The organism is uncultured Butyricimonas sp., from assembly GCF_959596855.1.
In the GTDB taxonomy this organism is placed as follows: domain Bacteria; phylum Bacteroidota; class Bacteroidia; order Bacteroidales; family Marinifilaceae; genus Butyricimonas; species Butyricimonas muris.
Genome location: NZ_CAUFYA010000004.1, coordinates 115,343 through 173,013, shown reverse-complemented (window position 1 = coordinate 173,013; position 57,671 = coordinate 115,343). Strand labels below are relative to the sequence as shown.

The window sequence follows — 57,671 nt, the reverse complement described above, 5'->3', positions numbered from 1 at the left end:
TGAACCCCTGTTTCAACGTCACCCCGTAATAATGCTCCTTGGCGGGATGCTTCACCACCTTGATGTCGTCGAAAATGACACGGATCATCTTATTGCTATTGAACACGTTCCGCAAATTCGCCATATACTCCTGTTTCGTCTGGCGTTTATACTCGATGTCGTGATTCAAACGGAACGGGTTATCGCCACCCTTCACCGACTTGACCACTTTTCCCGTGATGATCAAAGCATTGTCGCTAAACACCTGATCAAGAAACACAAGGTCTTTCCGGTTGTACGCCGTCCGGAAATTCTCCACGAAATCGAGGATCACCTGCCTGCGGCGCAGATCGGTCACCGTGATATTACTCCGAATCACCTTGCTATAAAGATGCATCCCGATAGCGAAATAAACCCCGGTAATCTCCCCCGAACGGGAGAAATTCACGACAGCCTCCTGATAGGTGTCGTCCCCGTACGCCTCGGGGTCCAAAGGCTCCATCACCAAGGGGATATTGCGCACCTGATAACCGGAAGGCGTCTGCAAACACTTCTCGATCACCTCCGTTTCCGCACACCGAAACGGGCTCGTCTTCCACAACGCCATCACGTCCGACACCGCACCGCCATCCAACCCGCATCCCACCAACTCCGGCTGCCTCCTCTCGAACTGTGCCATATTCACCTCGGTCAACAATTTCGTGAGCGACTGCTGCACCCGCTCTTTCACTACTTCATCCTGCATATCCGTCAGGAAAAAATCCGTACTGTACTGGGCTGAAACATTTCCCCCGAGCATACAGCACGCGCAGAGAAATAACCACCCGAAAAATAGCTTCTTTTTCATAGCATTTATCTGTTTTTTCACACCTTATCAATACAACTGGAACCACACCTTGCCTTGGTTCGGGTAATTCTCGAGTCGGTCGCCCTCCGTGCCTTTTGTCAGGTTGCGCCGGGTTGCCGTTCCCTTGCCCAAGATAGCTGTCACCTCCCCCGAACGGGAGAAAATCACCATGTAACACTGCTCCGGGGTAACCGCGGAACTCAATTTCCCGAACATCAATTTTCCCTTCTCCTTCTGCTCCACGAAATAACGCTGCAACTCCTCGATTTTCCGGAACGTCAATATCTTGTCGAGCATCGGGTTACCCGTACCCCGGGGTGCCTCCTCCTTCACGACCTCGCGCACCACCACCGTGTCACGACGAGTAACCACTACCGTGTCTTTCCGCACAACCGTGACAGTATCCGTCACCCGTTGCACTTCGACCGTCTTCACCGTATCGGGCACCACCTCTTCTTTAGCAACAGCCGTCACGTCCACCCGCTCCTCACTACCGGTTGTATCCTTATCCACGAGAATATCCTTCACCGGAGTGTCCGCCAGAGTATCTTTTTTCACCGGAAGCACCTCTACCGAATCCTTCTTCTCTATCGTCTCCCCGGTAGTTGCTTTTTGTCCCGCGAACTTTTCATTCACGTCCCCTTTATATATATAGGCAAACACCCGCTGCTTGTTCTCCCGCATCAAAGCGATATGCTGCCACTTCTCCTTGATATGCGGAATAATCTCCTTGCCCACAGACAAATCCGACTGGACACCCAGTATCAGGTTCTGCAAAGCCAACTCCCGCGCGTCATTCAGCTTATCCATCGTGACATCCGCATAATAATAATTACCACTCAACTTGATTTCTTTGATTTTCGCTTTCTCCTCTTGATATTGTTCTTGCGCTCCCGCCACGTGCAAGACAAACAAACAGAGGAAAAACAGATACAACCGTTTCATAATAACATATTTAATAATTCAACTTTTTCGCTTTCGATTTATATTCCTCGAACAAATCCAACACGTTGTGCGTGGGAACATACGTGTACAACCATCCCTTCAAGGAATAATCCCCCTTCAAAAATTTCTGCCGGTCGCACTCGTAATACAACACGTGATTGTAACCCAAATCGGAGTTCACCATAATAACGGTACCCGTGACCTTTCCCCGGGCAATCTCCTCCACACCAAAATAAGGCACACACTTTTCACCCTTACAAAAAGCTACCCAACTATTAACGGGCAATTCCAAATGATCGTAACGCTTACCGTAACGCCTATGTTCAACCTCCATAAATACCTCGTGTCTGATCCGCTCCCCTTCCAAAAAAAGATTCGCGAGAGAGGCTTCCGGGCAATCCTTATCAAACAAAAGAGTAACCACACTATCAAGAGCAACATGATAATAACGGTCGGAACACAACGCCGGAATGATATAATGTTCACCCCTCCGCCTGTAATACCCGCACCCGGGGACAGCCGTCAGCACAGACAAAGGGACTTGCTCCACCGCCGGGGTTTCCGGCATATACAGGAACAACTCTTTCTGGAAATCATCCTCCATCTCGATTTTATCCTTTCCCGCGATTAACCCGTACTGTTTCGGGAAGGTCATCTGCAAAGTGCCCGTTCCGGTGTCCCAGCCCACCTTGTAAGCAGTCGTATCGGCAACGAACACGAAATCCGTCCCCGGCTGGATCGCCGCCACGAACGAAACCAACGCCACGGGACTTTTCTCGAAAGGCACCCCGTTCAACACAAGCCCGACCTTATCATCATTCAAAAGCCGAAGAATCTCGTCCGGTTTATCTATCAAGAGTAAACGCAACAAATAACGCTCCACGAAATCATAGACCGGACGCAAATACTCCGCCACCACACGTGTATCAAAAAGTTCCAGTCCGATACTCGAGATCAATCCCCCGAACCCCGCTTCCACGCGTACTCTTTTTCCCGGACATATAGCGTCGGCATCATATATTCCCGGCTTCATTGCCGATATACCGCAGGTTTCCAACATTTGTCCTATCTCTTCCAATTGCTTTGTCCGGTAAATCGTTTCCTCTTGCGCATACAAACAATTCACCTCCAAACACATGAACAAACAACAAATATACATCCATCGTTGCTCTATCATATTCCAATTCAAAACCACCTTTTTCACCTTCAACAATATTATTTTCAATCGATTAACGCACGATTAAATTCACAATTCCTCTATCAAAAAACGATCGTTTATTGATAATTCAATCTGTAACGAATGACGATTATCGACAAATTCACAAATACTTGATTATGAATTTCGAAAATAAAATAGCTATCGTTTACTAATAATGAAAAAAGTTTTATATTTGTACATGATTAAACGATCGTTTTATCACGTCACAAAATCAGCCTTACATCCAAAAAGATTTCAACCCTATTTTATAATCATCATTATTTCATCATGTTATTATCGATATACAATACATGTAACATTTTTTATTCAATTACAATTATTTTTCTATTATCCAACCATTAAAATAGGAGTTGAATGGGAGTTGAATGGGAGTTGAATGGGAGTTGAATAGGAGATGGTACTAATCAAGTATAAATAATATACAAATATAATAACAATAATTTTACTTATTTCACGATTAATTCTTCCCGCTCCAGTCTAAAACATTCCAGCGTACTCCTTTTTTTAATCTTATATTTTTATCTTTGCCCAAATTAAAAATTAAAAATAATTGTCATGAGGATGATTTATAAGTTTATTGTATGTATGTTTATCGTGGGGTTCGCCCTCCCCGGAAGCGCGCAGAATCAGGGCAAAAAATTCACGTTGAATGATTTCTGCCTGAATTACACCTTCAGGACGCAAGGAATCACGGGACTCCGCTCGTTGAATGACGGGGAACATTACACGGTACTGGAAGACCGGGGGAAAAAGCTTGTCATGTACAGTTATAAAACCGGAAAGGCTGTCGAGACTCTTCTCGATTTGAACGACCCGAAATACGGTGACGTGAAAATGATTCAAGATTACGAGTTCAGCCCGGACGAAAGCCATATATTGATTTACACGAATATCCAACCAATCTACCGTCGTTCATTCACTGCCGACTATTACGTTTTTGATTTCAAGAACAGGGAGTTGAAACCCCTTTCAGAGGGCGGCAGCCAACGTCTGGCGACTTTCTCGCCCGTGGGAACAAAGATAGCGTTCGTGCGCGACAACAATATCTTCATTTCCGACCTGCGTTTCGGTTCAGAGATTCAGATTACTTTTGACGGGAAATTCAACGAGATTATCAATGGAGCTCCCGATTGGGTGTATGAAGAAGAGTTCGCTTTCAACAAAGCTTTCGAGTGGGCTCCCGACGGGTCCGCCTTGGCATTCATCAAATTCGACGAATCGAACGTGAAAATATTTCACATGAACATGTTTCAAGGACAATCCCCCGCGCTAAAAGAGAACGCGACTTATCCTTCCAACTATTCCTATAAATACCCGAAAGCCGGAGAAGCGAACTCCGTCGTGAGTGTTCATGTATATGACATCAAAGACCGGGTTACCACCCCGATGAACATCGGGGAAGAAACAGACATCTACATTCCCAGAATCAAATGGACGAAAGACCCCAAGAGATTGGCAATCATGAAACTGAACCGTTTCCAGAACCGTCTGGAAATCCTCCTTGCCAACGCCCGCGTGGGAAGCACAACCGTTCTTTATCGCGAGGAAAACAAGTACTATATAGCGGAAGAAAATCTGGATAATCTGGTTTTCACCGAAGACGGGAAAAACTTTATCATGAGCAGCGAGAAAAACGGTTATTCACACCTTTATTTATATACCATGGGGGGCAAGGAAGTACAACCTATCACTTCCGGCAACTACGACGTAGCCGATTTCTACGGTTACGATCCGGTGAAGAAATTATATTATTACTCTTCACACGAGGAATCACCCCTTGAAAAATACGTTTATTCCATCGACGCGAAGGGCAAGAAAAAGAAATTAACTCCCACGAAAGGATGGAACGAGGCAGAATTCAGCAAATCGTTTAAATATTTCGTGAACGTGGTTTCCAACGCGGACATGCCTCCCCTGTACACGCTTTACACGGCAAACGGGAAAGCCGTTCGCGTGCTGGAGGATAACGCCGTGTTAAAAGAAAAACTCGGGGAATACAATGTAGCCAAGAGGGAATATATCCAAATCCCGGCTGCCGATGGCAAAACGCTGTTGAACGCGTGGATGATGAAACCGACCGATTTCAACGCGTCCAAGGCTTACCCGGTATTAATTATCCAATATAGCGGTCCAAATTCACAACAGGTAAGAAATTCATGGGGCATGGATTGGGCGCAATACCTTGCACAAGAGGGGTATATCGTGACCTGTATCGACCCTCGCGGAACTGCCGCCCGGGGAGAGGAATTTCGCAAATGTACTTACATGCAACTCGGGAAAATCGAGAGTGATGATATGATTGCCGCGGGGAAATGGCTCGCGGAGCAACCGTACATTGATGCCCGCAAAGTGGGGATCTGGGGATGGAGTTTCGGCGGGTTCATGTCTTCGCTGTGCCTGATGAAAGGGAACAATGTATTCTCGACCGCTATTGCCGTGGCACCGGTGACGCACTGGGGATTCTACGATTCCATTTACACGGAACGTTTCATGCGTCGCCCGCAAGACAACCCGTCCGGGTATAACGACAACTCCCCTATTAACTGGGTGAAGAACTTGAAAGGCAACTTGTTGTTATGCCACGGAACCGCCGACGACAACGTGCACGTGCAGAACGCGTACGAGTTGGCAGAAGCTCTCGTGCAAGCGAACAAACAATTCGACATGCAGATTTACACCAACCGGAATCACAGTATTTACGGTGGCGTGACCCGACTGCACCTCTACACAAAATTCGTTGACTATTTGAATCAACACTTGAAATAAAAAATGTATAAGTTGCGATTTAAATCGCAACTTATTTATTTTTTTTATAACTTGCCAACGATAGAAATAATTCGGATTTCACACTTTCGGTCTTCACGAGAACGGGGTTGGAATCTTAAACCATAAAACTAAAAAATAAAACGTTATGAGTAAATGTATCTGTACGTTAGAACCTCAGGCTATCTGGGAAAACTTTTATAAACTGACTCAAGTTCCGCGTCCTTCCAACCACGAGGAAAAAGCGAGAGAATTCGTGATGAACTGGGCAAAGGAAAACGGAATCCACGCTGAAATGGACGAGGCTTTCAATATATTATTGAGCAAACCGGCTACCCCGGGTATGGAAAACCGTAAAGGAGTGATTCTTCAAGGACACTTGGATATGGTTCCTCAAAAGAATGAAGACAAGCAACATGATTTCACCAAGGACCCGATAGAGGCATACGTTGACGGGGATTGGGTAACGGCTGACGGAACCACGCTCGGCGCGGATAACGGTATCGGTGTTGCCGCCGGAATGGGTATCTTGTTGTCAAAAGACATTCCTCACGGACCGATTGAAGTATTGATTACCGCTACCGAGGAAACCGGTATGGACGGGGCAAACGGTATCCGCCCGAACTGGGTAAAAGGCGATATTTTGTTGAATCTCGATTCTGAAACCGAAGGAGAACTATACGTGGGTTGTGCCGGGGGTATCGACGGGGAAATCGAATTCACTTACACGCCGGAAGCCGTTCCCGCCGGAAGTAAAGCATTCCAATTAACTTTAAAAGGATTGAAGGGCGGACACTCCGGAATGGATATCAATTTAGGCAGAGGAAATGCCAACAAATTGTTCTTCCGTTTCTTGAAAGCTGTCAGCAAAGAGTTAGGACTCCGCCTCGCTTCGGTGTCGGGAGGTAACATGAGAAACGCTATCCCGCGTGAAGCATTCGGTATTGTCACCGTTCCGGCTGCCAATGTGGATAAATTCCTTGCTAAAGTGAAGGAGTACGAGGGTATCTTTAAAGCAGAATTAAGCGCTAAAGAACCGAACCTTATCCTCACGGCAGAAGAAAGCGCTATGCCGCAAAACGTAATGCCGGAACAAACGCAATACAATTTAATCAACGCTATCAAGGCTTGCCCGAACGGCGCGATGCGCATGATTGACTCTATGCCGGACACGGTGGAAACATCCAACAATTTAGCAATCGTGAAGGGCGGTGACGGTAAAATCGAGATTTACATGTTGATGCGTTCATCCGTGGAAACAGCCAAGACATCGCTCGCGCAAGTAGTTGACTCCGTGTTTGAACTCGCCGGAGCTTCCAAGATTAATTTTGTCGGAGAATACCCGGGCTGGAAACCGAATCCGGATTCAGCTATCCGCAAAGAAATGGAAGAGGTTTACAATAAACTCTACGGGAAGACACCCGCTATCATGGCAATCCATGCCGGACTGGAATGCGGTATCCTCGGCTCGACTTATCCCAAGTGGGACATGATTTCTTTCGGACCGACCATCAGTTCCCCGCACTCTCCGGACGAGAAAGTAAACATCGAATCCGTTGGTAAATTCTGGGAATTCTTGAAAGCTACATTAGCTGCTATTCCGACGAAATAAATAATATCATTGAGAGTAACCTTTCCGATGAAGGAAGGGTTACTTTCAATATTTATCCTTCTTTTTAGCTATCAAGAGGAAAGATGTAATTTTATGAAAAGTTAGAACCCGTAAACACCTATATTTTACAATACTTACAAACATTTCCGCTACAACCAATAGTTTACGAAACATGGTTCCTTTAGTTACGACTTCTGCCTCATCTTCAAGTCATTTACTCTATTTTGCAATATTTTAACGACAACGTATTATTTTCTTTATTATCTTTGTAGGGAAAATTCATATTATTAGAACATGACTTTAAAGAAATTGACGTTACCGGAACTCTTGAAAACAAGCTGTTCCAAGTTTTCAAAAAATTTGTCTTTAAATTTTGTCGCAAGCGGAAAAAGAACTTACCAAGATTTATATAACGAAGTTGTATCTATTGCCAATCATTTACTTCATTTGGGCGTAAAGAAAGGTGATAAGGTAGCCATATTAAGCGCGAATATGCCGAACTGGGGAATCACCCAATTTGCCATCGCGAACATCGGGGCTATTGCCGTACCTGTCTTGCCGGGATTCTGCGCCACGGAATTGCAGAATATTCTGGAACACGCGGAAGTAAAGGTAATCTTCGTTTCCCGCCTACTGGCAAAATGTCTTGAAGATGTGAAAACACCTTATCTAGAACATAAAATCCTGATCAATAACTTCGCCACGATGCCGGAAGGATGTTACCAACCGGAAGATTTGGACAAGTTAGTACCGGATATCGATTTGAATAACACGACTCCTCTCCCGGAAATTTCCATCGAGGAGGAAGACATCGCGTCGATCATCTATACTTCAGGAACAACCGGATTCTCGAAAGGTGTAGTACTGACACACAAAAACCTCGTGTGGGACGCACGCCAATGCTGTACTATCCAACACGTGAGTGAAGCCGATCGCTTCTTGAGTATATTGCCGATGGCACATACTTACGAGAACACGCTGGGACTTTTGCTACCGCTTATGTTCGGTGCTCAAGTTTTCTATCTCGACCGTGTACCGACACCGAAATTACTGGTTCCGGCGATGCAGAAAATACGTCCTACCGTTGTTTTGTCCGTGCCGTTGATTATCGAAAAGATATATAAATCGCAAGTTTTACCCAAATTCACGAGTTCAAAACTCATGAGTGCGATTTATAAGTTTGCACCGACTCGTAAACTTTTGAATCGTATGGCGGGCAAGAAACTGATGGAAACATTCGGGGGAGAATTGGTATTTTTCGGAATCGGTGGTTCCAAACTGGACGGTACCGTGGAGCAATTTCTGCGGGAAGCTAAATTCCCCTACGCTATCGGTTACGGTCTGACGGAAACCGCTCCCATGGCTGCCGGTTCGAATCCTTCGCAAACATTCCTGCAAGGAGTAGGTCCTATCATGGAAGGGGTTGACATCCGTATCGACAATCCGGACAAATCCGGACAAGGGGAAATCTGGATTAAAGGTCCCAACGTGATGCAAGGGTACTATAAACGCCCGGAACTCAACGCCGAGGTCTTTACTGAAGACGGTTGGTTTAAAACCGGTGACTTGGGCACATTGGACAAGAAAGGTCGTCTGGCTATTCGGGGAAGAATTAAAACGATGATATTAGGTGCGTCCGGTGAAAATATCTACCCGGAAGAAATAGAATCTATCATCAATAATTTCCGTTTCGTGAACGAGTCTTTGGTTGTCGAGAACAGCGGTAAACTTGTTGCCATGGTTCATTTCAACATGGAAGAACTGGAAAAACAATACCAGAAATTCAAAGATCAAGCCGGAGATTATAAAAAGAAGATCAACGATTATATCGAAGAACAAAAACAAGAACTTCGCGATTACGTGAATGCACGGGTAAATAATTTCTCAAAATTACAACTGGTAATGGTTCAACACGAACCGTTTGAAAAAACCCCGACTCACAAGATCAAGCGTTTTCTTTATAATAAAATGAATTAATCATTCTTTTTTATCTAGAATATTTACAAGAAAAAGAGGTTGCCTAGACAACCTCTTTTTCGATTCTTTCAATTTCTTGTATTCATTTTTTCATTAAATCCGCCGTGAAATTTCCATTTAATTTCGGGTCGAAAAGATTAATCAACATATTGATTATCTCAGCATCTGTCTTTAAAATCATTCCGGTAGACACGCTGATTTTAGCGGGAATAATATCTTCCTCTGTATCCATAGGTCCCAATTCGATGGAAATTTGTTTAATTAATAACTTGAAATCCGTCAAATTATTGTTCTGAATCAACTCTTTAATTCCGTCAATCTCTGAAATAAACGGGAAGTCTGCCAAAGGCAAAGATACATCTTTAAGTATGGTGATCGTGTCTGTTCGGGGAATATCCAAACGGAATTCATCTTCTTCGATCTGAATCGTGAAAGAATCCGGTAATTCCAATTTTGTCAGCAGCGGGGAGATTACCCGAATCAAATTACTTTCCTCTCCTCCCTCTTTTTCTATCGTGAAAGAGAGCAGAGCCAACAATTCATTCAAGGTTCCCTCGGGCAATTCCGGTATAAAATCATCCAACGCGATCTCTTTACCGGAAAAATACAAGGCAAGTCCCCAGTTCTGACTCATCCATTCACCGCACCAACGTTCACGGGGGTCCACGTAAGCCGTGGTTTTGAAAGGTTCTCCTTTAACCCATTGCGTGTATTCCTCCCCTCGGACTCCCCGCACTTCCCAATTATAATCCGTTTCACGTTGCAAAGACTCCGTCCCGAACGAGGTACCTTCCAATTCCATGGCTTCTCCCTCGTTAAATCTTATTTCATATTTATCGGCGTTTCCTTTCCAAAGTAAAATCGCGCTATTATACGTGTAGCTTGCTACCCTCAAATCCGAGGGGGCAACTAATGCCTCCGGGGTTTCAGTACCGGGATCAGGCACTTCCGGCTCGTTCTCGTTATCATCACTACATCCGACAAAAAGAGATGTCAGAAAAAGTATTCCTAATATGTGTATCCATCTAGTCTTCATATCCAATATTTTTAAATTCAAAAGGTGTTCGAGAGGCAAACATCAAGAGTCTTTATACCTCTCGAACAATCTCTATTTCAATCATTCCGTTTTACCGGGAGGAGGAGCCAATATAACCCCATTCTGCTGTTCTCGAATTGACCAATTAGGGTGACTCTCCATTTTAGACCACAAATTCAGCGGAATTGTCCCTGTCAATCTGTTGCCACTTAAATGCAAAACACTCGTCGAGAGAGAAAAACCACCTTCACTAATTTTCTCCGGAATAGCACCTTCAAAATTATTATCACGTAAATCAAGGTTGTTCAACTTGAAATTAGCAAAATCAACAGAAAGTTCTCCACTTAATTGATTATCTTGCAAATAAAGATCCTTCAAAGTGGTTACCTTAAATAAAGTAGATGGTATCTCTCCCACCAGCCTATTCGAATCCAGACACAAGTATGTCAATTTAGGCAACAACGCTAAAGTACTCGGTATTTCACCCTCCAACTGATTATTAGTTAATTCTATCCTTGACAATCCCGTCATGTTCTTATTCCAATCCATCGGTATGGTCCCCGACAATGAGTTTCTGGATAATTTAACAGTAGCTAATGCTGTTAATTTGCCCAATGAAGGTATCGTCCCTTCCAAACGATTATCCGATACATCCAATGTTTTCAAGGCATACATATTACCGATCTCCGGGCATAAGCCTATCAATCGATTGTTACTCAAGTCAAGCTTAGTTACTTTTACCAAGTTGCCGACAGAAGAAGGAATAATTCCCGTTAATCGGTTATTTTTCAATTCAATGGAAGTAACTTCCCTCATTCCGCCGATCGTTGCGGGAATATTCCCTGTCAATTGATTGCTATTCAAATTTAACGTGGTAACATTTACCAAATCCCCGATAGATTCCGGTATCGTCCCGCTAATATTATTACCGCTCATGTTCAGCGTGATCAATGATTTACATCCACCAATATCTTCCGGAATAAAATTGAAGTTATTTCCAGTGATGGTCAATGTTTTAAGATTCACTAGACTTCCCAATGAAGTACACAGGTCGGAGAACGAACTATTGGTTATAGACAACGATTCCAAAGCCGTCAAATATCCCACTCCACCGGGAAGAGCACCTTGCACATTCTTGCAATTGGACAAAGAAAGCGTCTTCAACGACACCATGCGTTCGACAGGTTCTACTGACGTGAATCCAGTCGTAGAAAGACTCAGGTATTCCAATTTTGTCAATTTTGCCCAGTTCTCCGACATCGGACCGGCAAAACCGGTTGTGATGGTCAATCTTTTCAAATTCTCGAGATCACCTATCACATCCAACGCATCATAGAAAGAGAAATTCAAGGTCAAATCTTCAAGACTTTCCAAAGCCCCAAATTCTACCGGAAATTCTGTAAAATCACCTCTCAACGATAACTTTTTCAAATTCGTCAACCTACTGATTTCTGGCGGTATCGGTCCGGAAACCCTACGCCCGGCAACAGTGTAACTACCACCGAAACTCAAAGTTTCCAAGTGAGTAAGTTCTCCGATTTTAGGAGAAATCTGTCCGTTTCCATCCGCCGGGAATGTAAGTTCAATCACTTTACCGTCACGTGTTTTCACCCCATACCACTCTTCTATCGGTTTTTCCATAGACCAAGCTTTTTTAAAAACGTCAGGCCAATTCTCGAAATCCAAAGCTAATGCTATTTCATAGATGATTTTCCGCTCGTCAAGATCCGCTTCTATACCTCCGGCCTGAACGACAGTCAATGTATCAACAGTTTCGTGATTATCTATCCCTCGCACAAAAATTTTAGCCATACGCTGCGTTTTATCAATCGGGTTCTCTGTCAATTTGATCCGCATACTTCCCGATGCTAACCCAAAAGTCACGGGAGCAGGCTGAATCCAATTAGCATGGTTGGGAATAACAAGTTCATAACGCCCGTCAATATTATCCGAGATGTTCAACGTGTAGGTTGCTTCTTCCCGCGGAGCTGTCAATACTCTGTCTACAACAAATTCGGAATCCTCGATCACAATAATCTCCCGATCTATCTGTAAAACTTTTATTTCCGCGTATAACGAGGGATTATTTCTATCCCTGACGGTAACCACGCAATTTCTGGTTTCTCCATCCATAAATTCATCTACTTGCAGCAACAAACGATCCACTCGGGGCGAACGTTGACGCCCGGGATCCAAACGCAGCCAGTCCACGTCTTGCGGAATCTCCACGTCATATGTTACATTCGAACGTAAATCAATTTTCAACGTCTGCCCCTCTAGCGGCACAACATATTCTGACCGGGAAAGCACAATAACATCCCGTTGCACTTGATAAACATAGACGGTATCTCTCAACTTCTCGTCCTCGACACTCATAAAAATAATCTCTCCTACCCGGGCACTTTCATCCCGTGTCGCATCAATTTTAAAAGACATGGATTTATTTTCCAACCCACGAGCCAAACCACTACTCCTGCCTTCCGGCAAAACCGTGATCCAAGAGGCGGATGCTGTCGGAATCTCTACCCGATAGTCGATATTAGTCTGCAAATTGACTGTTATCTCATCCCCTTCCATCCCAATATCGTCGAACTTGTCTTTCGAAAGAATGATAGCATCCTTCTTTTTCTGGTACACGGTCAATGTGTACTTCTTTCCTCCCGCTAAAAGCGTGACATTCACACTACGATCATCATACTCCATGTTGGGTTCTAGGGTAAAATTCACAATTGTCGTTCCCGCCCCTCCACTTTTCGGTTCATAGGAACACCAACCATCGCCTCCCTCTATCGTCCAATCAATATCTGAAGTAATAATTGTCCTCTCGGTAAGTCTTCCTGACGGAATAATCAACTCTAAATCTGATATTTCCACCTTGTCGGAGATAAACTTTTTCAATGATTCTTCCTCATCGCTACAGCTATACCCCATGTAGGTTATCAACAATATTATCAGTAATCTTATCGTTTTCATAATCTTCATTGTTAATTAATTAATCCCTACCTTCTTTCGCGCTACATAGTCCCCAAACGGTACTATCGCCGTTTTTAACGATAAACGTCTGCTTCCCAAAGGCAAGCACGGTCAATCCTTCCGATGTCAGAAACAATGGCTCCAATATTTTCTCGTAAGAAAAACCAAACCAAGAATAATCGGTATTCGTCACAGCCCCGCCAATCTCGTATCTCGGAAATTCAGGTTTCGTGAACACGATACAATCTCCGATTCCGTCATCCACAACCGTATGCGGGTATAAAGTTGCATAAGTGGCAATACCGGTTTCCCTACGCATATAGAGTTCCACCCCGGCGTAACCCGCCAGATTCCAGTAGAAACGAAATTCTTCTACTCCTCTATCTTTAGGAACCAACACGTCAAATCCACTTCCACACTCCACCAGATTAAAACCGTCATACTTTTTGGAAGCAGCGACAGCTCCCGGATAACGTACCAGACAATTCTGTTCTTTGTTTTCCGCTCTAAAAAAATGACCTTTCTCGTCGGCATCCACGATACTCATGACACCATTGGCATCAATCGTCACTTCCGAAAAAGTGATACCCGCAAAAGTGACCGGTTCATCAAAACGAATCCCCCGCGGAGTGGAAGACCACGGCAGACGATACGCCTGTACCGAATTTCCTTCCGGGCATACCATGTAAACCATACGCATTTTCTGGCTATACAGGAAGCAAGCCAGCTGATCGCCGATTTGTAAATAATGGTATAACGGTAGTTGCGGGTCAACAGCAAAACGCTGTACCATTTCCCGGTTATGCTCCATGTTATCCCAATCTTCCGAGGCTGCCCATTCCAATATCACTTTCCTTTTCTTTTTCTTCGAGAGAAATTCGATTTTCCGGTCACTGACATTCTGGATCAGGAACTCGTACTCCCCGCCGAAACCGAGTCCCGGTTTACCTCCGATAACATCGGGTGTGGGATCCGCCAACTTATGCAATAAGGAATAGGTTCCGAAACTTAATATCGGTCCTTGAGAAGTATTAAAAGAATAGTTACTTTCCGTCACATCTTGATCTCCGTCCCATTGCATCGCTACACGATTGCCGTCATGGAACCTCATCAAAAAGGTAAAAGCCCCGTATTGGCTCGTGTCCGGGTAATATACCAATTTCCAGCCGTGGGGAGCTTCCTGCAACACGGCTTCACATTCTTCTATGTATTTCGTGATCCGGTGAGTTGATATATCATCAAAAACGTAGTCGTTATTTACCTCACACCCCACGATGAAGGTCAACATCCCGATCAATACGTATATCATTATCTTACTCATAGCTAGTCGTCATTAGATTGTTCTTCTTCATTATCCTGTTTATTTTCCTTCAGAATCTTGGCAATTTCATCCTGCACCAGTTTACGCAATTGGTGCATATCAATTCCCCAAACATTCTTCATGTACTGTAGCATGATGGTTTCTTTTTCTTTCAATTTTTTCCTTGCTTCCTCAGAATCCGGGTATAAAAACATCCCCTGCCAATTTTCGTCATCCATCATAATAAATTTTGCTACTGTTTCAGCAAAATCCTCGTTAGCATCCGCCGCCGCATAATTGGACACGAAACCTAATTGATACGGGTCGGAGATTGCAGCCCAATTCGTCGTGTAGTCCATCGCGCTGATTTCCTCGAAAGCCGGCGGATATTTTTCCAACTGGTGCAAGATATGCACGTACTCGTGATGGAACGTATTCGTGTTCCGTAATAACATACCTTCCTCGTAAGGATCGGAATTGTTGATCGAATAGACCGTAATCCGGTTACCCTGTTCGGCTTCACCCAAAAGGTAAAGACCGTCCTCCAAGTATCCAGCCGACCCCACGAGCATCAACTGTTTCGGGGCTGTTTTATTGAAAAAAGAAACTCCCCCCAATTTAATATACGGCTCCATCCATACCCGACGAATCACATCGAGAAAGGGAATCACCCGGTCTTCAGAAGGCGGAACCAGATTCAGTTCCTGATTGGTCTCAAAGTCGCGCCATTTATAAATTACATCTATGTTATGAGATTGAGTAAAATTCTCCATGATCCAAACATCCGTTTCCGTCAACGGTTCTGGAGTCGTATCCAGAATTGTATCGGAAAAATCGTCATCATCCGAACAAGCTGCCAACAATCCGGTAAACAAGATTGTAAATATCCAATATTTTAAACGATTCATTTTCATAAGGATAAATTTAAGGTTAACGTTCATTGGGTATTACCCCCACCTTCTGTGCTTCCTGCGGGATTTGTAACGCACGTCGCTTATCGTAGCGATCCAAAGCAATCTCCGTTCCCTCCCAATGCAAGGTATGTACCACGGGCAAGTGGAAACGCTTGATATCAAACCAACGCATACCTTCTTGCATAAATTCCTTGCGTCGCAGGTAGGCAATAGCCATCATCAGGTATAATTTATTTTCATCGGCATCCAATTCTGCCTTATAGTGAGGTTCCGGACGCTGATTATCCCATGAAGGCTCTTGAAAATAGGTTATAATTCTCTTCATATTCACTTGATGCTTTACCGGATCGTAATCCGCTGTTCTCATGCTCAGGAAGCGATTAATCGTTTGCAAGGCACGTGTCGTATCCCCCAGCATCGTATAGGCTTCCGCCCGATTTAACGCAACATCTTCCACCGTGAACATTGGCATATTCACGTAAGTGTTTCCCCAGTTAGATGTTTCCGATATATTCTTAAAGTAAGCATAAAACTTGACCATCGATGACGCCGAAGTTCCCGTACCTTCCTTCCGGTACACCCAACGCCCGCGTTGAAGATTATTGGAGGAATTGGGATGAAATAAAGAATAAGCCATCGCCGGACTCAACACGTAACGCGAGTTCTTCGGGGGACAAGTCTGGTACAAATCATTCCAATAAGTTTCCATGCACACGGTAAGCAGGATATTTGCCAAGGCGGGATTCGTGTATTCTTTCATGTATTCCATGATAGTCATATTATTCAACACGCTATAATCCCGCATTTCCGTGGCAAAATTCTCCGGTGCCGCCTGTAAAGTATGGTAAACCACCTTATCCCAATCCGTACCCTTGTAAGTATAGAATCGTGCAGCGAACGCGTGAGCCGCCCGCTTCGTGAAATGGAATTTAGGCATAGTATAACTTTTATCGTCTATCAAAGCCAGACCTCGGCGAAGATCCGATTCAATCATATCGTACACCTCTTCCATTGTATTGCGCGTATACTCTTTGATCGCCACGGTTTCCGGCTCCGTCACGTAAGGAATCCCCGGAGCCGTCGATGCCGTGGCAGGATCGTAATGTTCCGCCCACAAATTAACGAGCAGGAAATGCCCCAAAGCCCGGCATAACAAGGCTTCACCCCGCATTGCGTTATAGTTCTCCTGATCCGGTTTACTGTCAATCACCCGCAAAGCATAATTCGCCGCGGCGATTCCCTCGTACCATCCTGTCCACACGGCAAAAGGAGAATCCGCATCACTATCCGTCCCGTCCTTCCAATGGTACATCTCATCGTCGGTTACCGCGGTCGCACAACTATTGCTGAACCCTCTATCCGCCACGTTATCACTCATCATCTCGCAAATCACAAAATAACTGGAGCGCGGATAAGCATTCACTAATAATTCTTTTATATCACTTGGACTCTCAACTTTTGCCCGATCGTCCGGTTCCTCATTCAGGAAGTCGTCACACCCGCAGAATAGCAGTAGTCCCATCATGATAAATGTCAAATTACTTTTCTTCATAGCAAAATATTTAGTTAGAATCCAAATTTCAATGTAAACGTGTATTGCCTCGGCACGGGAAGCGCAACCCCACCGGAACGCACGAACTCGGGATCTTGCCCTTTCAGTTTTTTATCCGACAATAACAGGGCTACATTAGAAATCGCCGCTCTTACGGATAAATTATTCAGCTTTATTTTCTTCACGATATTCGACGGCACGTTGTAGGTCACGTAAATATCTTTCAAGCGAATGAAATCCCCTTTAGCCACGCGTACGTTAGAATAATTATAAGCATTGTACGCTCTTTCCAGATAAGGGTAATTCTGATTATCGCGCACGGTAGGGATAGCCGGAATATTGGTTATCTCTTCATCTCCGGGCAACATCCAACGATCAGCAAATTCTCGTCCCATACCCAACAAATCGGAATACCGGGCACTGAATGAAGGGTAAAGACGCAATTTACTTCCGAACTGGTACGTGAAGAATATACCTACCTTGAAATTCTTGAAGTTAAACGTGTTGTCAAACCCACCAATCATTTTCGGGTCAACCGGTCCCTCGTAAATCAAGTAATCCGTTTTATTCACCTCTTCAAAATTAACCTCCCCGACAGTAGCCACCCCGTTCTCGTTCATCAACACGGGCATACCTTCACTATTCAATCCGACAAACGGTATGGAATAGAGTCCCCGCACAGGGTAATTCTCCTTCGGGTATCCCTCTACCGGCAACAAGTCTATCACCCGCGGGTTCGAGTACAAGTTGGTAATTTTATTCTTGTTGTAAGAGAAGGTCATATTTGTTTCCCACTTGAAACCACGGGTATTGATATTTTTCGTGTTCAACGTGAACTCGAACCCGTGAGAAGTCATATCCGCGTAGTTGGCAAACTTGAAACTCTTTCCCCCGATACCAGCAGACCGCATCAAACCGATCAAATCGAAACCGGAACGTTTGTACCAGTCAACGGTCAGACTGAAACGGTTATTGAATATACCCAAGTCCATACCGATGTTCAACTCGTATTGCTTTTCCCAAGTAATATCAGAGTTCTCCAGTTCCTCGATATAAATACCGTTCTCCCGGTAATCCACCGGACGATACTGTATCGCGTTTCTATATACCACTGCCGCATTAGTGGCGGGTCCCATGTTAGCCGTCAACCCGTATGTCGCGCGGAATGTCCATCTTGACAACCACTCGGTATGCCGCAGGAACCATTCACTCTTCAAATGCCATGCACCACTGACGTTCCACGTCGGCAGCCAACGGGAAGTTTTCGATTTACCCAATTTGTTGGAACCGTCATAACGTACCGTACCGTTCAACGTGTACCGCTCGTTGAAGGAATACCCCGCCGTGGCAAACAGAGCCACAAACCGATCGGTCATATTTTTGTAATCGAAATAAGAAAGTCCTTGTTCTATCGCTTTTTTCAATATCCTGTAATCCACGAAAGGAACATTTCCCCGGTCATATTGCATCCCGTAACCATAGTTCTCGGAAGCCGTACGTTTGGTACTTTTCAATTCCATTCCCACCAACACGCTCACGTTGTGGAAATCATTCAATAAATCGTTGTAACCCGCCATCCCGCGGAAATAATAGTTCAGCAGGGAGTTATCCGAACGGGTATAGAAACCACCTTTCGGCAACACGGAAACAGGTACCCCGGTAATATTATCCGGGTCCCGGTACAAATTACCGTTATATTCGCGTACCATCGTGTTATAATCCGCCCGGTAAGACTCCGCCATATTGGAATTTTCGTGAATCTGATGTTCCCGGCTACTCTTCACGTAACGCACGGAACCCATCAATTTCACGTTAAGCGGCCTCCACGGTTTCAACTCCACTTCCGCTTGAAACCGCGTATCCAACAACTCGATATCAATCTGGTTATTATCCAACTCGTTCAAGATGCTGAACGGGGCATAATTCATCACGTAATACTCGGGATTTCCATTGTCATCCCTCGGACGCAGCACCCGGCTTGTGTTTAAGGCATAACTGAACGGGTTGATATCAAACGCCCGCAAAATTGTTCCCGCTTGCGCATCCACTGACCGGGAAAGGGTTCCCGGTGCTTTCTGCAAACGCATGGAGCCGTTTGTCAATATGTTTATACTAATCCACTTGGCAAGATCTATCGTTGTATTGATATTCGCCGTAAAACGCTTCACGTCATCCGTGGGCGACCACCCCGGGTCACCGAAATAACTCAAAGAAGCATAGAATCTAGCCTTCTCCAATCCCGTTGTCATGGACACGGAATGACTTTGCTGTATACTCGGGCGGAAAAGTGCCTTGAACCAATTCGTGTTCAATTTCTCGTATTTTTGCAAGAACTTTGCCCGTCCTTCCCGGGTATTCTCAACTTCAAAACCCGACTCGTCATAATAGTCACTCAAGGCATCGTACATTTTACGATAAACACCACCGTTAGCACCGTTCCGTATCCCCACGTAACTCAGCCAGCCTTTACTTTCCAAATCAAGGTACACACCCATCTGTTGCTGGGAATTCATGATGTTGTACTCCCGATAGGAAGGCACTTGCCGCACGGAAAACTCTCCCGAATAATTCAACTTCATCTGTCCGACTTTACCCTTTTTAGTCGTGATTACAATCACGCCGTTCATGGCTCTCGCCCCGTAAAGAGCTGTTGCCGAAGCATCTTTCAATATCTGAAAAGTTTCGATATCATCCCCGTTCAGACCTGCCACGGCGGAACTGATCAAAGTAGTGGCGTCACCCGATGAAAGTTCGTCGGCACTAACCTCTACCACGTCTTCCAACACCACCCCGTCAATTACCCACAGAGGCCGCATTTCTCCGAAAATAGAAGAAGAACCTCGAATTTTCAATTTAGGAGCCGCACCGAAAGTACCCGACACGTTCTGTATGGCAACGCCGGCAGCTTTTCCTTGCAACATACGGGCGATGTCATTCGCCCCGTCCGATTCCAGCTGATCGGCTCTCACCACGGATGCCGCACCGGTAAAGAGTTTACGGTCAATCGTCTGGTAACCGGTCACAACGACCTCGTCAATAGATTGTACATCTTCCTGCAACACGACCTTTCTCAACGCCCTCGTGTCCGTGCTGCTTATTTCCCGGTTCTTGTAACCGACATAAGTAAATATCAAAGTATATTTCCCTCCCGGAAGTGTCAATTTAAATTTTCCATCGGCATCCGAAACCGTACCCGCTTGTGTACCTTTAATCTTAATCGTCACACCGGGAAGCGAAGTATTAGCTTCATCAAAAACCTGACCTTGTATAATGACACTGGAATCCTTTTTCACGGTATCCCGCGTGAAAACGTTCCTTGCCGTCATCACGTTACTTATCTCCCGCTCCGCGAACAAATGCCCGTTCCACGCTACAAGAAAAAATAACAGCAAGTATATATTTCGTAATTTATTCTGAATCATATTCATAAACATTCTTTTTAAATCACATCGATTATTCTTTTGTCAACACGATCCAACGTTTGGAGTCTGCCAGATTCACAAAATAATACTGATTATTACCGGCCGGAACAATCGTGAATCCTGCCGGGTCGGTGAAGAACCGCCGAAATGTTTCGTAAGTAATCTGAGATTCCATGTTCGACCAAAATTTATCATTATTACTCATCATCCTTCCCGGAATAAGCGAGAAGCGCAACTGGTCATCACGCAAAACCTCCATCTCCATACCCAAATCCAATGAACAATTCGCTTCGGCAAACCCGTTTTCCGCCCCGAAGAAACTCAGCCACGGACCGACCATCGTGCCATTGTAATTCAACTGCCACACGATTCTAATTTGTTTCAAACCGGCAAGCACCGCCAACGGATACCCGTTTTTCAACTCCTCGCACATAAACGACATATTGGAAAGCATTTTCACGATTTCCGACATAATAGCCATACTGGGTTCAAGTTTACCAATTTTCGCCAAACCAACCAGATCACTACCGCTCTGCATATCCCTCACCGAATTGTAGAATTGGAAAGGCGGTTTATGGCTATATTTCAAACTACCGATAACACCCGGAGTATTCGATTCAAACAAATCCTTTGCCTCGTTATATTTCAATGCGCCCAACACGACCCCGTTTACTTTAATTTTCGGCTGGAAGGCAATTCCTTCTTTCGTCCCGAAAACAGCCGTACGAGCCGTCTTGATTTCTTTCGTTTCATCATCGGCATACGTGTAACTTGCGCTACGGGTATCCGGATCATAAATCAGATTAATAGCCGTCTGGTTCATCATCAATCCCCTGAAAAAAGGTGCGTCTTTCGGTGGTGCCATCCGTTCGATATTCTTACGGGAAGCCTCCATTAACTCGGTCCAATCGGTTTCCTCAGCGGGAGTAAATACAAGTTTATTGCTGTATTTCTTTCCCAGAAACACGATAGAATCCGCCGAAATACTCTGTATCACGAACTCAAATTCTCCCTGTAATCCTTTTCCTTGGGGTTTATTTTTCGGATCTGCCAGATAGTGCAGGCAGGAATAAGTGTCAAAACTCAACACCGGACCTTGGGAAGCGTTAAAACTATAAGTAGAAAGCGTAGTTTCCTCCACGAAGTCGGTATACACTCTGACATTTTCCGAGTCCAGAAACTTCATCAACACATTATACCCCCCGTGGGTTTCCGGGTTAGGCACGTAAAGCATCCTCCAGCCGAACTCCGGTTTCACCAATTCTTGGGCACAATTATCAATCACTTTCTGAACCCGTACCACCGCATTCTCGTCAAATACCGTATCATTGTCCACGGTACAGGCAGTGAAGAATAGCCCCAGTATTATCCATGATAAATATATCTTTCTCATAATCTATGCTTTAATAGTTTCCTTGTACAACATCATCTATCGCCGTGTTTACAAGCTCCCGAAGCCTATCGATATCTATTCCCCACGACTCGTCAAGATAAGTTCTCACCATATCCAGCTTTTTCAGGATATTACTTTTCCCCGTTTCGTTCGAGATTTTCCCCAACAAGGCTTCCCACGATTCAGCCGTGTTTGTCACGTACTCCGCTACCACTTCCGCGAAATCCTCCCCCGGTTCTGCCATCGCGTAAGGTGTCACAAATCCCAGAGAACGGGCTTGTTCCACGCTATTCCCCGTCCATGTTGCAGAATAAGAATTCGGTGTAATCTGTTTAAATGCCAGATTATATTCCTTTTTCTGATTCAATATATGCGTAAACTCGTGGTGTAACACCCGGATGTAATGCATGACATTATCCCAATTTTTAGGATCATACTCCTCCAACTCATACAATACCACCTTTTTACCACCCTCGGCGGTACCTTGCGTCTTGGTACCGTCTTCATTCCAACCCGCACTTCCCAATAACAATATCTGCTTCGGAAAAATCGGGTTCATCACTTCCATCCCGCAAAGCTCCAGATAGGTATCAATCCACCCGTGCTTCACCATCCGCAAGAAAGGAACAATCGTGTCTATCTGCGCCGGTATCAAGTTCTTATTGGCTTCTGTTTCGATATCTTTCCAACGATAAAGAACCTCTATATTGTGCGGCTTCACGTAATTTTCAAAAATCCACGTGTCAACTTCGTTCCAGACAGGCTCCTTTATATCGTAGATCGAGTCGTCGAACTTGGCATTTTCACTACATCCCGTCCATAATGCTTGGAAGGAAATCAATATAATAATGCTAAATAAAACTTTTTTCATAATCATCCGATTTATCCATTAACGGGGATTCGGTTCCATCCCATAACTTACCGCTGTTACCGGAACCTGCAACAATCGCCGGGGATCGTCCTTGGTCAGAATATACTTATTCTGTGTTCCGTATTCCTTGTGTGTCACTTCTATATTGAAGCGTTTGACATCAAACCAACGCATACCTTCCGAGCAAAACTCTCTCCGCTTCAGATCAGTGATATATTTCAACACCAGCATCTGGTCTGCATCTATCTGATCTTTATACCATGGTTCCAATTCCACGCCATTCTTCTGTTCCCCGTAAAAACGTTTGATTTTTTCCAACGTCACGGTATGAGAAGTCGGGTTATAACTGGTAATGCGCGTACTCAGAAACAGGTTAATATCCGCCAGAGCTTTGTCATAATCCTTTGTCATCGTGTAGGCTTCCGCCCGGTTCAACGCCACTTCTTCCATCGAGAAAGCCACGCAAAAAACATAGGGACGCCCTGTTGTCGATCCGGGATACGTGTTCTTGAAATACTCGTATGATTTGTACAAAACGTAAGTCGGCGCTGCGCCGAAAATCGGATAGATCAATTTCCCGCCGCATACCGGATCGTTATCCGGGAATATTTCGTTCTTCTTGCTCAACGAAAGCCCGTAACGGGAGAAACTCTCCGCCCGCCACCAGATGGAAACCCCGTTGGTCAACAACAATATGGCAGGTTCCCCGTAATTCGTGTACAATTTCATGTACTCGATCACGTTCGAAGACACGGGCAAATAATTCTGCGTGTAATTTCTCAACAAATCTTTGTACCCGGTTCCTTCTCCCAAAACCTCCGTGCAATACGCCTGTACCTTATCCCACGAATCACCGCGATACAGATAATAACGGGCTGCAAACGCCGCCCCGGCAGCCTTCGTGAAATGGTATTTGGCAACATCGTAAGCGTTGTCTCGCAACAGAGGCAAACCTTCCGTCAAGTCACGCTCGATAAACTCGTACACCTCTTTCACCGTGTTACGGGTATAAATCACGAGAGCCTCCTTTTCCGGTTTTTCCACGTAAGCCACGCCTAAATCACTTGCCATCGTCGCCGGGTTATAATGTTTCCCCCAGAAATTGACCAGCATGAAATGAGCGTATGCCCTCGCGACGAGCGCTTCTCCCCTGTACGGTTGAAGTTCCGGGGTATTTCCAAGGTTATCAATGGCTTCCAGCGCGTGATTCGCCGCAGCAATGGCACGATAACAAGCATCCCAGTATTTCGTGGGTGAATCATAATCGTTGGTCGTGTTTTCCTCCCATTTATAAGCCTCTTCCTGCATCTGCGGATACACGGAAACCTGCCACGTACCCTTATCGTCAGCGTTATCACTCATCCACTCGCCTTGCAGCATATAATGTCCCTCCGGGTATGCCGAAACCAACAAGGCCTTGATCGACTCAACGTCCTTCAACTCGGTACGGTCATCGGGCACCTCACTCAAAAATGACTCACAGCCGAGAAAAAGAGTCGAAAACAATAATATAATAAAAATATACGATCTCATAAATATCTCGTTATTAATTAAAACCCTAGTTTCACAGCCAAAGTAAATTGCCTTGGTACAGGTAAAGCGACACCGCCGGAACGAGCAAACTCGGGATCCTGACCTTTCAATTTTTTATCGGCATATAGAATACACAAATTCGACGCTGAAACCCTGAAGGAAAGATTCTCGATTTTCCATCCTTTTATCCAATCCTTGGGTATATCATAACTAAGCGTGACCTCTTTCAAGCGGATAAAATCGCCTTTTGCCACACGTTCCGTGCTATAATTATAGGCATTATATGCTAACTCCAATTCAGGACTATTCTTGTATTGACGATGAGAAATTATAGCCGGTATCTTTGTATATTTTTCGTCTCCGGCAGCCATCCAACGATCGGCAAACTCGTTCGGGATAGCTTCATTATCATAGTAACGATATTTAAAAACAGGATCCAGCCAAATCTTACTCCCGAACTGGTAAGTAAAAAACACGGCTAAACGGAAATCTCCATACTTGAATGAATTATCGAAACCTCCCGTGAACTTCGGATCCGCTGACCCCATGTATTTCAAGAAATCGGTCTTCTGAACTTCTTGCAGGTTCAAATCCGACACCGTAACTTCATGATCCTGATTCAAATAAGTCGGCAATCCCTGACTATTCAAACCTTTAAACGGGATAGCGTACACACCCCTGACAGGCTTTCCCTCCATGGGCGCCCCACTCGGTGATATCAATTGCATCACTTGTGAATTGGAAGCCAGATTCGTGATTTCATTCCTATTGTAAGCAAATGTCAGATTGGTTGTCCACGAGAATTTCGGTCGGATCATATTTTTAGTATTAATCGTCAACTCCACCCCATTGGACTTCATATCCGCGTAATTGGCATATTTTAACGACTCCCCGCCAATACCCATCGTGCGCAGGATACCGATCAGATCGAACCCGTTACGGAAATAAACGTCCGTACTCACGCTCACCCGGTTATTCCAAAGACCGAGGTCTGCCCCCAGATTCAACTCGTATTGTTTCTCCCAAGTCAATTCCGAATTTTCCAAAGAGTGAATCACGATCTGATTTTCCTTCTCTGCCTGCGTGGGACGGAAAGAAACATCCCCCATGAACACGGCCTTCGCGTTCGTCGCCGGTCCCATACTTGCCGTCAGACCATACGTGGCACGCAACGTCAGCAAAGAGATATTATCTATATCCTGCATAAAAGACTCTTCCTTCACGTTCCAAGCCCCACTGACATTCCACGTGGGCAACCACCGGGAAGAAGTAGCCTGTCCCATTCTATTCGAACCGTCATAACGCCCGGTTAGGTTTAACGTATACTTTCCCGCCCATGAAAAACTTCCGGTTAAAAACATGGCAACAAAACGATCATACGCGTTCTCCAACCCGAAATACTGATCGTTCCGCTCCAGAATTTGTTTGATAATCCGGTAATCTATAAAAGGAACATTTCCCCGGTCATACTGGATACCGAAACCTTTAGAGTACGTTTCCCGACGATTGGTACTCCGCATTTCCATTCCCGCCATCACATTATACATGTGCCTCTCCGCAATCATTCCCGAATAATTGGTCGTCGCCCGAAAATAATAATTTAACAACCGGTTGTCCGTCCGGTTATAAAATCCCCCCTGCGGCAACACGGAGATAGCCGGCAACCCGGGAGTACTCGGATCATTATACAGGAAATTGTTACTACCGCGCACCGTTGCGTCATAATCAGCGCGATAACATTCCGCCAGATTGGAGCCTTCTTTAATTTTATGCTCCCGCGTGGACTTCACGAACCGTACTGCACCCAGTAACTTGATATCCCACCCGTCCAGCGGGCGAATTTCAAATTCGGCTTGAAATTTCGAATCCAGCATATCAATATCCAGATAATTCAACTTCAACTCCTGTATAATATTAAACGGGGCGTAATTCATCACGTAATATTCCGGGTCCCCGTTCTCGTCATAAGGACGCATCGTGCGACTCGTATTCAGCGCGAAACTAAACGGGTTCAAGTCAAAATTACGCGATATCGAACCGTTCACCGGATCGGTTTCACGTCCTATCGTACCCGGAGCCCTTTGTTTACGATAAGAGTGACTTGTCAGGAAATTGAATTTCAAATATTTATTTATATCAAAGGATGAATTCATATTGGCCGTGTAACGGGAAACGTTATCCCCGATCGTCCATCCCGGATCGTTGAAAAAACTCAAAGAAGCGAAAAAACTGCTTCTCTCCGATCCCACGGAAAAACTAACCGAATGACTCTGTTGTATGGAATTTTTGAACAATATCCCGAACCAATCCGTGTTCACCTTTTCATATTTCGACAAATAACGCATTCTATCCTCAGGCGTATTCTGTAACTCAAACCCGACCTGCGGGTCATAATTATCCAAAGCATCGTACATCTTACGATACACACCTCCTTTAGCCGCACGGGAAACGTCCGCGTAATTCAACCAGCCTTTTTCTTCCAAATCCCGGTAAAACATCATCTGCTGCTGGGAATTCATGATATTATATTCTTGGTACATCGGTTTCACCCGCATCGTGAACTCCCCGGAATAACTCACCCGCATCGAACCTTTACTTCCCCGTTTCGTCGTGATCACGACAACCCCGTTCATGGCACGAGCCCCGTAAAGAGCCGTCGCGGAAGCATCTTTCAAAATCTGTATATTCTCGATATCATCCGAGTTCACCCCCGCGACCGACGAACTGATCAACGTGGCAGCATCTCCCGAAGCCAAGTCATCAGCCGAAACGTCCACGACATCTTCCAGCACGATACCGTCCACCACCCACAGCGGCTTCTGGTCGCCGTAAATGGACGACGCCCCGCGTACCCTCATCTTCGGTGCCGCACCAAAAGAACCCGACACGTTCTGAATCTGTACCCCGGAAGATTTTCCCTGTAACATACGTCCCACGTCATTGGAACCCGCCACCGCCAAATCGGCTGCTTTCACGATGTCGGCAGACCCCGTGAACAGCCGACGGTCAATCTTCTGGTACCCGGTAACTACCACCTCGTCCACCTGCAAGGATTTGTCCTTCATGACAATCGATAAACTCTTTTGTCCCGTGTAAGGAATCTCCTGTGTTTCCATTCCCACGAACGAAAATTGTAAAATCATGCCGGACACCCGGTCAGCCTCGAACTTGAAATTACCGTCAATATCCGTGGCGGCACCGGTTCCCGTACCCTTCACGACGACAGCGACACCCGGAAGTACTTCACCATGTTCATCCTTCACCGTCCCCGTGATCGTGACTTTTTTCGGGGGTTCTTGCTTGGCGACCTCTTTTTTCTTGATCACCACGTTATTCCCGTTCACCGTGTAGGTCAGGTTGGTTGCCTTCAAACATGAATCCAACACCTGCAAGGCCGGACGATTCTTCACGTCCACGTTCAAGTTCACGACAGTCTTCACATCCTGTGCCCCGTACATGAACACGTAAACAGTCTGCTTCTGGATTTCCCAGATCACCTGCTCAAGATTCACTTTCGTCATCTTGAGCGTTACATTTTTATTTTGTGCCAGAACAGGATGCGTGACCAGAATCCCCCCCAACAACAAAATAAACAACTTACCTCTCGCTTTCGAACTTTCTTTTAGTAATTTTTTCGTAAACAAAGAGATACCTCCTTCGTTTTTTTTCATACATTTGTAAGATTAAAGTTCAACATACTTTAATTAATTGTAACAAACAAACACGTGGCGAGCTCCAATTCCCCACGTGTTATTTTTTTATAGACACGTAAACCGTATTATTTTCCAACACAACATTTACCAACTCCGTCCGTCTTAACATATCGAGGATGGGAGCGATATTCTCGTACCGGTTGATACATCCGCCCAATTCTACCCGCTTCGATTCTTCATCCAAGAACTCGAACTTCACCCCGTACCAACGGGCTAAATTACGGGCAACCCGTTCCATTGACGTATCTTTGAACTTGATTTCCGCATGATGCCAAGCCGTGTAAAGGCTCACGTCCACCTCACGCGTGTTCAACAAACCGGAAACCCGTTCGTACACGACCTGTTCCCCGGGTACAATCTCGTGCTCGTGTTCACCGCTTTTCACGGCAACCCGCCCTTTCACCAACGTGGTTTCAAAAGAATTTTCGTCATCATACGCCCGCAAATTAAATTCCGTACCTAACACTCTCACGTCCATCCCTTTCGTTTTCACGATAAAAGGATGCAAAGAATCCTTTGCCACGCAGAAATAACCTTCTCCCTCAAATTCAACCACCCGTTCGCCATGGAACCTGACCGGATAACGCAATTTACTCTCCGCGTTCAAGAACACCCGGGTACCGTCCGCCAGAATCATCATATATTCCATCCCGTTCAACGTATGCATTTCATTGTACACGACTATGGTATCCTCCCCTTCATTGCTCCGCGAGTAGTCCAAATGATTGGATTCCTTGTATATGGTTACACCCCCGCTCTCGTCAATAGCTTGATTCCCGTTCTTATCAATCTTCACGATACGCCCGTCCCCCAATACCAAATGTGCCTCTTTGCTCACGTTTATCTCCTGCCGCGCTATCACCTCTTTCTTTTGTACTGAAGGCTGAAGTACATACGCCAGTGTTATAACCAACAATATCCCGGCAGCTACCGCAGCATAACTCATGTATACCCGCGACCGACGACGCCTTTCCTCCATCCTCTTCCTGTCAACCCGTTTCTCCATCAAGTACCACGCAGACTTCACGTCAGCTTCCGCCATACGCTCCAATTTCCGCCCGACAAATCCCTCCTCCGCGAAACGCCGGAAAAGAGCCTCGTTCTCTTCGGATGCAGCTCGCCACTCCTTCAGCAACAAGTCCTCCTCTTCGGTAGGCACATTTGCCAAGTGAGCCGCGATAGCTTTTATAATTTTTCTTTTTTGTTCTTCAGTTTCCATTACTATAAATACAATTCTAGTTTTATATTCTCACTACAACTTCAATTGCATTTAGGGGTAATGAAAATAGCGTTTTTTTTGAAAAAAAATTACACTTATTATCTAAACAACTGATTTAAAAGGAAAAGAAAAAAGAATAAAAGGATGAATATATCTTTTAACGCTTGTCGCAATTTCTGGTAGGCAATCTTTTTCAAGGTATGCAACGTACCATCGGCAATTCCCATTTCCTCGGCAATCTCCGCATTCCGTTTTCCCGCCATCGAACTCGTGATAATGCGGCGCATTTGCGTCGGGAGCGCGTTCACGGCCTTGTACAACAACAACAAAACCTCATTCTCGATCTCGTCCTCCTCGTAGGACTCCGCTCCCGCTTGAAGCATCTCTTGTATATACCGTTCCTCCACCCGTGATTTTTTCAACAAATTAAAACAACGATTTCGTACCGATACATACAGGAATCCCCGCACCTCCGATAAAGTAAAATACTCCTCCTTTGTTTCCCAGTATTTCAACAGCACATCCTGAGCCACGTCCCGACCGGCATCCGTATCCCGGATATATTTCATGGCGAAAGAATAAAGCACCGGATAGTAATCTTCAAAAAATACCCGGAAAGCTTTTTTATCCCCCATTCTTATATCCGATACTATATCACCAGTCATAAATATATTATTATAACAATACAGAATACCACGAAACGAACCTCTTATCCTCGTTCATTTACAACAAAAGTAATTAATATAAAAGAAAAAACAATAACAAAAAGAATTTCTACCTCTCAAAAATACCAAAGTTATTCCGAATACGACCACATGATATCCCCTCGATATTAATTTCCCCGACAAACCAATGGCCTGCCATCCGTGACTATCCCGAATTAAAATCCATCGTTAAAAACATTTACATGATAAAACAATACTGTAAAGATAACACCTACCCACCCTCTTCTCCAACTGTTTTTCACAAATACCCGATGTATTTTCACAAACACCCCAAAAAACGCCATGAACAGCATTCAGGCAATAATCCCCACAATCCACTACAATTATCTATCTAAAAATAGTATAATTTCCTTTCTCTAACCTGTCACTCCCGCTTCAATCACGTCCCCGAACGTCTTTGATACGGGAGTGAAACGAAAGTGATTCGTCTTTGATAAGGGAATACATCGAATTCTCCACGGGTTCTCGTCGGAAATCAATTATATATCCCCAATATTACTTTATATGAAAATCCAACAAACAATCTTCACCCAAAAACATCTGAAGGCGATCGCCGATTTTCAATTCTTTTTGGCGGAAAGAATTTCCACAATAGACTAAATCCCCAATTTTCAACATACAATATTCAGACATACCGGCAATCAATTTTTCCGGCAGCAAAGGAAGGTCGTTCATCTTCCTCCGGAAAACTTCCAACTCGTTTACCCGAAAACTATACTCGACATCCCGCAACCCCGAATCGCACTTTTTTAACACGGATACCGCGGCAGCCCCGTCAAAACCATAAGCCATGACAGCAGGTAACCCCATGCCCGCCAATCTCCGCCCGAAATCATCCGCATAGAATCGGATACCAACGCCGATCTCATCATAATAACGCCCGGCAAAACGCTCCGACACATGCTTACCAATCTTCCCCACCCGTAAAACGATCTGTGGGACACAACTCAATTCCCCAGCAAACGCCGGAATATAGAAATCATCATTATTCCTTAACAAAGCGTTATCCCCGATAACGTCATAAGCCACTTCTCCCGAAGCATTATATTCCGCGCAAAGTAATTTCATAACCGTGAACCCAAAGATTGAACCTCAAAAATATTCAATCTCCCAATCTAAAATCATAAATCTTAAATCACTAAATCATCTATTTCTCTTTTGGGTACATGATGCGTCCCGTTCGCCTCCCGCCAATACTTGAAATCCCCGTCTTTCATCGGTTCGAGCACCACCGTTTCCTTCGGCTTGCCGAGGGCTATCACGTACATAATCTTTAAATGTTCCGGCAATTGTAATATTTCCCGCAAAGCCTCGTTCTTGAATGCCTTGATAATACACCCGCCATACCCTTCTTCCACCGCTCCCAGCAAAATGGTCTGCGCTTGAACCCCGTCGTCACACAGGCAATTCTCCACGATAGAGGTATCCAACAACTGGATCAGATAAGCCGATGGACGCTCGCCTTCCTCCGGACCGTCCCAATCCTTCAAATATCCCGCCCAAGCTAACGTATGAAACACTTTTCCACACATCGCTGCGTCTGAAACCGGCTTATATTTCAACGCTTGCGCATTCCTCCCTGAAGCACAATAACGAGTCAGTTTCACGAATTCGAGCAATTCCTCCCGGGAAATCCAAACATCTTGGTAAAACCGACGATAACTCCTGTTTTTCAATAGCAATTCTTTCAACATAAATCCGAACAGATTTTGATATATAAATTGTAAATTTGTTCCGAAACAAAAATAATAATAAAATATGAATTCGTTTCTCCAATTGCTAGCAAAAGATTTGATTCAAAAATACGGGCATGAATTTGACAACCTGACCATTCTGTTCCCGAACAAACGGGCAGGACTCTTTCTTGCCGAAGAATTGGCGCACCTGATCACTAAACCCGTGTGGATGCCCGAAATCCTCACGCTTGGAGAATTTATCGAACGACAAACCGGACTGAAAAAAGCGGAAGAATTACCCCTTATTATAAAACTCTACAAAACGTACCAAGAATATTCCGGTACCACGGAACGATTCGACGATTTCTATTTCTGGGGAAACATGTTACTAGGGGATTTCGACGATATCGACAAATACCTCGTGGACGCCAAAGACCTCTTCTCCAACATCACGGCATTAAAGGAAATCGAGAACGCATTCCCTTACCTCACTCCCGAACAAATAGAATTTATCCAGAGCTTCTGGCGTAGTTTCAATGGCGAAAAATACAGCCGGGAACAACAGGAATTTCTTAACGTGTGGGATAAATTATATCCTACCTACAAAAATTTCAAGGCAAAACTAACCGGGGAAAACCTTTGTTACGAGGGTATGGGGCAGCGACTGTTCTGCGAACGGTTATCCCACTACCACACGGACAAACAACTCATTTTCGCCGGGTTCAATGCCTTGAACCAGTGTGAAAAAAGAATATTCTCCCACTTTCGGGACAGCGGGCAAGCATCTTTTTACTGGGATTATGACCTCTATTACTCGGCAAACGAAAATCACGAGGCGGGACACTATATCCGGGAAAACATGAAACTGTTTCCCAACGCCTTGGGACTGGAACATTTCAACAACTTTCGCTACAACAATAAAGAGGTAGAATACATCTCCGTTCCCTCCACCATCGGACAAGCCAAACTACTTCCAGTGCTCGTGGAGCAACTCCATCCCCAACTTCGAAAGACATATACCGACACGGCTATCGTCCTTTGCGACGAAACGCTGCTCACCCCCGTGATTCATTCAATCCCTCACTCGATTGACAAAATCAATATTACCATGGGGTATCCGGCACAAAACACCTCCGTGGCAGCACTAATCGGCATGCTGGGCGACCTAAAACGTTACGCCAAGCAAGTGGACGGCGCCACGCACTATTACTACAAACCGGTCATCGCCCTTCTCAACCATAAACTGATTAAAAGCAGTTGCCCGAATGACATCCCGGAAATCACGAACTACATCAACACGAACAACATCGTGTACGTGGCAGAAAAAAGCCTCCAATTCAGCGACATCACCCGCACCATCTTTTCTTCCTCCACGGAAAGCCTGCCGGACTACCTTCTGAATATCTTGAAAAAAATGATTGCCGCCTTCCGACCGGAAGAACAGGAAGGACTGGCTATCGAGAAAGAATTTCTTTTCACGGTCTTCACCGCCATACAGGGGATACAAAACACGTTCCGGGAAGAAAACATCGTCCCGGAAGACAAATTCTATCTACAGGTCATCAACAAAATCCTGCAAGGAATATCCATTCCTTTCTCCGGCGAACCGCTGGAAGGCATGCAAATCATGGGACTCATGGAAACCCGTATGCTGGATTTCAAAAACTTGATTATCCTCTCCGCCAACGAAGGCGTCCTCCCGAAAAGCGGACACGCCTCGTCCTTTATCCCGTATAACTTGCGTCTGGGATTCGGGCTCCCTACACCGGAACACATGGATGCCCTGTTCGCGTATTATTTCTATCGTTTGCTGCAACGGGCAGAACACGTGAAAATCCTTTACACGGATGTTACCAAGGGAATGACTAGCGGGGAAATGAGCCGTTTTCTTTACCAGATGAAATACGAATCGGGCTTACCCATCCGGGAAACCCATTTCCAAAATAATATTTCCGTGCAGGACAATCCTGTTATTTCCATCTCGAAAAACAAGGCCATTCTGGAAAAATTGCATCGCTACACGCTTCCCGACGAACGAGGAATCTCCCCGTCGGCACTAAACACTTACATGGAATGTCATCTGAAATTCTATTTTAAATATATCGCCGGAATTAAAGAGAAAGAAGAGATAGCCGAGGAACTCGACCAACGGCTGCTAGGTACCATATTCCACCAGAGCACCCAATCCCTCTACCAAACCTTCCCGAATGGCGAAATCACGGAAGAGGGGCTCGACTCCTTGATGCAAAATGACACACTGATAGAGGAACATATTCGCCAGTCCTACCTGCAACTATACGACTCCACGGTATCGCGCATGCTCGAAAGCGGTGCGAACGAACTTGTACTTTCCGTCGTGAAAAAGTACGTGAAAAAAGTCCTTGAATACGATAAAACCCTATGCCCCTTCCAGCTGATTTCCATGGAGAGGAAATACCGGATGTCACTCGAGATTAACACGCTCGAGCACCCGCTTGTCATTCACGTGGAAGGAGATATCGACCGGGTAGACCGGACAGACCGGGGAACACGAGTCATCGACTATAAAACCGGGGCAGACAAGACCGAATTCAAAGACCTCCCTTCTATCTTTGACTCCAACAACAGGCAACGCAACAAAGCAGCTTTCCAAACCCTGTTGTATTGCATGATGTACGAGCACGAGAATCCCGGTACAGACCCTATTTTACCCGGTATATACAGCACCAAACTACTGTTTACCCCGAACTATACCTACTCGCTGAAATGCAACAAGGAACCCATTCACCGTTTCAAACCTTACGAACCGGAATTTCAAGCCCTGCTAACCGAGTTGCTCGAGCAATTATTCTCCCCCGACGTCCCGTTCACCCAAACGGAACTCCCGGAAAAATGCCGCCATTGCTCTTATAACGAGATATGTAAACGAGGATAGCATCGCCCTCCCCACCAATGAGACATTCCTACCGAAGTCCCAACACAATCCTACCCAAGAACTACCCAAATCATCCCCTACATAGCTTGCACCCGTGCTTTTTCCACGACCTTTCTACTATGGAAAATATAGAATATCCACAAATTCATCGCGGCATCAACGAAGCTAGGGTATGATTACGGTATTACTTGGGTAGTTCTTCGGTAGGCTCTCAGTAGGTTTACCCGGGAAAAACTTTACAATCTCTCTTTCGCCATCAAATAAAAAGGAAGCCGGGAGTCGAGATGCTTTTTCACGTGACTCTCCAACTCTTCATCGGAAAGCCCCGCCAACAGGGGACGTGTTGCCCGCTGCTCCCGCAAACGCCCGATAATCACAGGCAAAGACGTATCTAAAAATAACGTGTGTCCCGCCGCATTCATGCGCTCCATGTTATCAAAAAAACACACCGTTCCCCCTCCCGTTGCCAGCACGAAATCATCCCCCCGGGCACAAAACTCTCGCAAGACATCCCGTTCCAACTCGCGAAAATACCCCTCTCCCTTACGAGCAAAAATATCCGGTATACAGCATCCGGCTCTTTCCTCCACGAGGGAGTCCAAATCCCGGAAAGGGATTCCCTTTTCTTCGGCCAATTCCCTCCCGAACGTGGTCTTGCCACTCGCCATATACCCGACAATGAAGAATTTCATAACCGTCAATTACTCGAAGTCCAGCTTCATCTGCGACTCGTCACTCAACATATCGGGATTCGTGATTTCGAAATCGACATCCGTGCCACCTTCTTCCGGCTTCTCCTCTTCCCCGCTATCTAAAGGTTCTATTTCCCGGATCTCCTTCACCTCGTAAGTTGTCAAACGCTTACCTCGTGCCTTATATGACTTTTCCGCGATAAACTCATCCGCAACAATCGCTTCCGCCGGACGATTCTCGTAACGACCGCCAAACACAATCTCGAACCGGGGACGTTTCTCCCCGCTCAAGCATACCAGATAGGAACCTTCACTCTCCCCGATAAACGAGGTAATTCTCACCATATCCTCAAACCGAAAACGCTTCAGGTAATAGTATTGCTGCTCGGAATCAAAGAACACTGCCGACCATACTTTCTCGGAATCAAATTTTTCAAATACAAGATATCCCTCCTCGTAGTGGTTGCTCAAATCATAATCGGAGGTATTATATGTACCGTTTTTATTCGCCACCAGTATCCGGTCATCTCCTTGGAATTCGCCGACATAGCGTCCCCGACCGTCCGTGTTCAAACGCAACACGTCCTCGTCCAGCCATATCTTGCGCCCTCCCAAGGTTGAAGCCCCTTTCTGTACCAGCGATATTTTGTGTATATCATTCTTGCTCAACAAATTTCCTTGAGAATCACGTCCCTTGATCGTCAACGTGGCAAAATCATACTCGGAAACCAGTTTCTTCATTCCCGGCTTCGGTTTCAGACATACCTTGATCACTTCCGCCTCCCCGTTCGGGTTAGCGCTGAAATACAGTACGCGGGAACCTGCCGCCCCTTTGGTCAGATTATACTGCTTGTCGCGGGTAATCCCCGTCACGCAAAATCGCTTTACGTACGACGGCCCGTATTTCCCATCCCGGTAAGCCACGTTATATATCGTGCGCTTGTCGTTCTTCTTGAAAACATTCACGTGCAACACGTCCTTACCCACGAACAGCTTATCCGCCACCTTCGTCACGTAATAGGTACCGTCTTTACGGAAAATAATCACATCGTCAATATCCGAACATTCGCAGATAAACTCGTCTTTCTTCAACGCTGTACCGACAAATCCCTCTTCCCGGTTGATATACAACTTCTCGTTTGCCACTACCACTTTCGTTGCCTCTATATTCTCGAAATTACGAATCTCCGTGAGGCGCTCCCGTCCCTTGCCGTATTTCGCCTTGATTCGCTTGTAATACTCGATCGAGTAAGGAATAATATGCTCTATATCGTGTTTCACCCGGGCAATCTCATCTTCCAATCCCTTGATATAATTCTCAGCCTGCTCGGAATTGAATTTCAAGATACGCTTCATCTTGATTTCCAGCAACTGCTTGATATCATCATCCGTCACGGGACGAATCAGATGCGCTATAAACGGCTCCAAACGCTTGCGTACATGCACGACAACTTCCTCTACCGATCCGCTCTCCTCGAATTCCTTGTCTTTATATATTCGCTCCTCGATAAAAATCTTCTCCAAGGAAGAATATTGCCAATCGGTTTCCAACTCTCCCAACTTGATCTTCAACTCCAACAACAACAGGGCAACCGTATCGTCCACCGATTTCCGTAAAATGTCGGACACGGGCATAAAGACAGGCTTATCGTTCTCTATCACGCACGAGTTCGGTGATATGGAAAGCTCGCAATCCGTGCAAGCGTACAAAGCATCTATCGTCTTGTCCGACGACACGCCCGCCGCCAGATGTACCAGAATCTCCACGTTTGCCGCCGTGTTATCGTCAATCTTCTTGATTTTGATTTTTCCCTTCTCGTTCGCCTTCAGTATTGAATCAATCAATGCCGTGGTTGTACGCCCGAAAGGGATCTCTGTAATACGCAATAACTTATTTCCCGCGTCTTTCTCGATACGGGCACGAATCTTCACGCTTCCACCCCGCAGACCGTCATTATATTTCGACACGTCAACCATACCTCCCGTCGGGAAATCCGGGTACAACACGAACTCCTCCCCGCGCAGGTAAGCCACGCAAGCATCTAGCAACTCGTTGAAATTATGCGGTAATATCTTGGATGCCAACCCCACGGCGATACCTTCCACTCCCTGTGCCAACAGCAACGGGAACTTGATGGGCAACGTGACCGGCTCTCTCTTGCGACCGTCATACGACAATTTCCAATTCGTGGTCTTCGGGTTAAAAGCCACTTCCAACGCGAATTTCGACAAACGAGCCTCGATATAACGTCCCGCGGCGGCATCGTCCCCGGTGAGAATATTTCCCCAGTTTCCCTGACAGTCCACCAGCAGATTCTTCTGCCCCAACTGCACCAGAGCATCCTTGATAGAAGCATCCCCGTGCGGGTGATACGACATCGTGCTCCCCACGATATTCGCCACCTTGTTATAACGCCCGTCATCCATCTCCCGCATGGCATGCAGTATACGACGCTGCACGGGCTTCAACCCGTCGTTCACGTAAGGCACGGCACGTTCCAGAATCACGTAGGAAGCGTAATCCAAAAACCACTTCTCGAACATTCCCGACAGATGCTGAATCGACCGCACCCGCCCGTTCTCCTCGTGATGTTCCGGTTCTTGAGGCACCACATCCTCTACTTCCTCGTTATTTATCTCTTCGCTCATACAAATTGAAAATTGAAAATTGAAAATTGAAAATGAATCACCTCATCCCAATTCCTAAATCTAAAATTTAAAATCTAAAATTATTAGATTTCATCCTTCTCCACGTACAAGTTATCAATAATAAAATCTTGTCGCTCGCTCGTGTTTTTACCCATATAATAAGACAAAATCGTCCCTATAGGGTCTTGCTTGGTCATGCGTACCGGTTCCAGACGAATATCTTTCCCGATAAACCCGCCGAACTCGTCCGGTGAAATCTCTCCCAAACCTTTAAAGCGCGTGATTTCCGGTTTCGGACCCAGTTGTTTAATCGCCTTCTCACGCTCCGCGTCGGAGTAACAATACCGTGTTTCTTTCTTGTTGCGCACCCGAAATAACGGGGTCTGCAAAATGTAAAGATGACCGGAACGCACCACATCCGGGAAAAACTGCAAGAAAAAGGTCAACAACAACAAACGGATATGCATCCCGTCCACATCGGCATCCGTCGCTATGATGATATTATTATAGCGCAACTCCTCTATCCCGTTCTCGATATTCAAAGCCGCCTGCAAGAGATTGAACTCCTCGTTCTCGTACACGATTTTTTTAGTCAAACCAAACGAATTCAACGGTTTCCCTCGCAAACTGAACACGGCTTGCGTGTTCACGTCCCGCGACTTCGTGATCGACCCGCTCGCGGAATCTCCCTCGGTGATAAATATCGACGATTCCGTCTTCCGCTCGTGGTTCGAATTAAAATGTACCCGACAATCCCTCAATTTCCGGTTGTGCAGGCTCACCTGTTTTGCCCGCTCCCGCGCAATCTTCTGTATACCGGACATCGCCTTGCGCTCCTTCTCGGTTTCCACGATCTTGCGCAGCAACAACTCCGCCGTATCCGGATTCCGATGCAAGTAGTTATCCAACTCCTTTGTCACGAAATCCATAATAAAATTACGTACAGAGGGTCCTTCCGGGGCAATATCTTTTGACCCCAGTTTAGTTTTCGTCTGTGACTCAAACATCGGTTCCTGTACCTTTATACTGATTGCCGCAATAATCGACGTGCGAATATCGGCTAAATCAAAATCTTTCTTGTAAAAATCACGAATGGTCTTCACCACGGCTTCCCGGAACGCGATCAGATGCGTACCGCCCTGCGTCGTGTGCTGACCGTTCACGAAAGAATAATATTCCTCCCCGTACTGCCGCCCGTGCGTCATTGCCATCTCGATATCCGTCCCTTTCAAGTGAATAATGGGGTAAATCCCCTCACCACTCATGTTCTCGGACAACAAATCATAAAGTCCCCGTTTCGAATGAAACTTCTGACCGTTAAAAACAATCGTGAGCCCGGAATTCAAGAACACGTAATTCTTGAACATCGATTCCAGATAATCCGAAATGAAGTGATAATTCCCGAATAACTCCTTATCGGCAATAAAAGTCACCAACGTACCGTTCGGCTCATTCGTCGGTTCAATCTCCCGTTCCTCCACGATCAGCGCCTTGCTATAACACACTCGCTTCGTTTCCCCGTCCCGGAATGATTGTATAATAAAACTCTCGGAAAGCGCATTCACCGCTTTTATCCCGACACCATTCAACCCCACGGATTTCTTGAAAGCCTCGGAATCATACTTCGCCCCCGTGTTCATCTTCGACGACACGTCAATCAGCTTGCCGAGAGGTATCCCGCGCCCGAAGTCCCGTACCGAAACCGTACGTTCCTCCACCGTGATAATAATCTCGCTTCCCGCACCCATCGCGAACTCGTCGATACTATTATCCACTACCTCTTTAACCAGTATATATATTCCGTCGTCCATCGCTGCACCATCGCCCAACTTCCCTATATACATACCGGGACGCAAACGTATATGTTCCCTCCAGTCCAGCGTACGAATAGAATCTTCCGAATAATTCTCTACCATATGTCCTCCATGTTTTGCACAAAAATAATCAAAACTCCGCAATTTAAAATCTAAAATCTAAAATTTAAAATCATAAATCGTAAATCTAAAACAGATACGTGATTTCCTTAAACCCGTAAACCCGTTCCATCCCCCCCGTATCCTTCAAAACAAGCTGCCCGTATTCGTTTATCCCCGTGACAGACGCCTTGAATCTTCCGTTCTCGTCCTCCCAATCGAACACCCCCGAACGCCGATACATCACTTGCAGGAAATCCCGTTCCAAAGCCGCATAATCATACACCTGTCCGTACCGCTTCCCGATACACTCCAACAGCTCCTCCAACGCCCGTTCCACTGGAATCTCCTTACCAATAAGTTGAAATAAAGACACCGGATTCGGTGCATCCGACAGGAAGCCGGACTGATTAATATTCACCCCGATTCCACACAACGAGCCCCCCACGTACGGTCCCATGATAACGTGTTCTATCAAAATACCCGATATTTTCTTATCCCCCACGTAAATATCATTCGGCCATTTCACGGTACATCCTTCCGTGTACCGGGAAATAAAATCGCAAGCCCCCAAGGCAATCACCATCGAAACGGCAAACTGCTCCACCGCCGACAACTCCTCCGGTCGCAATACCACTGTCATCGAAATATTTTTCCCCGGTTCACTCTCCCAATGGTTCCCGACTTGCCCCCGTCCCCGCATCTGCCTGTGTGTCATCACCACCATTTTATCCTCCAACACATTCCATCCCAACTTCTCCGCCTGATTATTCGTCGAATCCAACTCCTCGTACTCCAATACCCGAAATCCACTTACTTGATATTCACGCATAATTTCACTTTACATTTAAATATAACAATCACCACTTCTGCCTTTCAAGCCAGATTTTAAGAATCGGATCTGCTATAAAATATCCCTCCTGACGAAACTCAACTAATTCTTTTTCTACCATCGACTTACGCAATCTACTTATATTTGAACTCGATCCTAGATTGTATTCCGAAAGAACGGTAGCTATTCCGAACTCCTTATGAATCCCAGCCAAAATAGCCCGAAGGAAATTCATTTGATAAGTCGTCAACAATTCGGTTTGTTGCGTGAAAAGAGGCGTATTCTCGTCCAACAACTCGTTCAAAGCCCGAGCTACCCCTTCCCGTGTTGCCACTTTTTCCGTCTCCAAAAGAGTAAGCCAAGCCAGCTGTTGCACATAGGACGAATGATTTTCTACAATTCGACAAATCTCAGCAGCCAACTCTTCTGATATCACCCTATCAACTTTTTTGAATTGTTTACATATATAAGGAACCCAAACCTCTGTCGGAATCAATTTTAGATTAATTATATCCCCGAACTTATAAAAAGGCAAACTCCTCTTCTGGAACAATTCATCCATCAAATGTTTTCTACTTCCCAAAAGACAATAAGACACCCTCGAATTATGCTGCCACGCCAAACGCATTTTCTTCTGAACAATCACAGAATCGGGAAACTCTCCGATCTGTTGAAACTCATCGATACAAATCACAATCTGTATACCCTTTTTTTGAGCAATGCGCTCCGGCAACTGCAAAACTTCCTCTGCCGAATGTGTTTTTGACGTAATACCTAAAGAAACAGAATAATCCGAATCCGGTCCCACGCTAAACGCGAATTTCGGTGTTAATCTTGAAATAAACTCGTAAGCAATATCTTTCCACTCGTCAAAACGAGATGAAGTCTGTTTCAAAACAGCCTCGGCAAACATATTATAAAAGTCATATTCGCTCCGGCAAGGAAATATATCAACATAAATCACGCGCAATTTATCCGATTCCACTATCGCTTTCACTTTCTTTATCAAAGATGTTTTTCCCCAACGCCTCGGGGAAGAGAGGATCGTGTTTATCCCATTCTTAAAATTAGAGGAAAGACGGTGTATCTCTTTTTCTCGTCCGATGAAATTCTCCCCGCTTACCGCAACTCCAAATATGAATTCTTTTGCCATAATTACTCTATTAATAGCTATATTTACAACAAAGATAGAATTTTTCCTGAACTTACACAAGTTTGTGTAACACAAACTTGTGTAAGTTCATTTTTCGTTTGAAATCACATATACTCCCGGCTAAATTATCCCGAACGAGAAAGCAATATCCTTGGGAAAACCAATGGTATTCCCAAGGATACACTACCCTTCTGCCGTAGCCCTGCCAAAGCTTCTACAGAGCACAAATATGCCGGGATAGGGTTGCTATATTTGAGCAACGAAGAGGCTATGGAGGAGAGATATTATCCCCCTAGCAACAGGATAGAAATACGGATGATTTAAGATATGAATCTACACGGGTAACTCAACAAATTTCTTATTGTTTTTTTTCTGCATTTCATTAAGACGTTTCGCTATTCCAATGTTGAGGACGTAATAAACAACAATGCCCCGGGCTTTCCCGAGGCATAACAAATTCCGTAATAGAAAATCCGTCTCTCTCTATTTATCCAATCTTTAAATGCAAATTAAAATACCTTCTCATAAACCACACATATCCCCCACCAAGTAATACCAAGCTTGCCACCAAACAGACATAATGCAACTCCGGCAGAGCCAAATACATCGCAACAATCCCCCCTTGTACCAACATATACAACGCGGAAACCACCACATGCGGCATTTTCAGTTCGTTTGCCATCAATTGGTATGCATGCTTCCGATGCGGCAATCCTATATTCTCGTGCAACATCAACCGATGCACGATCGTCAACACGCTATCTACCCCGTAGACTACTAAAAATATGATATAACTAAAATCACCCGTCGTCAGTATTAATTTCCCCAGCAAAAACAAAATAATAAAGGCGATACCGACAGAACCGACATCCCCGGCAAAGCATTTTGCCTTCTGCCGGAAATTAAAAAAATCAAACACAACCACGCCTATTATCATCGTGTAAATCATATCACTTTCAACAAACGAAACAACCCGTGTATTCACGTAAACCAACCCACAAAGCACCACCAAACTATATCCTCCCGTGATTCCATTTATGCCGTCCATGAAATTATAAGCATTTATAATCCCCGTGCAAATCACCAAAGCAACAAGCAAATACCACCAAGGCAACTCCAGCATTCCCCACTGGTAAAACATTAACAACATCGCCAAGAAATGTATTCCTAATCTTAACCCGGAAGACACCGAACGCACATCATCCACGAAACTCACCCCAGCAATCAATGTTAACCCCAACATAAACCACGGGTACATGAAACCACTCGCCGCGAAATAAACCAACGCTCCCAAGTAAAATACAATTCCCCCTCCCCGCAACGTGATCCTCGTGTGCGAACTTCTCTCGTTAGGACGATCAATAATATTAAACCTATCCGCCAACCGAAAATAAACTAATTCCAAGGCAAATAACATCACAACCACGAACAAATAATACATCTGAACTCCCAATCTGAAATCGTAAATCTAAAATTTAAGATCAATAAATGATTCTATCGTCTTTCTAAGCCCATCCACGGCTCTCACCGGCATCCGCTCTATCCCCAACGCCCTCTTAATCTTCTCGTTCGAAACCACGTAATTCTCGGTCAACTTTCTCAACCGCTCCAGATTCAACGGCAAATGCAACAAAGTACCCAATCCAGCACAATCTTTCACCAACCCTTTATTCATATGCCATATACGTGTTTTTTTCCGCATCACTTCACACATAACCCGAATTAATTCATTCGTGGATACCGTTTCATCATCCGCCATATGATAAATCCCGGAAGGCACATCCTTTCCAATCAGCCCGTTCACCACGTAACAAAGATTATCCACCGAGGTAAACGACCTCCTGTTCTCGAAATCCCCCAACGGCCACGGAATCCCTTTCTTCACCACGTTAAACAATAAATTTAAATTTCCCTTGTTCCCCGGCCCATGAATCATACAAGGCCGCAAAATATACACCTTCTTCCCTTGCATTCTCAATTCCTCATTTTTAACTTTCAATCGCTCCAAAATATAATTCTCCGCAGCAATCTTACTCTCCCCGTAAGGTCCTTTCGGTGTCGGAATCACCTCCTCAGTCAATTTATCCCCCACCACAAAATCCGCCGCAGCCTTCACGGAACTGAAAAAGATAAACTTCTTGGCCGAAGATTTCATGAAGTAATCAAAAATTTCCCGGGTTAACCCCGTGTTTATCTTGAAATAAGTTTCCGCCACAGCCCCATTTTTCGTATCATGTGCCTTCCCCGCCAAATGGATAATCGTATCAGTCCTTTCCATACTATCCAATTCCTCCCACGAATAAGTCCTCTTCACCCCCTCCTTTTTAGGAAAAACAATATCCAACCCGTAAAGAACATGCCTCTCTTTCAAGGACAACACAAGATTGGAACCCACGAAACCGTGGATACCTGTAATAAGAATATTCATCACTAGTTTAAGACACTAAAATCTCACACAAACGGTCCATGCAATTCTCCAATGAAAAATTTTCCATACAATATATCTTTCCACTCTTTCCTAAAGCCAATCGTTTTTGTACTTCCAAATCTTTCATTTTTTTTATCTCCCTGACCAAACCTTCATAATCTCCGGCTGGAACAGCGTATCCACATCCAGCCTCCTGCACTATTTCAGCCCCCTCCCCGTTTAACATCGCCAATATTGGCTTGCCTGTGGCCATATATGCTTGCAATTTTGCAGGAACAGTCACGTTAAATATCAATTCGTCCTTTAATGTCACAAGCATAACATCCGCCTGTTTGAAAAAAGTGGGCATAGTCTCCAAAGGGAATCTTCCCAAGAGATGTACAGTATCTTGTAGTTCATTCTTTGTCATGAATTCATCCACCCAAACACGTTTACGTCCATCTCCAATAAAAATAAAATGAATATCTCTCTCATCTTTCAACATTAATGCGGCTTGCATGATATGCTCAAAATCCTGTGCCTCTCCGATATTACCGGCAAACATGATTTTAAACCCACATGGTAAATCAGGTATTCGACACTCATTACATTTAGAGAATATATTTTCCGCCCAATTGGGAAAATAAACCAATTTTGCCTCATTCTCCCCTTTCTCTAAAATTGAATTCCGAAATCCTCTAGAACTAATTAATATCCTATCAGAATTTGAATACACTAACTTTGTAATTCGAGTAAAGAAATTCAACACATATTTATTTCGAACACCTCCTGCAGAAACCAAACTTTCCGGCCATAAATCCAAAACCCAAAAATAAAAAGGAATTTTCAATAATTTCTTTATAACGATGGCGGGTATTCCCTGAGTTATTGGAGAAGGTTCGTGTCCAATAATCACATCATAGCTGTGAAATAAGGATAATATAAAACCTTTCCAAGAGGCAAAAAAAGCCCAACTAAAATAATTCAACGCCAATCTTAAACCACCCCCGCTTCCTCTAGGGAATAACCAAGCTCGCTTCACCTTTACCCCGTTAATATTCTCCGTGCATCTTCGAAACAAGCCGTATCCTTCGTAATACTTGCCATGAGGGTAATTCGGAATACCGGTCAAAACTGTAACTTCATGGCCTCTTTTTACTAATTCGAAGGCCATATCATTACTTTTAAAATTCTCAGGATAAAAATATTGCGTGACAATAAGAATTTTCATCATTCACTCCAAACCACCCGTTTCACGTAATCTGTATAAGAAAGAATTATCCGAACAACCTTATCACTCACGTTTGGCATGGAATAATCTTGCACAAGTCGGAAATTACGATTTTCCACGTTTTGATTTCCCAACTCTACCAATCCCTGCATCACCCTTTCCGGGTTCAACCCAACCATCATCACACTCGCCTCCTCCATTGCCTCCGGACGCTCGTGCGCCTCCCGGATATTCAATGCCCTAAAATTCAAAACTGAAGACTCCTCGCTGATCGTACCGCTATCAGACAGCACCGCAAAAGCGTTCAATTGCAGTTGGTTGTAATCACTTAATGCCATAGGTTTCATCAAGCAAACATTCTGATGAAATTCCACTCCTTTCTTCTCTACCATCTTCCGAGTTCTCGGGTGCGTTGACACGATAACGGGATAATTATACTTCTCGGCCACCAAATTCAAGATTTCTACCAAATGATAAAAATTCTTCTCACTGGCGATATTCTCTTCTCTATGAGCGGAAACAACGAAATACTTACCTTTTTCCAACTTCAATTCTTCTAAAATCAAGGAAGCCCTAATCTTAGGTAAATATTGGTGTAACACCTCGTACATCGGGCTTCCGGTCTTGATCACCCTGTCGGCAGGCAATCCCTCTCGTAACAGATATTCCCGAGCGATAGAACTGTATGTCATGTTTATATCCGAAATATGATCCACTATCTTCCGGTTACTCTCCTCCGGGACCCGTTGATCGAAACAACGATTACCCGCCTCCATGTGGAAAATAGGGATATGTCGTTTCTTGGCAGCGATGGCGCATAGACAGGAATTCGTGTCTCCCAGCACAAGAAAGGTATCCGGCTTCACCTCTTCCAACACGGGATCTATGTTTATTAAAATCTGTCCTGCCGTGCTCGTGGCGTTTGTACCCGCAGCATTCAGAAAATAATCCGGTTTCCGTAATCCCAAGTCCTCGAAAAAGACCTCGTTCAACTCGTAATCGTAATTCTGTCCCGTGTGTACTAATACGTGTTCGATAGCCGGACTGACATCCAGTTTTCGCAACACACACGCCAGCCGTATGATCTCCGGTCGTGTTCCCACCACCGTTAAAACTTTCAACCTTTTCATTGTTATATCTTAATATTGTGAATCACAAATCTAAAATCCTACACCTTTTCAAAATACGTATCCCCGTCCTCCGGGTCATACCACTCGTTAATCCAAAATTGCGTGTACAACTCCTCCTCGCCCGTGTTCATAATGTTGTGCGTGTACCACACCGGCATATCCACGTAAGCAGGATCCTTCTCGTCAAGATCAAAATTCAACACCTCGTCGAAACCCACTCTCCTCAATTGTATCCTCGCCTTACCCCGAATCACCGTGAAACGTTCGATCTTTCTCGTGTGATAATGATTACCTCTTGTCACCCCAGAAACCGTCGTCGAGAACGATACCTGCCCACCGACTCCCAAGCGTATAGTCTCCACAAAAATACCCCGCTCATCCTCGTGTTTCTTTAATTTCACAGGAAAATGAGTACCGTGATCTATGTAACTCCGAAACGTATTAAACAAGTTCACCTCATCCCGGTTTCGTAACACGGGAATAATACCTTTGTCAAAATACAATTCCTTATAATTCTCCAATAAGGCTAAAATCTCTGTCACTTTTTTCTCGAAATCCCAAGGTACCTCGTCACATTCTACCATGTTTCTATTGCCCTCTTTAATCTCCTGTATCTTTCCCAATACATGGTTACACAAACTTCCCACGTGTATTAATTTCACATTCCCGTCTTGCAAGACTTTGGGAATCTCCCCGTGCGTCAATTTGTAACAGAAAGTGGCAATAAAACTGTTATAATTCGGTCTTCCAAAAGGACCATAAACGTTCGGGACCACCATCCCCGTAAAACTTGCCCCATTCCGCCGTGCCCACTCTTCAAGTAAAGCACGTCCCTCACGTTTGGATTTCCCGTACTCGTTATCTTTCTCCTCCTGAATCGAAGACGAGAATAACACGTGAGGAGTAACTCCCTCCCGTTCCATAACTTCTATCAACTGCTTCACCAACCGAATATTCGTGTCTCGAATCACCCGCGGGTCAGGATGTCTGTTCATAGCAGCCAAGTGGACAATCACGTCACAACGCTTCACGAATGCCCGCAATTGGTCTTCTCGCTCGAAAAACGAGTCCTCGAAAGGTATACGTTCAAACACATTAGGTTGTAATTCCAAATGATTGGACAAGTGAGTACCGACAAAACCGGCTTGCCCCGTAACGCCTACTTTAATCATGTAAAAAGTAATTAATTGAAAAGAAAAATATCTTGATAAGCGAAAGTTAAAGACCTAAGTCTTCCCGTATAAATTGTAACTTCAATAACAATTGCTTCATTCCCTCCACGTCCAATCTCCTCGTATTATGCGAATGATAATCATCAATTTTCGCAATCTCCTCGTTCCCCTCTACGAAATATTTGTCATAATTCAAATCCCGCGTATCGCAAGGAATCCGGTAATAATCCCCCATATCAATCGCCTTTGCCATTTCTTCCCGAGTCACTAATGTTTCATACAACTTCTCCCCGTGGCGAGTTCCGATCACCTTTACTTCCGCATCGGAACGATACAACTCTTTCAAAGCTCTTACCAACACGTCAAGTGTTGCCGCCGGGGCTTTTTGCACAAACAGATCCCCATTATTTCCATGTTGAAAAGCGTAAATTACCAAATCCACAGCATCATCCAGAGTCATCATGAAACGAGTCATCCCGGGATCGGTTATTGTTACCGATGAACCCGATTTCATCTGCTCCACCCACAAGGGGATCACGCTTCCCCGGCTTGCCATCACGTTACCGTAACGAGTACAACAAATCGTTGTCGTCCCATTCTCTCCCAGTTGCCGTCCCTTGGCTATCGCCACCTTTTCCATCATTGCCTTGCTGATTCCCATGGCATTTATCGGGTAAGCCGCCTTGTCCGTAGACAGAACAACCACATTCTTCACTTCATGTTCGATAGCGGAATCCAGCACATTTTCTGTCCCTAACACGTTAGTTCTAACTGCCTGCGTGGGAAAAAATTCACAGGAAGGAACCTGTTTCAAGGCTGCCGCATGAAAAATGTAATCAACACCTTGCATTACACTGTCCACTGAACGTTTATCTCGGACATCACCGATGTAAAATTTCACCTTGGGATTTTGCAGGTGGTGACGCATATCGTCCTGCTTTTTTTCATCCCGGCTGAAAATACGGATTTCTTTGATATCTGATTTTATAAAACGCTGTAATACAGCATTACCGAAAGAACCGGTTCCTCCGGTAACCAATAAAATTTTGTCTTTAAACATAGCAGTAGCTGTTTATATTTTAATTGAAGTAGTCTTGAAAAAATAGTTTGATAGGGTAGACTATCTTAAAAAACTTTACGGAATCCCCATTTCTTCATTCTGTGGAAGTATTCAGAAAAAGAAGTATGAATTAATTTCCATATTCCGAATGTGTAAAGAAATAAGGCGATTGAACCGATTCCATGCATGTATTTTAAAACAAAGGCCGGGGTCGGTCCGCTTTTGATTTTTTTCATAGAAAGGGTATCGTACAAGGTGAGACCTTCTCCCGGTATACTTTGAATAATGTTCATTTCATACGGCCGGAGTTTCAGTCCGAAAGTTCTGATAACTTTGGCTCGTCCGATTTTTTTTGTAGTCAGCCAATATCTTTTATTTTCCCTGTTATTTTTCATCCCATAAAAGTCGATACACACTTCTTCTTCCTTTACGTCCAAGTAGGGCGCCAGGAATTTTCTTTCGAAAAAACCGTCATAAAACACCTTGCTCTCCGAGAATTCAGGGAGTTGATAATGTTCTTTTTTGCCGTAAAGCAAGGAAACCTGAAACAAGGTCGAGCCTCCGTACGAATGGCTGCCCGGATCATCGGAATTTGTTGTCAGGGATATGTGTGGATAAACAAAATATTTGTTGTTTTCAATACAATATTTGGTATGGTATTTCAGCCATGAACTTTTAGGCCAATGGCAAATAGACAAGGGAAGATGCGGTTGTTCCGTGAATTCTTCGGAATGCTTGCTATACCAAGTGATAAAATCCTGCCAAGGTTTACGTAACCAGACTTGCCCCCAGGATTGGGCACAGTTCATAAAATATACGTCATTTCCGTCCTGTTCCGGTAAAAAGAAACTGCGGGTGTGATAGTTGATGGCAAAACTGTATAAACTGATACCGGCAATGCATTCATTCCTATTGTATTTATTAACGGCTTGACAGGCAAAATAATAAAATCGGGGAGATACAAGCAGATCATCTTCCAGAATGATCACTGCTTCGTATTGTTCGAGAAAATCTCCGCATTTTAATACATGTTTACGTAATCCCAGATTCTGGGAATGCCTGACAATGTGTTTAGTCCCGTAAGGCCATTCAAAGCTTTGTGCATACTCGCTGACTTTATCGGACGGACTCTTGTCAATACTGATAATTAACGGAATTTCCTGTTGGGGGTAATCGGCTTGAAGCAATGAACTTAACAATCTTTGGATAGAATCCGGACGGCTATAACCGATAACCACGATGGCCACATTGGGAAAAACCTGCGGAATGTTATTCATAGGAAATTTGTATTGGAATATGTTTATTAGATCGGTTGTTTTCTGAGCTATTGAATAAATAGTATATGAATAACAGGAGACAGAAACTTAGAGGAAAGAAGAATCCTTTCAGGTTCATCGTGAGTACCCATCCCCAGATAAAAAAAGATAATTTCCGGGCATTTCCGCTTAATTTATGTGGGAAGACCAGTTTGTAGACAATCGTAAAAAGAAGGAGTAGTCCCGGAATTCCTATAAAATACAAAATACGGAGTACACCGATGTCTACATGCATGTAATAACTTCCATCGGGTAAAATAAATTGTCCATCACCAATGATATAAGTTGAAACGTGTTCGGGAACACCTCTCCACATATCGAACATTTCATTGGTAGAAGCACTCTCAGCTGTCCCGCTTGCAAAATAATTGGTTATAAGTTCCAGACCCCATTCCAGCATTTTGGGATTGAGATATTCTAGAAAAAGAATAAAGGCACCGAATAACAAGGGTATGGCAGATAAAAATATAAGGATATGTTTGAATAAAATACGGATTTCTTTTCTTGAAAGATAAATGATGAACAATATACTCAGCAGAAATCCGACCAGAGTTGTACGGGCAATCAGAGTTCCAGTGACCAATATCAATATAAAAATGATAAGATAAATATACTTACTCATTATTTGTTTGCTCTGAAACTGCAAATAAGTTGATAATAACAATCCCAAACATGAATAAGCCCCGCCGTTGAAAAAAGTATTTTCACCTAATCCGAACAAACGCATGAGAGAACCGCTTGAATCCGTGACTAAGTCCAATGTTTCCGAATTCACATTTTGTATACTTAATAGGAAATTGTATACGGTAGGGATTAAACTAGCCGAAAAAGCCAGAAGATTATTGGAAAGGATCGCCAGAACTATCAAAAGTAGGAATTTTTCTGTATGGTAAGGAGTTCCGTAAAGAAAATGTAAAGAATAGAGAACAAAATAAGCTGCAAAAAAATTGGAAATAAAAGAGATGGTTGTGGAAATAAAAAAAACATCTATGTCCCCATTGAAAATTCCTGCAATTAACGAAAAGGCTGTAAGCAAAAAAAACAGAAACAAAAGCTGCGATGTTTTTTTAATTCCCTGTTTATAATACTGCGTATGTTGCCATTTTAAAATAAAAACAAAAATTCCAAAAAGTGTCAGAATCTTTCTGCAAGTGAGGGGAAGAAAAGAAAAGCTGATGTTGTAGATGTACATGTTCAGCAAAATAATTCCCCAGAAATATGCCTTAAAAGGTAGATTTCTCATGCTTTTCTAATTTTCCGAAATAATTGACCCACTTAGCTATATTTACTTTCCAGCTTTTGAGTTGACGGATTTTCTCCTTGTTTGATGAGCTAAGAGCGTGTAAAGAGGCATAATTTTCAATCGAATAGTGTACATTGAACTCTAATTTTTCTAACGAAGTTGGCAAATAGAATATATTTTCTTCTTCCAGTTCATCGTACTTTAACCATTCCCCGTTTATAACAACATTGCCAGCTAAAAGATGCTCGGCCAGAGAACTGGAAAAAGCATCTGAAATTTGTATGTGAATAAAAATATCGGTGGCTGTAATGAGATCAGTCCAATCGGGATCCGGGATAAAATCCGTCAATATTCGGTAATTGCATTGTGTTTCCCGGAGAAGATTTTCTATCTCTCTGACATAATCCCTGTTTCCGTTATAAGTCATAGGAAATATCCATAAAATGTCTTTACCGAATGAAGGAATTAAGCGGATGATCTCTTTGTGATTCTGACCGAGAGAAGCATTATAACCGCACATGATAACATATCTGACAGAAGATGGAACATGGATTCTTTCCCGGACTTTTTTCGGATGTTGTTTTGCTTCATATAAACAGTCAATAATCTGAGACCCGAAATTCAGTTTGTCGATTTTCGCCTTGATAAACGGGTAGTCATTTACCATTTGTTTTTTCATGTGCAGAGAATCGCAAACAATCGAATCTGACAATCGGAAGACAAGAGATAAATAGTATTTTTTTATTTTTCCGCTTCTCATGTAGTCACTACCATATACAAAAGATGAAATTTTATATCCTTTCAACTTGGAAATCAGTTGTAATGGAAGAGTGTAACGGGAAATGAAATGAAATTGAACGATACATTCCTCTTTTTTCAAACGCCTGAAAGCCCCAATGCAACGTAAATAATTAATGAATGCCCGGAACAGAGGAAAACAGAAATTACACCTGTTAAAAGAAAAATGCTGCTCATAGAACCTGTCGAGATCCTGTTGCTGACTTTTTTCAGGGGCTAGGTCAAATCCATATATCCTGTAATCTGAAGCTTGTTTCAGATAGGAAGTAAATACTTTCAAATGCTGGTGGCTTATTTCTCCCACCATTAGAATCTTTTTATTCATGCAGACGTATTGTCTTTAGGTATTCGTCCCATTCACCGATATCTTTCCAAGATTTTTCACTGACAGGGAAACACCCGATTTGTCCCCCGCGTTTTCTGATTTTTTCCATTAAATCGGTCATGTGGAACATACAAGCGGAAGGAATTTCTGCAATTAATTCCGGATTCAGTACATAGACTCCGGTATTCACCATCAAATTCATTTTGGGTTTTTCTGTCAATTGCATCAGAATTCCGTTGTCAGCAGTCTCAATTACACCATAAGGAATCTGATAGCTTTTAATGGCAGCGACAATGGTAATATCGTTGTGGTTATTTACATGATATTCATAAACATCCCGAAAATCCTGATCTACCATAATATCACAATTGGTGACAAAAAAAGGAGTATCTATTTTGCCTTTTAACAGCGATACACTGCCAATGGTTCCTAAAGGCCGGTTTTCTTTAAAAAAAGAAATATCGAAAGAAGGAATATTATGGGATAAATAATATTCGATTAATTCTGCTTTATAATTTACTGACACATAAAATTTAGAACATCCGATAGATTGAAATTGTTCCATGATAACCTCCATGATTGTTTTTTTGCCAATGGGGATTAGAGGTTTGGGCAATATATGTGTCAAGGGGCGGAGGCGGGTTCCTTCTCCTCCTGCCATAATTACGACAGGGAGATTAATTTTATCTCTTACCTGGATCTCTTTGTCAGGAAATACATCTTCCCAGAACAGCACATCTGTCATTTCCCCGTTTGATTTTAAAATGGGCAGGCATTCCAATCGCTCACGGATCATGATGTTTTTTAATATTTCCAGGGATTCATTTTCTTTACCGAAAATCTTGTCTGTATCCAGAATGGTTTCCACTTGTGCCGTAAGTGAAACATTCCGGATAATGGCACGCTGAATATCGCCTATTGTCAGTAAACCGATGAAAGAATCTTTATCATTAAATACAAATAATAATTTCGTTTTCTCGTCATCCATGGTTTTCAGGCACTGAATGAGTGTCGTTTCCGGATGAACAATACGACTGGATATTCTATTAAGATAAGATGTCATTGGGATATAATCAATCGTCAGCAAGACGGCAGCACCGACTTTTATTATGGCTGACAAGGTTTGTAAATACTAAAGCAGGAAAGTTAAAAAATCACCAAAATTGAAACGTATAAAAATTGCAGCTACAAAAGGGCTGTTCTTACACCGCTGGGTATGTTGACCACTCTTTCTTCAAACCATTGGGTATTGACCAAAGCATCTGTTTCTGCGTTTTTGAACATGCCTGATTTATTCATCAGCCCCCAGACCGGACGGGTCATAACCCCATGATCATTGGTGTATTGCAAGAAATCTTCCCGGGCAAACTTGTCTTTTAGTAAAACGGCATTCAGCCAGTAGTTAGAACGACATCCCTCGGGTTCGCTGAAAAAACAGATGTCGGGAATATGCTTAAAAAATTCCCGGTATTGCAGAGCTGTTTCCCGTTTGTTAGCTATATATTTATCCAGATTTTCCAGTTGTGCACATCCTAAAGCCGCATTAATATTGGGCATACGATAGTTGTATCCGATTTCATCATGGACAAATTCCCAGCGGTGGGGTACTTTTGCCTGTGTCATCAGGTGCTTTGCATGTTTTGCAAGTTCTTCGTCCATAAACAAGAGCATGCCTCCACCTCCGGTTGTGATCGTCTTGTTTCCATTAAAACTCAGTACCCCGATTTTACCAAAAGTACCTGTATGCTGACCTTTGTAGAGACTTCCGATACTTTCGGCGGCATCTTCAATCAGTTCGATAGCATATTCTCTGCATACTTCCAGTAATTCATTCAAATGCACAGGATGACCAAAGGTATGCATCGGAACACATGCCTTTATTTTACGTTGGCTTCGTTTGTTATAGCAAATTCCGTTTTTCACTTCCGCATGATGCACGAGCCATTCTTTGAGTGCATGGGGAGAAAGTCCCATAGTGTCTTTGTCTACATCTATGAAAACCGGATGAGCCCCGATATAATGAATGGCATTGCAAGTAGCTATAAAAGTCAATGCTTGCGTGACAACTTCGTCTTCCTTCTCAACCCCTGCTAATAAAAGTGACATGTGAAGAGCATTGGTTCCATTGACACAGACAACAGCCTTAACGGCTTTTGTATAGGCGGCAATCTGTTCTTCAAAACGATCCACATACCGGCCGACACTGGATACATAGGTAGAGTCGATACAATCATTCAGGTATTTTTTTTCATTACCGCTGAAACAAGGTTCATGCAGTGGAACGAACTCCTGATGCGGATAGAGATCTTTTATAAAATTTGTGATTTTCCTGTACATATTTAATTTTTTATTGTTCAAGTGCTCTGTTCGTTCATTCATTTGAACAGACATGCCATAGTTTGTTGTTTTTTATTAAAGAGGCTGTGGCATACGGATGTATTTTTCCGACACTCAACTGAAATTTCAGTAATTCGTAAAAAGCTCGCCACAGATAGTAATGCCGAGTCAGATAGGTTGCGTACAAATGAATCAGATGTCTGGTTATAATACCCGTATTAATTTTATCATTCATCTTCAAGCCGGCAATAAGATGACATAAAAAAAATTTAATATCAACAGGTGAAAACAGTTCCGAGTTTTGTGCTTTACGGGTTAAAAGACGGAACATTTTTTTTTCAGTATCGGTGAGGAAAATTTTGTATTTTTCCAATTGCCTGACCTGAATGCTGAAAGCTATTTTTTGTTGTTCTTCCAGATGATGTGAAGAAATCTGATCATCTGAGTATCTGTAACAAATCAAGAAGCGGGGAATATTGGAAAAACGGCAGGAGTCCGATAGTCTGGTCCAGAGTTCGTAATCTTGTGAATATTTGTAGTTTGAATCATAAACTATCGGTTTGTTGGTGATGCGCTTTCTCATCATTACCGATGGATGAAATAACGGACTTTCAAAAAATAACAAACTGTTTAAAGTTTCAGGATCCCGGGCTCTCGTTAATTTACCGATATTTTTTCCATCACTGTTTATGATATAAGCCCAGCTGCCTACCACGGTTATATCGCGGTTTTCTTGCAGGAATGCGATTTGTTCTGCAAAACGGTCTGGAAGAGAAATATCGTCGGCATCCATTCGGGCTATAAATTCTCCGGAAGCTTTCGACAACCCGAAGTTTAATGAGCGAGTCAGACCGATATTTTCCGGATTTCGGTAATACCGGATCCGGCTGTCGGTTGCGGCTTTTTTATGTATCATTCCATCCAGTTGCTGTTCTTCCGGATTATCGTGGATAATGATAAATTCGAAATGAGTATAAGTTTGAGACAGAATACTGTCTATCGCTTCTTCCAGATACTGCGGAAGTTCATTATATACACACATTAACACACTGAGCAAAGGTCGCTGGTCCATGGAAATAATTAATTAGAGGATAAAGCCTGCCACCATCTCTTTCTGGTAAACCATCCGAAGGTCAGGAGAACCAATAGAATGATTATTTTCTGCAGAAGAAGTAATTCTATATAATGAAATGCTGTCAGTAAGACGCAGCATATGAGGAAAGAAACGATAAAAAGCCGCACATTGTAGTTTACCGGATATAGACGATGAGAAAAATACCAGGCAGAACCGAGTAAAATAATATTGGTCAGAACCATGGCCGATACCATTTCCGGCAGTCCTCCTACCTGCATTGACAGATAAAGAAAGACCAAATTAAATCCTGAAGCGATCAGATAACTATATGTGACGTAAACCGTTTTTTGGGTAATAATGGGACCTATATCAATAATTTCTTTCAATATAAACAGACTTTGGTAAAGCGTCAGCCAGCCTATAAATTTTGAAGCTTCATAATAGTCCTGATTTTTTATAAATAGCTTGAGTACGTCGTCTGCAAAAAAACTGATTATTACGACTAAAGAAAAAACTGATAAACAAGCATATTTAAAAATTTTCCTGAAAAGCTCCTTGTGCTGAGGTGATTTCAGACTGTCGTACATAAAAGGATACCATGCCATAACAAAGGCGCTGTCAATCAGCGTCATAATTGATGCGAATTTCAATGAAACCGAATAGATCCCTATGGCAAAAGTTGAAAGATATCCCAGCATGAAAAAACGGTTAACATAGCTGTTACAGACACTTCCCAAACGGGCAGGAAACTGAGGTATGGCAAAAGAAAAAGCTGATTTTAATATCGGTTTGTCTATCTGCCAGCTATATTCATTTTTTAACAAAAACAACTGAAGCAGAAGTACAATGCCAAAGCCTGTTATTTGTCCCATGAAAACACCGGAAATACCTTTATCGAATACCAGAACCAATATCAGTGTGCTCCCAATTGATATAAAAATCTGTATTAAAGTCAGCACGGCAAAAAGAACCGGTTTTTTCATATAGCGTATGATTATAAAAAAAATAGTCGTCATGTTTGTGAAAAGGATAAGAAAAGACGACAGTATAAGCAGATCACGGAAATGGTCGGTGCGGAATAATAAAACAGAAATCCTGCCGGCAAACAGACAAAATACAACGACTAGCAGAGCTGAAAGCAGTGTGACACTCCACAGAATGGTCGAAATCATTTTTTTCCGTTCTTTGCCCTCAAATTCGTAATAATACCTTTGTAACGACGTTTCCAGTTGTAGTATACCAAATATGGTGATAATCAGTATGACAGATTGGATCAGATCAATTCCTCCATATTCCTCTACCGAGAAAATCGTCGTATATATCGGTAAAAGTAATACAGATATAAATTTACTGCATGCGGATGCCAGACCGTAAATCAGGAACGATTTGAGCAGATTACTTCGGATGCTTACAGAGAATCGATTAGGCATGACAAGGGAGTAATCTGTTTTTTGTAATCAAATTGACGGGCTGACAAACGTCCCTCTAAACCGATTTTTTGACTCATTTCATAATTTTCGCAGATAAAGCTTATGATTTTGGTTAATGGTTCCGGGCTTTCAGACGATACAATAAAACCATTTTTCTGATGTTGTATATATTGGTTCATTTCCCCGACGTCAGTGACGATAAGGGGCTTTCCGGAATAAAGGTAATCCCCCAGTTTGGAAGGAATATATCCTCTTGCCCTATCGTCATTCAATTTGGGGATCACGAGAATGTCAATGTGATCTTGTATAAAAGCAATAGCTTCTT

The 57,671-nt window shown here is 43.9% G+C and carries 40 protein-coding genes (2 of these 40 running past the window's edge); 4 read left to right on the top strand and 36 right to left on the bottom strand.

Translation table 11 applies throughout. From position 1 onward, the window contains the following. The 3 genes in view from Q5866_RS03385 to Q5866_RS03375 are tightly spaced (at most 27 nt apart) and all read right to left on the bottom strand, a layout consistent with a single transcriptional unit that may run on beyond the window. A protein-coding gene (locus tag Q5866_RS03385) for a hypothetical protein (protein ID WP_099293647.1) crosses the window boundary here: on the bottom strand, positions 1–826 show its 5' portion. Its footprint begins 170 nt before the window's first position; the window shows 826 of its 996 coding nt (coding positions 1–826); it begins with the start codon at positions 824–826; its stop codon lies beyond the left edge, outside the window. Positions 827–853: 27 nt separating this feature from the next. Then, complete coding sequence (locus tag Q5866_RS03380) at positions 854–1,771, bottom strand: hypothetical protein (RefSeq protein ID WP_303178788.1); 918 nt, start codon at positions 1,769–1,771, stop codon at positions 854–856. Between the two features lie 10 nt (positions 1,772–1,781). After that, positions 1,782–2,996: a hypothetical protein gene (locus Q5866_RS03375; RefSeq protein WP_303178786.1), complete on the bottom strand. Its 1,215-nt coding sequence runs from the start codon at positions 2,994–2,996 to the stop codon at positions 1,782–1,784. Between the two features lie 549 nt (positions 2,997–3,545). On the opposite strand from Q5866_RS03375, the gene Q5866_RS03370 reads away from it, so the two are divergent. The 3 genes from Q5866_RS03370 to Q5866_RS03360 all read left to right on the top strand — a co-directional run bounded on the left by Q5866_RS03370 (position 3,546) and on the right by Q5866_RS03360 (position 9,342). Further along, positions 3,546–5,756 (top strand): S9 family peptidase, encoded by a 2,211-nt coding sequence (locus tag Q5866_RS03370; RefSeq protein WP_303178784.1) that lies wholly within the window; start codon positions 3,546–3,548, stop codon positions 5,754–5,756. Between the two features lie 145 nt (positions 5,757–5,901). Further along, positions 5,902–7,365: an aminoacyl-histidine dipeptidase gene (locus tag Q5866_RS03365; RefSeq protein ID WP_227215897.1), complete on the top strand. Its 1,464-nt coding sequence runs from the start codon at positions 5,902–5,904 to the stop codon at positions 7,363–7,365. A gap of 294 nt (positions 7,366–7,659) precedes the next feature. After that, positions 7,660–9,342, top strand: coding sequence for an AMP-binding protein (locus Q5866_RS03360; RefSeq protein WP_099293656.1), 1,683 nt, complete (start codon positions 7,660–7,662; stop codon positions 9,340–9,342). A gap of 82 nt (positions 9,343–9,424) precedes the next feature. Here Q5866_RS03360 and Q5866_RS03355 read toward each other — a convergent pair whose 3' ends face one another. From Q5866_RS03355 to Q5866_RS03290, 14 genes are all read right to left on the bottom strand, one after another. Next, positions 9,425–10,378, bottom strand: coding sequence for a hypothetical protein (locus tag Q5866_RS03355; RefSeq protein ID WP_303178780.1), 954 nt, complete (start codon positions 10,376–10,378; stop codon positions 9,425–9,427). Between the two features lie 81 nt (positions 10,379–10,459). After that, entirely contained in the window at positions 10,460–13,351 is a 2,892-nt protein-coding gene (locus tag Q5866_RS03350; protein WP_303178778.1) for a BACON domain-containing carbohydrate-binding protein, read from the bottom strand. 19 nt (positions 13,352–13,370) lie between these two features. After that, a complete protein-coding gene (locus tag Q5866_RS03345) occupies positions 13,371–14,672 on the bottom strand; it encodes a DUF4302 domain-containing protein (RefSeq protein ID WP_292266229.1) in 1,302 nt (433 codons plus the stop codon). Positions 14,673–14,674: 2 nt separating this feature from the next. Beyond that, on the bottom strand, positions 14,675–15,565 hold the full coding sequence (locus tag Q5866_RS03340; protein WP_292266227.1) for a substrate import-associated zinc metallohydrolase lipoprotein: 891 nt from the start codon (positions 15,563–15,565) through the stop codon (positions 14,675–14,677). A gap of 16 nt (positions 15,566–15,581) precedes the next feature. Beyond that, entirely contained in the window at positions 15,582–17,117 is a 1,536-nt protein-coding gene (locus tag Q5866_RS03335; protein ID WP_303178775.1) for a RagB/SusD family nutrient uptake outer membrane protein, read from the bottom strand. Between the two features lie 14 nt (positions 17,118–17,131). Next, positions 17,132–20,545: a SusC/RagA family TonB-linked outer membrane protein gene (locus Q5866_RS03330; RefSeq protein ID WP_303178773.1), complete on the bottom strand. Its 3,414-nt coding sequence runs from the start codon at positions 20,543–20,545 to the stop codon at positions 17,132–17,134. Positions 20,546–20,570: 25 nt separating this feature from the next. Beyond that, on the bottom strand, positions 20,571–21,932 hold the full coding sequence (locus Q5866_RS03325; protein ID WP_227215904.1) for a DUF4302 domain-containing protein: 1,362 nt from the start codon (positions 21,930–21,932) through the stop codon (positions 20,571–20,573). Positions 21,933–21,942: 10 nt separating this feature from the next. Further along, a complete protein-coding gene (locus Q5866_RS03320) occupies positions 21,943–22,803 on the bottom strand; it encodes a putative zinc-binding metallopeptidase (protein WP_227215905.1) in 861 nt (286 codons plus the stop codon). Between the two features lie 18 nt (positions 22,804–22,821). Next, on the bottom strand, positions 22,822–24,336 hold the full coding sequence (locus tag Q5866_RS03315) for a RagB/SusD family nutrient uptake outer membrane protein (RefSeq protein WP_227215906.1): 1,515 nt from the start codon (positions 24,334–24,336) through the stop codon (positions 22,822–22,824). A 17-nt stretch (positions 24,337–24,353) separates the two neighbouring features. After that, entirely contained in the window at positions 24,354–28,007 is a 3,654-nt protein-coding gene (locus Q5866_RS03310) for a SusC/RagA family TonB-linked outer membrane protein (RefSeq protein WP_099293669.1), read from the bottom strand. A 79-nt stretch (positions 28,008–28,086) separates the two neighbouring features. Beyond that, a complete protein-coding gene (locus tag Q5866_RS03305; protein ID WP_099293671.1) occupies positions 28,087–29,268 on the bottom strand; it encodes a FecR family protein in 1,182 nt (393 codons plus the stop codon). Between the two features lie 98 nt (positions 29,269–29,366). After that, entirely contained in the window at positions 29,367–29,933 is a 567-nt protein-coding gene (locus Q5866_RS03300; RefSeq protein ID WP_227215908.1) for a sigma-70 family RNA polymerase sigma factor, read from the bottom strand. A 555-nt stretch (positions 29,934–30,488) separates the two neighbouring features. Then, entirely contained in the window at positions 30,489–31,061 is a 573-nt protein-coding gene (locus tag Q5866_RS03295) for a fumarylacetoacetate hydrolase family protein (protein ID WP_186976300.1), read from the bottom strand. Positions 31,062–31,123: 62 nt separating this feature from the next. Continuing rightward, on the bottom strand, positions 31,124–31,687 hold the full coding sequence (locus Q5866_RS03290) for a nitroreductase family protein (RefSeq protein ID WP_303178768.1): 564 nt from the start codon (positions 31,685–31,687) through the stop codon (positions 31,124–31,126). A 64-nt stretch (positions 31,688–31,751) separates the two neighbouring features. On the opposite strand from Q5866_RS03290, the gene Q5866_RS03285 reads away from it, so the two are divergent. Continuing rightward, complete coding sequence (locus Q5866_RS03285; protein ID WP_292266201.1) at positions 31,752–34,583, top strand: PD-(D/E)XK nuclease family protein; 2,832 nt, start codon at positions 31,752–31,754, stop codon at positions 34,581–34,583. Between the two features lie 236 nt (positions 34,584–34,819). Here the strand turns inward: Q5866_RS03285 and Q5866_RS03280 are convergent, their stop codons facing one another. The 19 genes from Q5866_RS03280 to Q5866_RS03190 form a co-directional block, all read right to left on the bottom strand. Next, positions 34,820–35,275: a shikimate kinase gene (locus Q5866_RS03280; protein WP_227215911.1), complete on the bottom strand. Its 456-nt coding sequence runs from the start codon at positions 35,273–35,275 to the stop codon at positions 34,820–34,822. A 9-nt stretch (positions 35,276–35,284) separates the two neighbouring features. Further along, positions 35,285–37,924 (bottom strand): DNA gyrase/topoisomerase IV subunit A, encoded by a 2,640-nt coding sequence (locus Q5866_RS03275; RefSeq protein WP_303178764.1) that lies wholly within the window; start codon positions 37,922–37,924, stop codon positions 35,285–35,287. Between the two features lie 83 nt (positions 37,925–38,007). Beyond that, positions 38,008–39,840, bottom strand: a complete 1,833-nt coding sequence (locus tag Q5866_RS03270) for a DNA topoisomerase IV subunit B (RefSeq protein ID WP_227215913.1) — start codon at positions 39,838–39,840, stop codon at positions 38,008–38,010. Between the two features lie 85 nt (positions 39,841–39,925). After that, positions 39,926–40,669, bottom strand: a complete 744-nt coding sequence (locus Q5866_RS03265) for a biotin--[acetyl-CoA-carboxylase] ligase (RefSeq protein ID WP_227215914.1) — start codon at positions 40,667–40,669, stop codon at positions 39,926–39,928. Between the two features lie 28 nt (positions 40,670–40,697). Beyond that, on the bottom strand, positions 40,698–41,822 hold the full coding sequence (locus Q5866_RS03260) for an ATP-binding protein (RefSeq protein ID WP_099293685.1): 1,125 nt from the start codon (positions 41,820–41,822) through the stop codon (positions 40,698–40,700). Positions 41,823–42,309: 487 nt separating this feature from the next. After that, positions 42,310–43,263 carry a glycosyltransferase family 4 protein gene (locus Q5866_RS03255; RefSeq protein ID WP_227215919.1) on the bottom strand — a complete coding sequence of 318 codons (954 nt, stop codon included), beginning with the start codon at positions 43,261–43,263 and terminating at the stop codon, positions 42,310–42,312. 27 nt (positions 43,264–43,290) lie between these two features. Then, on the bottom strand, positions 43,291–44,250 hold the full coding sequence (locus Q5866_RS03250; protein ID WP_303178760.1) for an NAD-dependent epimerase/dehydratase family protein: 960 nt from the start codon (positions 44,248–44,250) through the stop codon (positions 43,291–43,293). A 7-nt stretch (positions 44,251–44,257) separates the two neighbouring features. Continuing rightward, on the bottom strand, positions 44,258–45,403 hold the full coding sequence (locus tag Q5866_RS03245; protein ID WP_303178758.1) for a glycosyltransferase family 4 protein: 1,146 nt from the start codon (positions 45,401–45,403) through the stop codon (positions 44,258–44,260). A gap of 56 nt (positions 45,404–45,459) precedes the next feature. Then, positions 45,460–46,590, bottom strand: coding sequence for a non-hydrolyzing UDP-N-acetylglucosamine 2-epimerase (gene wecB / locus Q5866_RS03240; RefSeq protein WP_303178756.1), 1,131 nt, complete (start codon positions 46,588–46,590; stop codon positions 45,460–45,462). 38 nt (positions 46,591–46,628) lie between these two features. Further along, entirely contained in the window at positions 46,629–47,762 is a 1,134-nt protein-coding gene (locus Q5866_RS03235) for an NAD-dependent epimerase/dehydratase family protein (RefSeq protein WP_303178754.1), read from the bottom strand. A gap of 46 nt (positions 47,763–47,808) precedes the next feature. Beyond that, complete coding sequence (locus Q5866_RS03230; RefSeq protein ID WP_303178752.1) at positions 47,809–48,822, bottom strand: polysaccharide biosynthesis protein; 1,014 nt, start codon at positions 48,820–48,822, stop codon at positions 47,809–47,811. A gap of 65 nt (positions 48,823–48,887) precedes the next feature. Continuing rightward, positions 48,888–50,099: a hypothetical protein gene (locus Q5866_RS03225; protein ID WP_303178750.1), complete on the bottom strand. Its 1,212-nt coding sequence runs from the start codon at positions 50,097–50,099 to the stop codon at positions 48,888–48,890. Continuing rightward, entirely contained in the window at positions 50,092–51,381 is a 1,290-nt protein-coding gene (locus Q5866_RS03220) for a hypothetical protein (RefSeq protein ID WP_303178749.1), read from the bottom strand. Before Q5866_RS03220 ends, Q5866_RS03225 begins: the two co-directional genes overlap by 8 nt. Then, positions 51,362–52,486 carry a hypothetical protein gene (locus Q5866_RS03215; RefSeq protein WP_303178747.1) on the bottom strand — a complete coding sequence of 375 codons (1,125 nt, stop codon included), beginning with the start codon at positions 52,484–52,486 and terminating at the stop codon, positions 51,362–51,364. Before Q5866_RS03215 ends, Q5866_RS03220 begins: the two co-directional genes overlap by 20 nt. 10 nt (positions 52,487–52,496) lie before the next feature. Then, complete coding sequence (locus Q5866_RS03210; protein WP_303178746.1) at positions 52,497–53,624, bottom strand: nucleotidyltransferase family protein; 1,128 nt, start codon at positions 53,622–53,624, stop codon at positions 52,497–52,499. A 65-nt stretch (positions 53,625–53,689) separates the two neighbouring features. Further along, entirely contained in the window at positions 53,690–54,841 is a 1,152-nt protein-coding gene (locus tag Q5866_RS03205) for a LegC family aminotransferase (RefSeq protein ID WP_303178744.1), read from the bottom strand. A 34-nt stretch (positions 54,842–54,875) separates the two neighbouring features. Beyond that, positions 54,876–55,913 (bottom strand): glycosyltransferase, encoded by a 1,038-nt coding sequence (locus Q5866_RS03200; protein WP_303178742.1) that lies wholly within the window; start codon positions 55,911–55,913, stop codon positions 54,876–54,878. Positions 55,914–55,921: 8 nt separating this feature from the next. Continuing rightward, positions 55,922–57,346: a lipopolysaccharide biosynthesis protein gene (locus tag Q5866_RS03195; protein ID WP_303178741.1), complete on the bottom strand. Its 1,425-nt coding sequence runs from the start codon at positions 57,344–57,346 to the stop codon at positions 55,922–55,924. Continuing rightward, positions 57,325–57,671 carry the 3' end of a glycosyltransferase gene (locus Q5866_RS03190; protein ID WP_303178739.1) on the bottom strand. 823 nt of this gene lie beyond the right edge of the window, so the window shows 347 of its 1,170 coding nt (coding positions 824–1,170); its start codon lies off the right edge, out of view; it ends in the stop codon at positions 57,325–57,327. Before Q5866_RS03190 ends, Q5866_RS03195 begins: the two co-directional genes overlap by 22 nt.

Coding starts and splice junctions, on each gene's coding strand:
- Q5866_RS03215 (WP_303178747.1), bottom strand. CDS start 52,486: ATGGTGGGAGAAATAAGCCACCAGCATTTGAAAGTATTTACTTCCTAT.
- Q5866_RS03305 (WP_099293671.1), bottom strand. CDS start 29,268: ATGGAAACTGAAGAACAAAAAAGAAAAATTATAAAAGCTATCGCGGCT.
- Q5866_RS03355 (WP_303178780.1), bottom strand. CDS start 10,378: ATGAAGACTAGATGGATACACATATTAGGAATACTTTTTCTGACATCT.
- Q5866_RS03285 (WP_292266201.1), top strand. CDS start 31,752: ATGAATTCGTTTCTCCAATTGCTAGCAAAAGATTTGATTCAAAAATAC.
- Q5866_RS03255 (WP_227215919.1), bottom strand. CDS start 43,263: ATGTATTATTTGTTCGTGGTTGTGATGTTATTTGCCTTGGAATTAGTT.
- Q5866_RS03310 (WP_099293669.1), bottom strand. CDS start 28,007: ATGAAAAAAAACGAAGGAGGTATCTCTTTGTTTACGAAAAAATTACTA.
- Q5866_RS03380 (WP_303178788.1), bottom strand. CDS start 1,771: ATGAAACGGTTGTATCTGTTTTTCCTCTGTTTGTTTGTCTTGCACGTG.
- Q5866_RS03260 (WP_099293685.1), bottom strand. CDS start 41,822: ATGGCAAAAGAATTCATATTTGGAGTTGCGGTAAGCGGGGAGAATTTC.
- Q5866_RS03350 (WP_303178778.1), bottom strand. CDS start 13,351: ATGAAAACGATAAGATTACTGATAATATTGTTGATAACCTACATGGGG.
- Q5866_RS03360 (WP_099293656.1), top strand. CDS start 7,660: ATGACTTTAAAGAAATTGACGTTACCGGAACTCTTGAAAACAAGCTGT.
- Q5866_RS03230 (WP_303178752.1), bottom strand. CDS start 48,822: ATGTTTAAAGACAAAATTTTATTGGTTACCGGAGGAACCGGTTCTTTC.
- Q5866_RS03245 (WP_303178758.1), bottom strand. CDS start 45,403: ATGGCCTTCGAATTAGTAAAAAGAGGCCATGAAGTTACAGTTTTGACC.
- Q5866_RS03320 (WP_227215905.1), bottom strand. CDS start 22,803: ATGAAAAAAGTTTTATTTAGCATTATTATATTGATTTCCTTCCAAGCA.
- Q5866_RS03345 (WP_292266229.1), bottom strand. CDS start 14,672: ATGAGTAAGATAATGATATACGTATTGATCGGGATGTTGACCTTCATC.
- Q5866_RS03365 (WP_227215897.1), top strand. CDS start 5,902: ATGAGTAAATGTATCTGTACGTTAGAACCTCAGGCTATCTGGGAAAAC.
- Q5866_RS03330 (WP_303178773.1), bottom strand. CDS start 20,545: ATGAATATGATTCAGAATAAATTACGAAATATATACTTGCTGTTATTT.
- Q5866_RS03265 (WP_227215914.1), bottom strand. CDS start 40,669: ATGCGTGAATATCAAGTAAGTGGATTTCGGGTATTGGAGTACGAGGAG.
- Q5866_RS03300 (WP_227215908.1), bottom strand. CDS start 29,933: ATGACTGGTGATATAGTATCGGATATAAGAATGGGGGATAAAAAAGCT.
- Q5866_RS03250 (WP_303178760.1), bottom strand. CDS start 44,250: ATGAATATTCTTATTACAGGTATCCACGGTTTCGTGGGTTCCAATCTT.
- Q5866_RS03270 (WP_227215913.1), bottom strand. CDS start 39,840: ATGGTAGAGAATTATTCGGAAGATTCTATTCGTACGCTGGACTGGAGG.
- Q5866_RS03335 (WP_303178775.1), bottom strand. CDS start 17,117: ATGAAGAAAAGTAATTTGACATTTATCATGATGGGACTACTGCTATTC.
- Q5866_RS03195 (WP_303178741.1), bottom strand. CDS start 57,346: ATGCCTAATCGATTCTCTGTAAGCATCCGAAGTAATCTGCTCAAATCG.
- Q5866_RS03290 (WP_303178768.1), bottom strand. CDS start 31,687: ATGTTGAAAGAATTGCTATTGAAAAACAGGAGTTATCGTCGGTTTTAC.
- Q5866_RS03370 (WP_303178784.1), top strand. CDS start 3,546: ATGAGGATGATTTATAAGTTTATTGTATGTATGTTTATCGTGGGGTTC.
- Q5866_RS03295 (WP_186976300.1), bottom strand. CDS start 31,061: ATGAAATTACTTTGCGCGGAATATAATGCTTCGGGAGAAGTGGCTTAT.
- Q5866_RS03280 (WP_227215911.1), bottom strand. CDS start 35,275: ATGAAATTCTTCATTGTCGGGTATATGGCGAGTGGCAAGACCACGTTC.
- Q5866_RS03200 (WP_303178742.1), bottom strand. CDS start 55,913: ATGGACCAGCGACCTTTGCTCAGTGTGTTAATGTGTGTATATAATGAA.
- Q5866_RS03325 (WP_227215904.1), bottom strand. CDS start 21,932: ATGAGAAAGATATATTTATCATGGATAATACTGGGGCTATTCTTCACT.
- Q5866_RS03220 (WP_303178749.1), bottom strand. CDS start 51,381: ATGAGAAATCTACCTTTTAAGGCATATTTCTGGGGAATTATTTTGCTG.
- Q5866_RS03235 (WP_303178754.1), bottom strand. CDS start 47,762: ATGATTAAAGTAGGCGTTACGGGGCAAGCCGGTTTTGTCGGTACTCAC.
- Q5866_RS03225 (WP_303178750.1), bottom strand. CDS start 50,099: ATGAATAACATTCCGCAGGTTTTTCCCAATGTGGCCATCGTGGTTATC.
- Q5866_RS03340 (WP_292266227.1), bottom strand. CDS start 15,565: ATGAAAATGAATCGTTTAAAATATTGGATATTTACAATCTTGTTTACC.
- Q5866_RS03315 (WP_227215906.1), bottom strand. CDS start 24,336: ATGAGATCGTATATTTTTATTATATTATTGTTTTCGACTCTTTTTCTC.
- Q5866_RS03275 (WP_303178764.1), bottom strand. CDS start 37,924: ATGAGCGAAGAGATAAATAACGAGGAAGTAGAGGATGTGGTGCCTCAA.
- wecB (WP_303178756.1), bottom strand. CDS start 46,590: ATGAAAAGGTTGAAAGTTTTAACGGTGGTGGGAACACGACCGGAGATC.
- Q5866_RS03205 (WP_303178744.1), bottom strand. CDS start 54,841: ATGTACAGGAAAATCACAAATTTTATAAAAGATCTCTATCCGCATCAG.